The organism is Variovorax sp. RTB1, from assembly GCF_035018765.1.
Classification (GTDB): domain Bacteria; phylum Pseudomonadota; class Gammaproteobacteria; order Burkholderiales; family Burkholderiaceae_C; genus Variovorax.
On the sequence record NZ_JASJXG010000004.1, the window covers coordinates 57,311 to 112,411 of the forward strand.

The following is a 55,101-nucleotide window of genomic DNA, read 5'->3' on the forward strand; positions in this document are numbered from 1 at the left end:
CCTTCTACGACGGCAACGGCCGCACCGGGCGCATCGTCAACGTGCTCTACCTGGTCAAGGAGGGGCTGCTCGATAGCCCGGTGCTCTACCTGAGCAGCTACATCATGCGCAACAAGGCCGACTACTACCGCTTGTTGCAAACAGTGCGCACCGAAAACCGCTGGGAAGAATGGGTGCTTTACCTGCTGGAGGCGGTGCAACAGACGGCGGCGCAGACCATCGGGACCATCAACGCGATCAAGGCCGCATTGGCAGACTACAAGCAACGCATCCGCGCAGGCTACAAGTTCTACAGCCAGGATTTGATCAACAACCTGTTCATGCACCCGTATACCAAGATCGATTTCATCCAACGCGACTTGCAGCTGTCACGCCTGACCGCGACCAAGTACCTGGACGCACTGGCCGAGGGCGGGTTCGTGCAAAAGCAGAAGATCGGTCGCAGCAACTACTACGTCAATCTGGCGCTCACCGCGATCCTGCAGGGCGACGTTGCATGAACGCCAAAGCCGGGGTGCGCTCAACAAGCCCTGGCTTGGCCGATCCACTCGGCCCCATGCGTGGCCAAGTCCGAACCTCAGCGCACGACCCGACTCTCCAGCACCGCCCGCGCGACTTCGGCAAACCCCGCCCCACGTTCTCCCTGCGTGATGTAGCGCGGCAGGTGCGTCAGCTTGGGCACGAAGCGCTGCACATTGGCCACGCCGATGCTGTTCGCAAAGGCGTCAAACATCAGTTGGTCGTTGGTCGAATCGCCGACGTAGGCCCAGCGGCTTATCTCTGGGTCCAGCGCGCGGCCCCATAGCTCCCGCACGATCCAGCGCGCGCCGACCAGCTTGTTGTGGTTACCGTACCAGCCGTTGATGTGGATGCTGCTGACCGTCGCGTGCAGGCCTTCGCTGCGCATCAGCGCGACCACGGCGGCGATCTGCGTCTCGCTCAATCGCGTGAACTCGCTGTGGTCAATCGCGATGTCGGTCTCGCGGCCCGGTGAGTCGGTGGCGCGCTGCGCGCCGGGGATCTCGTGCTCGATGCGCGCCAGCACGCCTTGCATGCGCGTGAAGTTGACGGCGCGCGTGGCGACGTCTTGTTGGTGGCGCTTGCTCAACACGCCCGCGTGGTCGGCAATCAGCGCCACCGCACCGTTCTCGGCAACGATCGCATCGACCGGCCATGCAGCCGCGAAGGGCTCGCTCCAGCCGACCGGGCGACCGGTGATGGCGACGACCTGCAGGCTGGCGGCCTTCAGGTCGAGCAGCGCCTGCAAGGCGTCGGGCGTGATGGCGCCGTCGGTGGTGAGCGTGTCGTCGATGTCGGTCAAAACACCCAGCAGGCCGCGCCGGGCGTTCCACGACCATCGCGCCAACGGCAGCATGGCGGCCTGCGCCAGCTTCAGCCGGCGCTTTGCAGCGCCAGCCCGGCGTGCTCGCGCAACGGATGAAAGTGGACCTTGGGGAAGCGTTCCTGCGCGAGCCGCACGTCGTACGGCGACGTGCACAGGTACGCAAGCGTGTTGGCCGCGTCGAGCGCCATGCGTGCCGGGTAGGCGTTGACGAAGTCTTTAAGTTCCGCCGGCGTGTCGGCAGTGATCCAGCGGGCGCCGGTGTACTGGCAACCTTCGAGCCGTACGTCGACGTCGTACTCGCCCTTCAGCCGGTGCTGCACCACTTCGAACTGCAGCTGGCCGACAGCGCCGAGCAACATCGGCCCGCCGATCTCGGGGCGGAACACCTGGATCGCACCTTCTTCTCCGAGCTGCGCCAAGCCTTGTTGAAGCTGCTTGGTACGCAGCGGGTTCTTCAGGATCACCGTCATGAAGAGTTCGGGCGCAAAGAAGGGCAGGCCGGTGAACATCAGGTTGGCGCCATCGGTGATGGTGTCACCGAGCTGCACGCCGCCATGCGTGGTGAAGCCAACGATGTCGCCGGCATAGGCCTCTTCGACCGCCTCGCGGCGCTGGCTCATGAAGGTGACGACGCTGGTCGGCCGCAGTTCTTTCGACGTGCGCTGCACCTTCAGCTTCATGCCCGGCGTGTACTTGCCCGAGGCCATGCGCACGAAGGCGATGCGGTCTCGGTGCGATGGATCCATGTTGGCCTGGACTTTGAACACGACGCCGGCGAAGTCCTTGTCTTCCGGCTGCACTTCCTTCACCACAGGCTGGCGATTGACCAGCGTGGTGCTGGTGCGCGACTGCGGCGGCGGCGCCAGATCGACCAACGCATCGAGCACTTCCATCACGCCAAAATTGTTGACGCCAGAGCCGAAGAACACCGGCGTCTGCTTGCCCGCGAGAAAGGCTTCGCGATCCCACGTCGGCGAGGCACCGGCTGCCAGTTCCATGCTCTGCTCGGCAGATTCGAACTCGCTGCCGAAGCGCTTGATGAGCTCGGCGCGGTTGTCGAGGCGAATGGTTTCGAACTCCTGCGGCAGTCGCTCCTTGCCGGAGTCGAACACCGTCATGGTCTGGGTGCGCAGATTCATGATGCCGCCGAAGGATTTGCCCTGGCCGACCGGCCAGGTCATCGGCACGCAGGGCATGCCGAGCTCGCGTTCGATCTCGTCCATGATGTCAAGCGGCTCGCGCACTTCGCGGTCCATCTTGTTGACGAACGTGATGATGGGCGTGTCGCGCTGCCGGCAGACTTCGATCAGGCGGCGCGTCTGGGCTTCGACGCCGTTGGCCGCATCGATCACCATCAAAGCCGAGTCGACGGCGGTCAGCACGCGGTAGGTGTCTTCTGAAAAGTCCTTGTGGCCGGGCGTGTCGAGCAGGTTGATGACGTGGTCGCGGTACAGCATCTGCATGACCGATGAGGCCACCGAAATGCCGCGCTGCTTTTCGATCTCCATCCAGTCGGAGGTGGCGTGCCGCGTGGCCTTGCGCGCCTTGACCGAACCGGCAATCTGGATCGCACCTGAGAACAGCAAGAGCTTTTCAGTGAGCGTGGTCTTGCCGGCGTCTGGGTGGGAGATGATCGCGAAAGTGCGACGGCGACGGGTTTCGGAGGCGAAAGACAAAGTGGGCAATCTGCGGGGGGATTGCCCGATTTTACGGATGCGCTCCTGGCTTCTCCCGCACGGGGCTAGCGCGACGCCACAAAGCCGTAGTCATGCCGGTCGCGTCGAGCGCGCCGGCAGCCCTCTCACTTGCGCTGCAGCAGCTTGGTCACTTCGTCGACGTTGTCCTGCACCCGCTGGCGCACGACTTCGAAAGCGTCCTTCTGCGACTTGGCCGCCAGGTCGGCCAGCTCCTTGATGTCGTCGATGGCACGCTGGAACGACGCGCGACCCAGTTCGTCGAGCTTGGCAAGATTTTCTTTCGGGTCTTTGCCTGGGGCCGCCTTGGCTGCGGACTGCCATTCGGCAATCGCGCTCTTGATCATCTCGGTCTGACGCTGCACCACCGTCTGCAGGCCCTTGTACGACTTTTCGTTGGCCTGCATCACGGCCTGAAGGTCCTTGCGACCGCTGTCGAGCAGCTTGCTGCCGGCGCCGGTCAGGTTGACGCTCTGCAGACGCTCGGCCATGCCCTTGAGCATGTCGGCCGGGCTGGGGATTTTGGTGTTGCCCTGCGAAGCGGTGGGCTGGGCGGCAGCTTTCTTGGCGGTGGCCATGGGAGTCTCCTGAGGTTTGAGGAAGGCGGACGCCGCGCCTGTCGATGCGGAAATCCGTTGCCACGATACGCCGCAGCGGCGCGGCTGCGGCGGTTCTCTTCGCCAATTTACTTCCGGGATTTCCCTTGGATTACATCGGCGGCGTGAAGCCGTTGCGGCCGGCCAGCACGCGCAGTGCCGTCGGGGTGCCGTTGCGCTCTTGCGCGTTGATCAGCACTTTCGCGCCGGGGACCAGCAGGGCGTCGGTTACGGGCTTAAAGGTCACGACGGGCACGTTCGGCGGAACGATGAGCGTCTTTTCACCGCCCTTGTAGCTGAGCTTCAACTGCTGGCCGCCGCGCACGTTCTTCGGCGCCGCGGCGAGGTCGGCCACCGTCGCATTGGTCATGGTGCTCTGCGGCTGCAAGTCCCATGGGAAATGGCCTTCGCCGGTGCCACGCGCTGCTTCAGGGAACACCAGCACTTCGAGCGCTTTTTGCGTGCCGTCCGCCTGCGGCATCGCTGCCGTGCCGATGAAGCTCCCTTGCTTGATGTCGCTCAGCTGGATTCGGTAGACCTCGGAGATCGGCATGTCGGCGACCCGTGCCAGCGAAACGACTTCGCCGCCACGGTCTTTGACGATGACCTGCTTCTGGTCTGCGTAGACGACGGTGCCGCGAATGCGCACTGTCGGCGCCGCAGCAGGTGCCGCCGCCGGGCTTTGAGCGGCAGCTGTGACGGGAAGCGTCCCGAGAGCGAACAACGACGCCGAAGTCAGAAGGAGGGAGGCAAGCGGTGAAAGCGTGCGGAAGGAAGAGGTGGGGGGTTGGATCATCGCCAGAGCCTAATGCGACCTGAGAATTTCGGCTTGTCGGCGGTAACGCCGACCCTTCCGGGCGGTGACGCACGCAATCGGGCGTCTGCGCTAAAATCCGTCGTTCCGAGGAGCGTTGCAGCGCCATCAGGCGTGAGGCTCGGACCACATCGCAACCACGCTCAACCGCTGTTCTCGCGGTGAGTCGATCTACAGGTCTACCTTCCCGAGCGCGGCGGCAATTCTCAAACTTGCTTTGGAGTTCTCATGAGCGCTGTTCTCGAATCCGCATCCGCCGTCGCAATCCCTCTCAAATTGACCGATCAGGCCATCGCCGACATCACGCTGGCCGCTTGGGGCCGCAAGGAAATCCGCATCGCGGAGACCGAAATGCCGGGCCTGATGGCCATTCGCTCCGAGTTCGCGAAGTCGCACCCGCTCAAGGGCGCGCGCATCACCGGCTCGATCCACATGACGATTCAGACCGCGGTGCTGATCGAAACGCTGCAAGCCCTCGGTGCCGACGTCCGCTGGGCATCGTGCAACATCTTCTCGACGCAAGACCACGCAGCCGCTGCCATCGCAGCCGCCGGCACGCCGGTTTTCGCCGTCAAGGGCGAGACGCTGACCGACTACTGGGACTACACCCACGCCATCTTCGACTTCGGACCCAAGGGCTCTAAGGGCGAAGGCCCCAACATGATCCTGGACGACGGCGGCGACGCCACGTTGCTGATGCATCTGGGCCAGCGCGCTGAAAAAGACCTGGGCGTTCTCGCGAACCCGACCAGCGAAGAAGAGCGCATCCTGTACGCCGCGATCAAGGCCAAGATCGCTGTCGACAGTACCTGGTACACCCGCAAAGCCGCCGAGATCATCGGCGTGACCGAAGAAACGACCACGGGCGTTCATCGCCTGAACGAGATGTCGGCGAACGGCACGCTGCAGTTTCGCGCCATCAACGTGAACGATTCAGTCACCAAGAGCAAGTTCGACAACCTGTACGGCTGCCGTGAATCTCTGGTCGACGCCATCAAGCGCGCGACCGATGTGATGATCGCCGGCAAGGTGGCGGTCGTGGTGGGCTACGGCGACGTGGGCAAGGGCTCGGCACAAGCGCTGCGCGCCCTGTCGGCGCAGGTATGGGTCACCGAGGTCGATCCGATCAATGCGCTCCAGGCTGCAATGGAAGGCTACAAGGTTGTGACCATGGAATACGCTGCCGACAAGGCGGATATCTTCGTGTCGGCGACCGGCAACCTGTCCGTCATCACGCACGACCACATGGTCGCCATGAAAGACCAGGCCATCGTTTGCAACATCGGTCACTTCGACAACGAAATCGATGTCGTGTCGATCGAGAAGTACGAGTGGGAAGAGATCAAGCCGCAAGTCGACCACATCACCTTCCCGGACGGCAAGAAGATCATTTTGCTGGCCAAGGGTCGCCTGGTGAACCTGGGCTGCGGCACGGGCCACCCGAGCTTCGTGATGTCGTCGTCGTTCGCCAACCAGGTCATCGCGCAGATCGAGCTTTTCACCAAGCCCGACGCGTATGAAGCCGGCAAGGTCTACGTGCTGCCCAAGCACCTCGATGAGAAGGTCGCGCGCCTGCACCTGAAGAAGGTCGGCGCCATGCTGACCGAACTGACGCCAGCGCAAGCGGCCTACATCGGTGTCGATAAAAACGGCCCTTACAAGCCTGACACCTACCGCTATTGATAGCGCATGCGCGCTGATCAATTGTTGGTGGAGCGCGGCATGGCCGCGTCTCGATCGCAGGCCGTTCGCTTGATTGCGGGCGGTTTGCGCTGGCGCGATGCGGGCAGCAGCGACGCATGGCGTGACGTGGCCAAGAACCGCGACGACCTGCCTGAATCGGCCGAGCTCGACCTGGTCGACGGCGCCGAAGCGCGCTACGTTTCGCGCGGAGGACTCAAGCTCGAAGGGGCTTTGAAGACCGCAGGCATCGATGCGACGGGGCTGCAGTGCCTCGACATCGGCCAGTCGACCGGAGGCTTCACCGATTGCCTGCTGCAGCACGGTGCGGCGAAGGTGGTCGGCGTCGACGTCGGTCACGGCCAGTTGCACGCGAAGCTGCGCGAAGACGAGCGTGTGATCGCGGTCGAAAAGGTCAATGCGCGAGCGCTGACCGCGGTCGACCTGATCGCTTCGAGTGTCGACGCCGAGGACGACCCCGAGACGATGGAAATCGAATTCGAGCCGCGCTTCGACCTGATCGTGGGTGACCTCTCGTTCATTTCGCTGACGCTGGTGTTGCCGGCGGTGGTGCCTTTTCTAGCAGCCGATGGCCGCATGCTGATGCTGGTCAAGCCGCAGTTCGAACTGCAGCCGGGCCAGGTCGGCAAGGGCGGCATCGTGCGCGATGCGGCGATGTACCCGATCGTGGAGGCACGCTTGCGCGAAGCCTGCGCTGCGCTGGGACTGCGTGTTGTGCAGTGGTTCGACAGTCCGATCGTCGGCGGCGATGGCAACCATGAGTTTTTCATTCACGCCGTTCGCGCGGACGGCGCTCCAGGAGCCGGCGATGCGCCTTCCGCTCAGCTTTGAATTTTTTCCGCCGAAGACGGTCGAGGGCGCGACCAAGCTGCGTGCAGTCCGGCAGCAGCTCTACACGCGAAAGCCCGAATTCTGCTCGGTGACGTATGGCGCCGGAGGCTCGACGCACGACGGCACCTTCAACACGGTGCGTGAAATTCTGGGCGAGGGCGTGGATGCGGCGAGCCACTTTTCGTGCATCGGTTCGACCAAGGCAACCGTGCGCATGCAGTTGGCCGAACTCAAGGCGATGGGCGTCAAGCGGCTGGTCGCATTGCGCGGCGATTTGCCCAGCGGCTACGGCGTTGGCGGCGAGTTTTTGTACGCAAGCGATCTGGTCTCGTTCATTCGCGAAGAGACAGGTCGCGACTTTCATATCGAGGTCGCTTGCTACCCTGAAGTGCACCCGCAATCGCGCTCGCCCGAGGCCGACTTGCGGGCTTATGCGGCCAAGGTCGAAGCGGGCGCCGATTCGGCCATCACGCAGTATTTTTTCAGTGCCGAGGCCTACTTCCGCTTCGTGGATGAAGCCCGCAAGTTGAAGCTCGACGTGCCTGTCGTGCCGGGCGTCATGCCGATCACTAACTCGACCCAACTCATGCGTTTCTCGGACGCCTGTGGCGCTGAGATTCCTCGCTGGATTCGTCTTCGGCTGCAGGGTTTTGGCGACGATACGGCGTCGATCAAGGCGTTCGGACTCGATGTCGTCACCGACCTGTGCGTGCGACTGCGAGACGGCGGCGCACCTGCCCTTCATTTCTACACGATGAATCAGGCTGCTGCGACCTTGGGAGTTCTGGAGCGCATCGAGTGAATGTCGCGTGCCCGGCCGCCCGCCATGCGGGGTGGACCGGATCGCGTCGCGCGCTGCGAGGCGCGCTGGCCGGTTTGCTGTGTCTGCTTGCGGCCTGCGGCACACCGCCGCCCGATGCCAATGCGCCCAAACCTGACGCGTCAGCGGATTCATCGGGGCGCTTTCGGTTACGGCCGTTGCCACGCGAGCTTGCGGTGCCGGCCGGTGCCGCTCCACGTTCGCAAGTGCCATCGGTGCGCTACGAGCTCTCCATCTCAGGAACTGGCGAACTCTCGCCGGACGATGGCGTCCCCGGTGACGGAAGCCCTCGCGAAATCTTCGAGCGCGGTGGCGCTTCCTGGTACGGCATCCAGTTTCACCAGCGCAAGACTGCCAACGGAGAGCGCTTCGACATGACCGCATTCACGGCCGCTCACAAGACACTGCCATTCAACACGCGTGTCTGCGTGCGAAGCCTGGTGAATGGCAAGGAGGTGTTGGTGCGGATCAACGATCGGGGGCCCTATGCGCTGGGTCGCATCATCGATCTGAGCCGCGCTGCGGCAGATCAGATCGGGCTGACGTCAATGGGGATCAAGCAGGTTGCGTTGTCGGTGATCGATAAGAAAGACATGCGTTGCAGCGGCGCGGCCGTCGACTTCGCCGATGCGCCGATGGCGGGTGATTCTGCGGCGTCGCCTTCGAGCACGCGGAAGGTACCGGTCAAGCCATCGAATCGCAAACGCCGCTAGATATCGGCGTTGAATGAACGGTCGCAGAGGCGCCGAAACTCAGCCGCCGCTGTCGAGCGAAAACGCCGCATGGCGGTCTTGCGCCAGAAGCTCTACCAACTGAGGCAACGCCGCGGCCAATTGCGGTTTCAAGGTAAACGGCGGATTGATCAAAAACATGCCGCTGGCTGGCAGGCCGGGTCGCTTAGTCTCGCCAGTGGGCGTAGATGTCAGCTTGCTGGACTTTACGGTGAGCGTCGCGTGCAACCACGACTTACCGGCCTTGGTCGCCATCGTCTTGAGGCGGCGCGGCAAATCGTGCGCTTCAGGCCTCGGAATGATCGGATACCAGACGGCGTAGGTGCCGGTGGCGAATCGCTTGAGCGCTTCGGCCGCGAACTCGAGCACGCGGCCGTAGTCGCTTTTGATCTCGTAGCTTGGGTCCATCAGCACCAATGCGCGACGCGATGGTGGGGGCAAGAATTTGCTGGCGCTCAAGAAACCGTCTTCGCGCAGGACGGCAATCTGCCGACCTGCGTCGAGTTGCGCGATGTTGGCGTCGAGGGTTTTGGCATCGGTGGGATGCAACTCGTATAGTTTCAACCGGTCATGGTCCCGCAACAGATGCTGGATGATGAAAGGCGAGCCAGGATAGATCTTGGCGCCGCCTTTCGGGTTGAAGTCGGCGATGACGCCGAGGTAGCGGGCGATGGCGTCCGCGAGGGGCGCGCCGTCTTTCGGCTTGGCTGCCATCAGTCGCAACAGACCTTCCGCCGCCTCCCCGCTGGTGTCGGCGTAGTCGCCATCCAGACGGTACAAGCCGGCGCCGGCATGCGTGTCCACCACGGTCAGCGCCGCGTCTTTTTCGAGCAAATGAGTGAGCGTGGCGATCAACACCGTGTGCTTGAGCACGTCGGCGTGGTTGCCGGCGTGGAAGGCGTGGCGGTAACTGAACATGGGTCGATGGTACCCGCCAGCGCCGAATCTTTATATAATAGAAGGCTTCGCAGCGCTTTTGTGGCCCCGCGGCGAAGCGTGAACCCCACCTAAGAGATTCCCGTCAGAGGAACGCCGACCGTGGAAAAGGGCCCGCCAAACCCTCTTTTAAAGAGAATCTCATGACCAAAACTTTCAGCGCCAAACCCGCTGACGTGGTGCACGAGTGGTTTGTGGTTGACGCGACCGACAAGGTCCTCGGACGAGTAGCCAGCGAAGTTGCTCTCCGTTTGCGCGGCAAACACAAGGCCATTTACACGCCTCACGTCGATACCGGTGACTTCATCGTCATCATCAACGCAGCCCAGCTTCGTGTCACCGGTGCCAAGCCGATCGACAAGATCTACTACCGTCACTCGGGCTACCCGGGCGGTATTTCGGCTACCAACTTCCGCGACATGCAAGCCAAGCATCCCGGCCGCGCGCTGGAAAAGGCCGTCAAGGGCATGCTGCCCAAGGGGCCCCTCGGCTACGCCATGATCAAGAAGCTCAAGGTCTACGGTGGCGCAGAGCACCCGCATACCGCGCAACAGCCCAAAGTGCTGGAAATTGCAGGCTTGTCCACCAACGCCCAACGTGAGGCCGCCAAATGATCGGTGAATGGAACAATGGCACCGGCCGTCGCAAATCGAGCGTCGCCCGTGTGTTCATGAAAAAGGGTACCGGCAAGATCACGATCAATGGCAAGGACATTCAGGCCTACTTTGGTCGCGAAACATCCATCATGATCGCGAAGCAGCCGCTGTTCCTGACGAACAACGTCGAAGCTTTCGACATCATGATCAACGTGAATGGCGGCGGCGAATCGGGCCAGGCCGGCGCGGCGCGCCACGGCATCACCCGTGCGTTGATCGACTACGACGCGACGCTCAAGCCGGTGTTGAGCCAGGCTGGCTTCGTGACGCGCGATGCGCGCGAAGTCGAGCGGAAGAAGGTCGGCTTGCACTCTGCTCGCCGCCGGAAGCAATTCTCGAAGCGTTAATTCGCTTTTGGAGCTGCTGTTTGGGCTTACTGCCCTCGCAGTCAAAACGCCGCCTTCGGGCGGTTTTTTGTTTGTTGCAGTAGCATTGCCTTCATTGGCTGCACGTGCTCGCACGTTTGGCCGCACTTACAGGAGTACTCACATGAGCGCCGTTGCCGAAAATATCGTTTCTGAAATGCCTGTTCCGAATATGCCGGAACCGATTTTGTTTACTGACAGCGCCGCCGCGAAGGTGGCTGACTTGATCGCCGAAGAAGGCAACCCTGAACTCAAGCTGCGTGTCTTCGTGCAGGGTGGCGGATGTTCTGGTTTCTCGTATGGTTTTACGTTCGACGAGATCACCAACGAGGACGACACCACGATGACCAAGAACGGCGTCTCGCTGCTAATCGACGCCATGAGCTACCAGTATCTGGTGGGCGCTGAGATCGACTACAAGGAAGATTTGCAGGGCGCCCAGTTCGTCATCAAGAACCCGAACGCGACCAGCACTTGCGGCTGCGGCTCCAGCTTCTCAGCCTGAGATTTGCAGAAGTTCTTCGCGTTTGTTTGAACAGCCGCCTAAGGGCGGCTTTTTGTTGCCTGAGTTTTTGCGATGACGCTTCCTGTCGGATCTAATTCAACGCCCATTTCTCCGGTGCCCCCTTCGGCGCCAGCACCGGGCTATCGCAAAAGTCTGCTCTGGCTCGTCGCCATCGGCTTTTTCATGCAGACGCTTGACGCGACCATCATCAACACCGCATTGCCCGCCATGGCGGCGAGCCTGGGCGAAAGCCCGTTGCGGATGCAGTCGGTCGTGGTGGCCTATGCGCTCACGATGGCGATGCTGATCCCAGCCTCGGGCTGGATCGCCGACCGTTTTGGTACGCGCCGCGTCTTCTTCTCCGCCATCTTGTTGTTCGTGCTCGGGTCGGTGCTTTGCGCCGCATCGCATGGCATCGGTCAACTCGTCGCGTCACGGGTGCTGCAGGGGCTCGGAGGCGCCTTGCTGCTGCCGGTAGGACGGTTGTCGCTGCTGCGTACGGTGCCGCGCGCCGAGTTTTTGCAGGCGATGAGCTTCGTCGCGATTCCGGGGCTCATCGGACCGTTGCTCGGCCCAACGCTGGGCGGCTGGCTGGTGCAGTACGCGTCGTGGCACTGGATCTTCTTGATCAACGTACCCGTGGGTCTGGTCGGCTGCATTGCAACGCTCAGGCTCATGCCCGATCTGCGCGGCGCCGTACGGCATCGCTTCGACGGGGCAGGCTACGCGATGCTCGCCTTTGGCATGGTCGCGATTTCGCTGGCGCTCGACGGCGTCTCGGGTGCCGGCATGCGGCAAGTCGGCGTGCTGATGTTGTTGATCTTCGGTTTCGCCAGCATCGTCGCTTACTGGCTGCACGCTAGCCGGCGCGCCGATCCGCTCTTTGCGCCGTCGCTATTCAAGGTCCAGACACTTAGCATTGGCTTGATCGGCAATCTGTTTTCGCGCCTAGGCAGCGGCTGCATGCCCTTTCTGGTGCCGTTGCTGCTGCAGGTGTCGATGGGCTATTCGCCACTGCAGGCGGGGTTGATGATGTTGCCGATCGCGCTGGCAGGCATGGCGATGAAGCGCTTCACCACGCTGCTCATCACGCGCTATGGCTACCGAAAGGTGCTGGTCGTCAACACGGCGCTGGTCGGCGTGACGATGGCGTCCTTCGGGCTTGCCGCGCCGGGCCAGCCGATCGTGCTGAACATCTTGCAGCTCTTGGCTTTTGGTGCGGTCAATTCATTGCAGTTCACCGCCATGAACACGATCACCTTGAAAGATCTCGACGGTAGCATGGCGAGCACCGGTAACAGCCTGCTGTCGATGGTGCAGATGCTGGCCATGAGCCTCGGCGTGGCCGCTGCAAGCGCGGTGCTGGCGGGCTACACCGGCATCTTCGGTGGCACTGCGCCGATCACGTCGATCGAAACGCTGCATGCTTTTCAGGCGACGTTCGCTAGCATGGGATTGATCACGCTGGCATCGACGCTGATCTTTTGGCATCTGCCCGCGGAAGCCAGGGCCATTCGACCGGCACAGCCCGAGGTGTCCGGCCAAGGCTGAAGCGCCGACTGCTGCGACCAGCGGCCAGCGGCCAGCGACCAGCGACCAGCAACCAGCAACCAGCAACCAGCAACCAGCAACCAGCACAAGCTACCCGCCACGCCGCCCCTTGGGTCCACCAGCAAGTCCAGGCCAGGCAGGCCTCCAGTCAAGCAGGGTAGATGGCGCCCAGCACCCGCGCGCCCTTGGCGCCGGTCACGCTGGCAAGGTTGCCCGTCTCTCGGCGCACCGTACAACGGGCCAGCCACGCAAATGCTGCCGCTTCGACCTGTTGTGGTGGCAGTCCCCGTTCAGCCGACGACTTCAGCTCGACACCGGGGAGCAGTGCGCGCAACCGGGCGAGCAGGTGGTCGTTCAGCGCTCCGCCGCCGCACACGATCAAGGTCTTGCTGTCGGTGCCGTAGCGGATTACGCCCGCGGCACAGCAACTGGCAGTCAGCTCGGCAAGCGTTGCCTGCACATCCGCGGCATCAGCGCTGCTGGCGTGCTGCAACTGCGCGGCGAGCCAGGTGGGATTGAATCGGTCGCGCCCGGTGCTTTTCGGAGGCGCCTTGGCAAAGTAAGCATCGCGCAGCAGCCGCTCGAGCAAGTCGGGTAGCACTCGCCCGCTGGCAGCCCAAGCGCCGCCAGCGTCATATGGCTGGCCCAGGTGGGTTTGACACCAGTGGTCCAGCAGCGCATTGCCGGGGCCGCAATCGAAGCCGAGCACGGTGATCGCTTCGCCCGATGTGGCAGGCAGCAAACTGAGGTTGGAAATACCACCGAGATTCAGAACAGCAACGGCGTCGTTTTCTAGCGCGAACAGCGCGCGATGGAACGCTGGCACCAGCGGTGCGCCCTGACCGCCGGCTGCGACATCGCGGGTCCTGAATTCAGCAACGACGTCGATGCCGGTCAGTTCGGCGAGCAGCGCGGGGTTGTTGAGCTGAAGCGTGTAGCCAATATCGTCGAATTCGCCTGGCCGATGGCGCACCGTCTGGCCATGGGCCCCGATGGCGGCGATGGCTTCGGCACCTACGTTGGCCTGGTCGAGCAAATCCTGCGTGACCGCTGCGTACACCCGCGCCAGCGCGTTGCCCGCGAGCGCCGCACGATGCAGCTCGTTGACGCCATCGGGTGTGTTCAGCGCCAGCAATTCGGTGCGCAGTCCGACCGAGAAAGGCGCCGTGGCGTGCGCCTTGACCGTAATGCCGCCGGCCGAGAAATCGGCGATGACGCCGTCGACGCCGTCGAGTGAAGTTCCCGACATCAAGCCGATGAACAGGTTGGCCATCTGCAGATCGGCCATTTTGTTGTGTTCGATGGTGCGGTCGGTCAGTCGGCGCTGGCCTGGACCACAGAGAACGCGGCTGCCAATTCGGTGCGCGTTGCGACCGCCAATTTCTCGAACGCGGGACGCGATGCTGCCGCGATCGGCGTCATGTCGCCGTCCTGTTTGGCGATGACCGCCGGATCGGTGTACTCACCGTTCACTCGGTACTCGAAGTGCAGATGCGGGCCGGTCGCCCAGCCCGTACTGCCGACAGCACCGATGAACTGGCTTTGGGCCACGCTCTGCCCGACCTTGACGTCCATGCGGCTCAGATGCGCATACACGGTGCTCAGGTCGTTTCGGTGCTTGACGATGATGATGTTGCCGTAGCCACTTTGCTGCCCAGCGAATTCGACAACGCCATCGCCGACGGCTCGAACCGCCGTGCCCGAAGGTGCCGCGAAGTCAATGCCGTTATGTTGACGCCAGGTGTTCAAAATCGGGTGCATCCGCATCGCGAAACCGCTAGAGATGCGCGAAAACTCGACCGGCGAACTCAGGAACGCGTGACGCAAGCTGTCGCCGTTCGGCCTGAAGTAGCCACCCTTGCGGCCCGGCTCCTGGAACCACAGCGCCTGGTGGATGTTGCCGCCGCTTTCGAACTCCGCCGCCAAAATACGGCCGCTGCGCATCGACTGGCCGTCGGCTTCGAAGGTTTCGTAGACGACAGCGAATCGATCGCCCTTGCGCAATTGACGGAAGTCGACATCGCCCGCGAAGACGTCGGCCAACTGGCTCGCGACAGCATCGGGAATGTTGGCATCGTCGGTTGCCGCAAAGAGCGACGTCCGGACCACGCCGCTCGCCAGGCGTGTACCGGCGGTCAGTGTGTCGGCTTCGGAACGCAGGATGAAGCCGACGCCCGCGCTTTCGACGACGAGGCGCTTGAAGCCGTCGCCGTCAGGAATCCAGCGTGCACTCAGCTTCTTGAGCCGATCTTCGTGCGTGACTTCGGCAGTGACAGTACGGCCGGCCCGGCTCAACAGCGCGGAGCGCGCCTCGGCGTTGCCGCGGATGTACGCCGATGCGGCCGGATCGCTTACGCCAAGGCGCCCGAGCAGCGCTTCAGCGGTGTCGCTCGAGCGCGTGGTTTCGCTGCGGAACAGTGTGAAGCTGAAAGCGTCTAGCGCCTCGGTCTGTGTTGAAACAGCAAGCGGCGTCACCGTTTCAAGCACCTGCTTTACCGGAATCTTGGCCGCGTCGGGGCCAAGCGAAGCAACCGCGAATGCACCACCGCCTGCGGACATCAAGACCGCTGCAATCACTGCGGTGATCTGCCTTGGGTACGTCCGGAATGTGTAGGCCACACGGGAAGCAAACAGCTCCTCGGCGGCAAGAAATCTGTCAATCAAAGCTCAAAAATCCAGATCAGGTTTCAGCGAATCCGTGAAGCAGAAGGCCTCAAGACGGAGGCGGCAACACGGCGCGGAAAAAAGCGCCGCTTAGAATCCGGCGCTTGCAAAGTCGGGCTCAGTATAGCTTCGGCAATACCCAAATCAGCCACAAAAGCCCAATGAATGCCGGTTCTGTTACATCCCAAGTCCTCTCCGATGGCGTAGGAAGAGCTCTCGAAATCTCGCTGCGTGGGGCTGAAGAATTGCTGCCCCAGGATGAGTGGATCAAAAAGCTTCAGCGCGCCGAGGCCACCGGCCAGACGCTGCGCATCAAGCTCGGCCTCGATCCGACGGCTCCGGACATTCATATCGGTCATACGGTGGTGCTGAACAAGCTGCGGCAGCTGCAGGATCTGGGCCACACCGTCATTTTTTTGATTGGCGACTTCACGACGACGATCGGCGACCCGTCCGGACGCAACACGACCCGGCCGCCGCTCACGCGCGAACAAATCGAGGCGAACGCGCAGACGTACTACCGTCAGGCCAGCCTGGTGCTCGATCCGTCCAGAACCGAGGTTCGATACAACTCTGAGTGGAGCGACCCGTTGGGCGCGCGCGGGATGATCCAGCTGGCGGCCAAATACACCGTCGCCCGGATGATGGAGCGCGACGATTTCAGCAAGCGATTCAAGGCGGGCCAGTCGATCTCTGTGCACGAGTTCCTGTATCCGTTGATGCAGGGCTACGACTCCGTGGCGCTCAAGTCGGACCTCGAGCTCGGCGGCACCGACCAAAAGTTTAACCTCTTGGTCGGGCGTCACCTTCAACAGGAGTATGGCCAAGAGCCGCAGTGCATACTCACTATGCCTTTGCTCGAAGGGCTCGATGGCGTCGAAAAGATGTCGAAGAGCAAGAACAATTACATCGGCATCAGCGAAGCGCCAAACACCATGTTTGCCAAGGTGCTATCGATTTCCGACGTGCTGATGTGGCGCTGGTACACCTTGCTGAGCTTCAAATCGCTCGCCGAGATCGCGGCGTTGAAGGCCGAGGTCGAAGGCGGGCGCAACCCGAAAGATGCCAAGGTCGCGCTCGCCAAGGAAATCACCGCGCGCTTTCACAGTGCCGCGGCAGCCGACGCGGCGGAGCAGGATTTCGTCAATCGCAGCAATGGCGGCGTGCCCGACGACATTCCTGAACTGACGCTGGAAGGCGCGCCGCTCGGCATCGCCCAACTGCTGAAGCAGGCCGGGCTGGCGCCGTCGACCTCAGAGGGCAACCGCCTGATCGAAGGCGGTGGTGTTCGTCTCGACTCGGTCGTCGTCAACGACAAGGCGCTGAAACTGCCAGCGGGCAGTTATGTGGTGCAGGTCGGGAAGCGCAAGTTCGTTCGCTTGACCTTGCGCTGAGCAAAGGCTGCGCCGGGTTCGAGCCCCGCCCGCCGTTCAGCGCACTTCGATCGTCACCCGTCGATTTCGCGGCTCCGGCGAATCGTCGGCGGTCGGTACCGCGAGTTCGCGTTCGCCGCGGCCGACCGCTTCGATCCGTGCCGCCGGAAACTGCCTGTCGATGAACATCTGACGCACTTGCTGCGCCCGGCGCATCGACAACTCGTCGTTAGACACGACTGCCCCAACCGTGTCGGTGTAGCCGGTGATCACGATATCGCTGCCGGCGCGTGCCATTGCCACCATCAACGCGGTGGTCATCTCGCGTTGAGATTCGGGCATCAGCGACGTGTTGCCTGCGTCGAAGTACACCGCGTAGCGCTGGGGTGCGGGCGGAACGAGGTCGAACAGCATGGTGTTGTCGGTGCGGACCCGTGCTGCATCGGTGTGGTCGAGCGAAGGCGCGCCGGTGCGGCCTGCTTTCACGGTGGCGCGCTGGTAAGGCTTGTCCAGCGTGATTTCGCCGCCGTTACTTCTGACCACCACTGCGGAGGGCCGCCCGTCCGGTTGCGGCAGCAACACGACGCGCGTGGCAGGCGTCGAGCAGCCCGCGAGCAGCGCGGCTGACAGGAGCGAAAAGCAGAGCGAAAACCAGATGACGCAGCGTGGCATGTTCATGGTTGCGGATCCGCCTGAACGATGAAATCGGTGCCGCGAATGCCGATCGTCGCGGTCTGTGTCTCGATACGAACCGCGTCCGGATGGGCCTTTCCGATCAGGCCGGAAATCATGCGCAGCGAGCCACGCAGCAGCGAGATCAACAGGCCGCCGTCCTGGGCGGTCGGATCGAAGCTGAACTCCTTCATGTCGAGTCGCGACGAAGGGCCGAGCACGAGCACGGTGCCATCGCGCAGCACCAGGCTCGCGGCCGAGTCCGTGCCAGTCACGATACGTTCGATGGGAGCAACCTCGTCGCCGGCATGTGCGGTACGCATCACGCCGGTGGCGCTGAGCAGTTGCACGTCGCCGCGCACGCTTTTGACGAAACCAGCCCGTTCTGGCGGTGGGGTGGCTTGTGCTGCCGCCGGCGCGATCGAAGCGATCGACGCGATGGCCGCCACAAGCAGCAGGGCGCTCAGCCGCGTCCAGGGTCTGAATCTCATCCGGGCCTCTTCTGAATCAAGGTGAGCGCCCGATGGTACGCGACGTGCTCCGCGCATGAGCCGTCCATAATTCCTGCGCCCCGCTGACCTCCCGTCGGCATTGCTGAAGCTCGGTGCCTCTTTTGCCTTCTTCCTCTTTCTCTTCTTCGATACAAAGTCTACTGACCCCAAAGGTGTTGTTGCGCCTGTCGATCGCGGTGGCGCTCGTCACCATCGTGCTGAAGGGAATGGCAGGCTACATCACGCATTCGATGGGGCTTATTTCCGACGCGATGGAGTCGTTCGTCAATCTCGCGAGCGCGATGTTCGCTCTCGCGATGGTGACCATTGCCGCGCGGCCGGCCGATGAAGACCATCCCTACGGCCATCACAAGGCCGAGTACTTCGCGTCTGGCTTCGAAGGCATCCTCATCATCGGCGCAGCGCTGGCGATCATGTGGGTCTCGATCGAGCGCTTGATGGCGCCGCGACCGATCGAGCAGCTGGGCTGGGGGCTGGCGCTGTCCATCGTCAGCACAGGCTTCAACGGCGCATTGGCGTGGGCGCTCTTCAGGGCGGCACGAGAGCACCGTTCGATCGCGCTGGAAGCTGATGGGCGGCACCTCGTCACCGATGTGTGGACTTCGGTCGCAGTCGTCGTCGGCATCGTCGCCGTGCATTTCACCGGCTGGTTGTGGCTCGATCCGCTGCTGGGCATCGGCGTGGCGCTCAACATCATTTTCGAAGGCGGCAAACTCGTTTGGCGCTCCTCGCAAGGGCTGATGGACGAGGCCATGCCGGCCGAATCCATGGCTGCGGTGCAAGCCACGCTCGACGGTTTTCTGGAGCGCGCCGGTGGTGGCGCTGGTGCGGTCAAGGCCGGGCCGATCCGCTTCGACGACATCGCGACCCGGCGCGCGGGGCAACGGCTCTTCGCCGACCTGCACATGCATGTGCCGGGCGACTGGCCGTTGCAACGTGCGGCCACTCTGCGTGATGAACTCGAGCAGGCGCTGATGGACAACGTGCCGGGTCTTCGGGTGACCATCCAGCTGCTGCCACTCAACATGGAAGCGCGCGCCGTTCAGATGGCGCCGGGTGCGTGACGGGTGCTCGACGGCGCATGACGCCCGCGCTGGCCTGCTGAGAAGGCGCTAGTACGGGTTGCGAATGCCCAGCCCGGCGAGGATTTCGATCTCGCGCGCTTCCATCTCTTCGGCATCGGCCTCGCCGGTTTCATGGTCCCAGCCCTGTGCGTGCAACGTGCCATGGACCAGCAGATGGGCGTAGTGCGCAGCCAGCGTTTTGCGCTGCTCTTTCGCCTCGCGCGCGACCACCGGCGCACACAGCACCAGGTCGGCCATCACCATCGGCTCTTGCGCATAGTCGAAGGTGAGCACGTTGGTGGCGTAGTCCTTGCCGCGAAACTCGCGGTTCAGTCGTTGACCTTCTTCGACATCGACGATGCGCACCGTGAGCTCGCCGTCGACATCGAGCGCGTGGCGAATCCAGCGCGTCACGCTGTGCCGGGGTAACGCCGCGCGATGGCGTTCGACGCCTTTGAACGGCACGAACTGCAACGAGAGTGAGAGGGCAGCGAGCGCCATGTCAGCGCGTGGGCGTCGCGCGTTTGCGCTGGCTGTCGTAGGCATCGACGATGCGCGCCACGAGGGGGTGCCGCACGACGTCGGCACTGGTGAAGTGCGTTACCGCGATGCCCTTGACCCGTTTCATGACGCGCTCGGCGTCGACGAGTCCGCTCAGCTGCGTCTTGGGCAAATCGATCTGGCTCACGTCGCCGGTCACCACAGCCTTGGCGCCGAAGCCGATCCGCGTGAGGAACATCTTCATTTGCTCGGGCGTCGTGTTCTGCGCCTCGTCGAGGATGATGAAGGCGTTGTTGAGCGTCCGGCCGCGCATGAAGGCGAGCGGTGCGATCTCCAGCGCGTTGCGCTCGAAGGCTTTCTGCACTTTGTCGAAGCCCATCAGGTCGTGAAGCGCGTCGTACAGCGGACGCAGGTACGGGTCGACTTTTTCGCTCAGATTGCCCGGCAGGAAGCCTAGCCGCTCGCCGGCCTCGACGGCGGGGCGGGTCAGCACGATGCGCTGCACGCTGCTGCGCTCCAGCGCATCGACCGCGCAGGCCACCGCCAGATAGGTCTTGCCGGTGCCGGCCGGCCCGATGCCGAAAGTGATGTCGTGGTTGGCGATGTTTTCGAGGTAAAGGCTTTGCGTCGGCGTGCGAGCACGCAAGTCGGCGCGGCGCGTGACCAGCGTCATCCCTTCGTCGTCGGCTTCGTCCATCGAACTGTCGCCTGCCAGCGTGAGCTGCACCACCGCCGCATCGATCGATCGTTGCGCGATCTCGTACAAGGCCTGCAGCACATCCATTGCACGTTGCGCGTTGACCTTGGGGCCGTCTATCTTGAACTGCTCGTGCCGGTGCGCGATTTTCACGTCGAGCGCCTCTTCGATGCGGCGCAAATGGGCATCGAGCGGGCCGCACAGGTGGCCGAGGCGGGTGTTGTTGTGAGGGGCGAAGGTGTGTCGAAGGAGCAAGGCGTGACCAGGCTGGAAGATTGGGCTGTGAATCATAGGCGTGGCTGACGCGGTACACGCGGCCAAATCAAATGAATCGACTGTGACGTAGTCGGTGGCGCACGACTTTTGTGGCAGACCAAACCAGGGCGCAATCTATCGGTTGGCGCCAGAATGCAGAGCGGTCAAGGTGGTCAAAGGGAGAGAAAAATTAAAGCTATTCGTCTATTGGGCGCGCTTGCATGTGCGCTATTGATTTCTGTCGCCGGATGCGGCGGTTCTGGCGGCTCAAGTGGTGGCAGTACCGTTGTGTTGCCCGTAGCCGCAGACCAGACTTCAAGCAAAGCGGCCGTCCCGGCACAGGCCGTCGTGCAGCCCGCGGAACCTTCCAAGGACCCGATTCTCATCGAGGCCAAGATAAGCGTTGGCGGGAGCCATGAAGTTGAACGGTTCAAGACGAGGGCGGCCGGTATGGCGCCCACTCCGGCACAAATCAGCCTAGGTGCGCTCACTGTTCAAGCTCCGACAATCCAGAAGTCAGCGCTTGCGCTTGTAGGCCTGCCGACAAAAATTGGCGTGGCTCGGCCTATTTCTGACACGGCGAGTCAACTGCAGGTCTCGGCGTTGATGGGTTGGACCACGCTACCGAATGGCGACAAGGTCTCGGCAATGCGCTTCGTCTCTCCAGATGCAAAAGGAGTGCGGTTGGGACTGCTGATCAAGGGCTTTCCTCTCGGAGCCACTGTTCGCTTTTATGCCGACAGTGCCGGCAAAATCTACGAAATTCCTGGCCAGGAAATTCTGACGACGATTCAACAAAACGTAGATGCTGGGGATTCGAGCGATGCCGCGCACACCTATTGGTCGCCCAATATGGGCGGCGAGGCCATCACAATCGAGGTTGAAGTGCCACCGGGAGCGCCGACAGACGCGGTCCAAATTTCGGTGCCATCGCTGTCGCATGTGCTCGCGGACATCCGGAAACTCGACTCCATCGCAAAAGTTGGAGAGGCGAGTTCTTGCACGATGGACGTGTCTTGCTCGTCGACTTACAACGAATTGAGCAAGTCGGTCGCGCTGATGGACTTCGTCGACAGCGGGGACGACTATGTTTGCACTGGCACCCTGCTGAATGACCGGTCGTCTTCGGGGACACCGTATTTTCTCAGCGCCAATCACTGCATTTCGAACCAAACGGTGGCATCCACGTTGTACACACTGTGGTTCTACAAATCTGCTTCGTGCAATAGCACGCAGGTGGACCCCAAGCTCGCAGCCATGGTCTCGGGCGCCACGTTGCTGTACAGCAGCGCTGATACAGACACCTCTTTCATGCGACTCAATACGACGCCACCGGCCGGCACTGTTTATGCAGGATCGAGCGCCTTCCCGCTCGGCTACTACGACGACGTGTATGGGGTCAGTCACCCCAAAGGCGATTTGCAGAAATACACCCTTGGCGATTACCTGGGCACGGGCAAATGCACTGGCGGAACATGCGCCTCATCGTCGGCTTCGAGTGCCCAATTCCTGCGGGTCCGGTGGACGCAGGGCGCGACCGAGGGAGGAAGTAGCGGCTCTGGACTCTTTGTTAAGCTCAACACAAAGGACTATCTGGTCGGACAGCTTTTTGGTGGTTACGGATCCTGCCAGAACCCCTTGGGGAATGATTACTACGGTCGATTCGACAAAGCGTATCAAGCGGGGTTGTCGCAATGGCTCGGCGCAACGTCGGGCACCGTGCGTGTCCCGATCTATCGCCTCTACAACCGCCGAGCGCAGAGCCATTTCTATACGGCTGATCCCGCGGAGCGTGACAATGCTATCCAGCACTCCCTGGACTACAGCTATGACGGAATCGCGTTTTATGCCTATGGGGCAGCCGGTACCGCCAGCGACACGGTCTTCCGTTTCTACGACGCACACACTGGTGAGCACTTCTATACGATCAACTCTTCCGAGCGAGACAACATCAAGGCCACCATTCCGTGGCTTTCTTTTGAAGGGCCAAGTTGGTATGCCAACATCGCTTCTGGCAAACAGACCAGTGCGATGTACCGATTCTTCAACACGCAAAACGGCACTCACTTCTACACAATCAATGCAACAGAGCGCGACACCATATTGCAGCGGTATCCGCAATATTCATTCGAGGGCGTCGGCTATTACGCTTGGACTGGACCCTAGTCAAATCGCACACCCGGGCCCAAATCTGGCTATCAAATGATCGGTAAGCTCACAGGAACTCTTGCCGAACGCAACCCGCCGCAGGTGGTGGTGGACTGCAACGGCGTCGGCTACGAGGTCGACGTGCCGATGAGCACCTTCTACAACCTGCCGCCGACGGGGGAGCGGGTGTCGCTGCTCACGCACTTCGTGGTCCGTGAAGACGCGCAGATCCTGTACGGCTTCGGCACAGCCGAGGAGCGCATGGCGTTTAGGCAGTTGATCAAAATCTCAGGCGTTGGCCCGCGCATGGCGCTGGGTGTGCTGTCGGGGCTCAGCGTGAGCGAGCTGGCGCAGGTCGTCACGCTGCAGGACACAGGTCGGCTGGTGAAGATTCCGGGCGTTGGCAAAAAGACAGCGGAGCGCCTGCTGTTGGAACTCAAAGGAAAACTCGGCGCCGACATCGCGCTGCCAGCGCATGCTGCCAACGACGCCCAGGGCGACATCCTCCAGGCGCTGGTGGCACTTGGATACAGCGACAAAGAAGCAGCCGCGGCATTGAAGGCACTGCCCAAGGATGTGGCGGTGGGCGACGGCATCAAGCTGGCGCTGAAGGCATTGGCCCGGTAATCGACAGGCGCGAGAAGCGCCTTGCGTCGCCGGAAGTATCGGGCGCGCAGAGCGCACTTGGGCCGACTAAACTGCCCTTACAGCCAACCGCCCATGACCATCCAGACCGACGACTTCGCCCCGGCCCCGCAACGCGTGGTGTCCGCGGCGCCCGCCTCGCCGAACGAAGAAGCGATCGAGCGCGCCTTGCGCCCCAAGCTGCTCGACGAATACGTCGGCCAGGCGAAGGTGCGCGAGCAGCTTGAAATTTTCATCGGGGCGGCGCGCATGCGCAACGAGGCGCTCGACCACGTGCTGCTGTTCGGCCCGCCCGGCCTGGGCAAGACCACGCTGAGCCACATCATCGCGGCGGAGCTCGGCGTCAACTTGCGGCAGACCTCGGGGCCAGTGCTCGAGAAGCCGAAAGACCTGGCGGCACTGCTGACCAATCTGGAGCGCAACGATGTGCTCTTCATCGACGAGATCCATCGGCTGTCGCCGGTCGTCGAAGAGATCCTCTACCCCGCGCTGGAGGACTACCAGATCGACATCATGATCGGCGAAGGCCCGGCGGCGCGCAGCATCAAGCTCGATCTGCAGCCCTTCACGCTGGTCGGCGCAACCACGCGCGCTGGCATGCTGACCAATCCGCTGCGCGACCGCTTCGGCATCGTGGCGCGGCTGGAGTTCTACACGCCCGAAGAACTGGCGCGCATCGTGCGGCGCAGTGCAGGGTTGCTCAAGGTCGAGATGGACGAGGCCGGGGGCTTCGAGATCGCGCGCCGTTCGCGCGGCACGCCACGCATCGCCAACCGACTGTTGCGGCGGGTGCGCGACTATGCGCAAGTGAAGGGCGACGGGCGCATCACCGAACACATCGCGCACAAGGCGCTGGCGATGCTCGACGTCGATCCCCAGGGCCTGGACCTGATGGACCGCAAGCTGCTCGAGGCCGTGATCCATCGTTTCGACGGCGGTCCGGTCGGGCTCGACAACGTGGCGGCCAGCATCGGCGAAGAGCGTGACACGATTGAAGACGTGATCGAGCCCTACCTGATCCAGCAAGGCTACCTGCAGCGCACGCCGCGCGGCCGCATCGCCACGCTGGCGGCTTATCGGCATCTCGGGGTCGTTCCGCCGTCACATCGATCGAGCGACAGTGATCTGCTGATCTGACGCGCCTGCGGCTGCTGAGCCGTTGTCACCGAACCGTCTTGCCGTTGCCATGCGGACGTCACGCAGCACCGCGACGCTACGCATCCATGCAACGCGACGATGCTTTTCTCCGCGCATGGCGCGACAACGCAACCGGCACTTCGGCGCCGGACGACGATGACGCAACGCGGCCGTCGCAACGCTTTCGCACGCTGTGGATCTCCGACCTGCATCTGGGCACGCCCGGCTGCCAGGCACGCGCATTGCTCGACTTCCTGAAGCACACCGAGTGCGAGACGCTGTTCCTCGTCGGCGACATCATCGACGGCTGGCAACTCAAGCGGCACTGGTACTGGCCCCAAGCGCACAACGACGTGATCCAGAAGCTGTTGCGCAAGGCACGCAAGGGCACCCGCGTGATCTTCATTCCGGGCAACCACGACGAGTTCGCGCGCAAGTATCTGAACCACAACTTCGGCGGCATCGACGTCGCCGACGAATGGATTCATGAAATGGCCGATGGCCGCAAGCTCTGGGTGATGCACGGCGACCTGTTCGACGGCGTGATCCAGTGCGCGAAGTGGCTTGCGCATGTCGGCGACTCGCTCTACGAGTTCACTCTGAAGCTCAACCGGCACCTGAACTCACTGCGCGCGCGCATGGGGCTGCCGTACTGGTCGCTCTCGAAGTATCTGAAGCAGAAGGTGAAGCGGGCGGTCAGCTACGTCGGTGACTTCGAGGTTGCCGTCGCACGCGAGGCGCGCAAGCGCGGTGTGCAGGGCGTCGTGTGCGGGCACATCCACCATGCCGAGATGCGCGACATCGACGGCATCCTCTACTGCAACGACGGCGACTGGGTGGAGAGCCTGACCGCGCTGGCGGAGCACGCCGATGGACGGCTCGAAATCATCGAGTGGGCACAGCACATGCCATCGGGCGCGCAGACGATTGCCGGGACGCAGCTCGCACCGGAACCGGCGATCGCGGCCTGATCAGCGGCTGCCGTCGATCGACGGATGTCCCGGCTCGTTGCAGCACACCACCAGGATCTGCGCACCTTCCTTGCCGCCGTTGACGTAGAGGTGGCCGAGGCCGCTGTCGAAGTAGATGCTGTCGTTCTTCTCGAGCCTTTCGACGCGGCCGTCGGCAAAGTGCATCTCGAGTGCACCGTCGAGCACGAAGATGAACTCCTCTCCCGGATGCTTGCTGAACTGGCCCGGCCGCAACACCGAGTTGGCCTCGATGCGGCCCATCATCGGCGTCATCTTTTTCGACGTGACCTGCGTTGCGAGCATGCCGTAGAGGTAGCGCTCGGAGTGGTACTCGACCACGTCCTTGCTGCGCGTGACGACGACACTGCCTGACAAGAAACCTGACGGTTGCGTGCCGAACAGCGTCGACAAGTCGAGCTGCAGCGCCGCTGCCAATGCGGCGAATTTTTCGTAGCTGAGCGCCAGCAAGCCGCGCTCCGCTTTCGAGATCGAGGCCACTGAAACCTGCGATTTCGCAGCCAGGTCGGAAAGCGTCAAGCGCTGTGCCAGCCGGGCGCTGCGCAGCCGGCCACCGAGCTCCGACTTGTCGAGAACAACAGAATCGGATGCTTGCATTTTCCTTTTCTTATCTGAAAATTTTCGCATATGATAATTCTGTGACCACCTTGAAGGACCCGACGCCAATGCCGATTTCTCTTTCCTGGATCGAGAAGTTGATCCGCATCGAAACGACCAGCTTTGAGTCTAATCTGGGCCTCATCGAGACGGTCCGGGACGACCTCGAGCGGCATGGTGCCAGGTCGACGCTCACTTACGAAGCCACCGGCAGGAAGGCGAATGTCTTCGCGACCTTGCCCGCGGCCGACGGTTCGACGCAAGGCGGCATCGTGCTTTCGGGGCACACCGACACGGTGCCGGTCAAAGGGCAGAAATGGGACAGCGGCCCCTTTGAGCCGACGGTGCGCGAAGGCAAGCTCTTCGGCCGCGGCACCTGCGACATGAAGGGCTTCATCGGCGTGGCGCTCACGCTGCTGCCGGAGATGAAAGCCGCGCGGCTCAAGGAGCCGATCCACTTCGCCTTCTCGTGCGATGAAGAGCTTGGCTGCGTCGGCGCGCCCTACATGCTGGCCGACCTCAAGGCGCGTGGCATCCATGCCAATGGCTGCATCGTCGGTGAGCCGCCCGACATGCGCGTCATCGTGGCGCACAAGGGCATCAACGCGTACCGCTGCCGTGTGCACGGGCATGCGGCGCATTCGTCGTTGACGCCGCATGGCCTCAACGCAATCGAGTACGCCGCACGGCTGATCTGCTTCATCCGCGACCAGGCCGATCAGTATCGACGCGATGGGCCTTTCGACAACGCGTTCGACGTGCCCTTCACCACGCTACAGACCGGCACCATCAGCGGCGGCATTGCGATCAACACGATTCCCTCGCAGTGCGAGTTTGGATTCGAATACCGCAACCTGCCGGGCGTCGACAGCGCGCCGATCATCGAGCGCATCAAGGACTACGCGACCAACACGCTGTTGCCGCGAATGAAAAACGAGCACGCGGGCGCGGCCATCGACTTCGAACTGCTGGCCACCGCGCCTACGCTCGATGCATCGGAGCAGGCGGCCATCACGCAACTGGTTCGCGCGCTCACCGGCGACCGCGATGTGCGCAAGGTGGCCTACGGCACGGAAGCGGGACTGTTCCAGCAATTGGGCATCCCTTCTGTGGTGTGCGGGCCGGGCAGCATCGAAGACGCACATAAGGCCAACGAGTTCGTTACCTTGGCGCAGATCGAACAGTGCGAGTCCTTCATGCGCAAGCTGATTCGCAGCATGTCGCTGCCGGGCTGATTTTTGGAAAGAACAAACACATGAGCCAAGTAACCGCCGGCGTGCTGCGCCACCCCGCCGCGATAACAGAAACGCCACCGTGGCGCGCCGTCATTGCAGCATCGATCGGCAATGCGCTCGAATGGTTCGACCTGGTGGTCTACGGCTTCTTTGCCGCGACCATCTCCAAGCTCTTTTTTCCGACGGGCGACGACACGGTGTCGCTGCTGCTCACGCTCGGCACCTTCGGCGTCTCGTTCTTCTTGCGACCGCTCGGTGCCATCGTCATCGGCGCCTACGCCGACCGCGCCGGGCGCAAGGCGGCGCTCACCTTGTCGATCGTCCTGATGTTCACCGGCACCCTGATGATTTCTATCGTGCCGACCTACAGCAGCATCGGCTTGTTTGCGCCGGCGGTGCTGGTGGTGGCGCGAATGATCCAGGGCTTCTCGGCCGGCGGCGAATTCGGCAGCGCAACAGCCTTTCTCGCCGAGCATGCGCCGAAGCGCCGCGGCTTTTTCTCGAGCTGGCAAGTCGCGAGCCAGGGCCTCACGACCTTGCTGGCGGCCGGCTTCGGCGCGGTGCTCACGAGCACGCTCACGGGTGACCAGATGGCGGCGTGGGGCTGGCGCATTCCGTTCATCTTCGGCCTCCTCATCGGCCCGGTGGCGTACTACATCCGCCGCAATGTCGACGAGAGCCCGGAGTTCGCGAAGATCGAAGCGACGACGACCCCCATCCGCGACACCTTCGCGCACCAGAAGGAACGCCTGCTGCTCGCGATCGGCATCGTGATCCTCGGCACGGTCGCGACCTACCTCGTGCTCTTCATGCCGACCTACGGCGTGAAGCAGCTCGGCCTGCCGGCGTCGGTCGTGTTCACGGCCACGATGATGGTCGGCATCATCCAGATGATCTTCGCGCCCGTCATCGGGCATCTGTCGGACACCGTCGGGCGTGTGCGCATCATGCTGACCGCCGCGGTGCTGCTGCTGGTGCTGATCTATCCGATGTTCGCGCTGCTGGTCGCGAGCCCGAGCTTCGGCACGCTGCTGCTCGTCGAGATCGTGTTCGGTTGCCTGATGACGGCGTACTTCGCGCCGGTACCGGCGCTGCTGTCGGAACTGTTTCCGACCCAGACCCGCACCACAGGACTCTCTTTGAGCTACAACACGGCGGTGACGATCTTCGGTGGATTCGCGCCCTTCATTCTGACCTGGCTCATCAGCGTGACGCACGACAAGCTGTCGCCGAGCTACTACCTGATCTTTGCCGCCATCGTCAGCATCATTGCCTTGCTCTTCACGCGCAGCCGGCTGGGTTTTAAATGACGATCGACGGCCAACCCGTACCCACGCTCGAAGCCATCCGCGAGTTGAGCGCCGCGCTCGAGCCCTACGTCTTCAAGACGCCGGTGCTCGACAAGGACGCTCTGGCCGACCTCGCCGGTACGCGCCTCAACTTCAAGTTCGAACTGCTGCAAGCCAGCGGCACCTTCAAGGCACGTGGCGCGTTCTCCAACATGCTGGCGCTCGACGACAAGCAGCGGCAGGCCGGCGTGACCTGCGTGAGCGCCGGCAACCATGCGGTGGCGGTGGCCTACGCCGCCATGAAGCTCGGCATCGGCGCCAAGGTCGTGATGATCAAGACCGCCAGCCCGTTCCGGGTGGCGCTGTGCCACCAGTACGGCGCTGAAGTCGTGATGGCCGACAACGGCGCGGCGGCGTTCGAGCGCGTGCGCCAGATTGAGCAGGAAGAGGGGCGCTTCTTCGTGCACCCGTTCAACGGCTACCGCACGGTGCTCGGTACCGCGACGCTCGGCTACGAATGGGCGACCCAGGCGCCTGCGCTCGACGCGGTCATCCTGCCGATCGGCGGCGGTGGTCTGGCAGCTGGCGTGGCCACGGCTTTCAAGTTGGTGCAGCCCGACTGCAAGGTCTACGGTGTCGAGCCCGAAGGCGCTGACGGCATGGCGCAGAGCTTCAGGGCCGGTCACCCGATCAAGATGGGCCCGATGCAAGGCATCGCCGACAGCCTGATGGCGCCGCACACCGAGGCTTACAGCTACGAGCTTTGCAGTCGCAGCATCGACCGGCTCGTGACAGTGTCCGACGACCAGATCCGCAGGGCCATGCTGCACCTGTTCGAAGAACTCAAACTGTCGCCCGAGCCTGCCTGCGCGGCCGCCACGGCTGGCTTGCTCGGCCCGTTGCGCGAGGAGCTCGAAGGCCAACGCGTGGGCGTGCTGCTGTGCGGCACCAACACTGATCTTCCGACGTTGACGAAGCACCTGGACGCGGCCCGCGCTCATGGATGATTCGCGGCACGCGTCCTGGATGAATCAGGCATGACTGCCAGTGCGGTCGACGTCGTCGAGCCTGTACTGTTTCTTGCCCAGCAGGAAGTCGCCCGACTCCTGAGCGTGCCCGACTGCATCGACCTGATGTCGGACGCCATGGCCGCACTTGCGCAGGGCGAAGTGCACCAGCCCTTGCGTCAGATCGTCAGTCCGCCCGGCGCAAAAGGTCTGCTGGGATTGATGCCGGCTTACATCGGCGGGGCCGACCCGGTCTACGGCGCCAAGACCGGTGGCTTCTTCCCCGGCAACAGCGCGCTCGGGCTGGACCCGCACCAGGGCTGCGTACTGCTGTTCAGCGGCGAGACCGGCGCATTGATGGCGGTGATGTCGGCCTCGGAAATCACCGGCATCCGCACCGCGGCGATGACCGGCCTTGCGACGCGCCTGCTGGCGAGGCCCGACGCTTCGAAGCTCGCCTTGATCGGCAGCGGCCATCAGGCGCATTGGCAGTTGCAGGCCGTGGCGGCTGCCCGGCCGCTCACTTCGGTCAAGGTTGCCGCCCGCAGTCTGGCCAGCGCACGGGCGTTCGTGGCGGTGGAACAGCCCGCCTATGGGTTCGTCATGGAAGCGGTGGGGTCTGCAGAGGCCGCGGTGCGCGACGCAGACATCGTCGTTACCGTCACGAATGCGCGCGAGCCGATCCTTCTCGATGCCTGGATCGCGCCGGGTACGCACATCAACGCGGTCGGCTCCAGCACGCCGGCCTATTGCGAGATCGAGCCGGCGCTGATGGGCCGGGCGTCGCTGTTCGTCGATCGGCGCGAGTCGACGCTTGCCGAATCGGGCGACTATCTGAACGCATTGCGTGCTGGCCTCGTGAGCCCCGCGAGCTTGCGTGCAGAGATTGGCGAACTGGTGATCGGTGCGCATCCGGGGCGTGGCGGTGCAAACGAAGTGACGCTCTTCAAGTCGCTCGGCATGGCGCTCGAAGATGTCGCGACGGCGCGCCTTTTGTACCTCCGCGCGAAGGCGGCACGAGTGGGAACCTGGCTGCCGATGTAGCCCGAGCAAATGCCCGGCCCCAAGCTGATTTATGCTTGGCGCTCGTTTTTTCCCCCCGAAAGACTCCAAATGAGACAACTTCCATTCAAGGCCACGCTGTTGGCTTTCGCAGCTTTCTGTGCCACGGCGCAGGCCGCCGATCTGAAGATTGGCGTGGCTGAAGCCCTTTCCGGCGGTGCCGCTCAGTACGGTGTCGCGATCCGCAACGGCCTCGAACTGGCCGCCGATGAGATCAATGCCGCCGGTGGCATCAACGGCGACAAGATCCAGCTCATCGTCGCCGATGAGCAAGGCAAAAAAGAAGAAGCGATCAACGTCTTCAAGAAGCTGATTTTTCAGGACCAGGTCCTGATGGTGTTCGGCCCGACCTTGTCCAATTCGGCGCAAGCTGGCGACCCGATCGCTCAAGCCGGCAAGACGGTGGCCTTCGGCACATCCAATACGGCCGACGGCATCACCTCGATCGGCGACTACGTCTTTCGCAACTCGGTGACCGAAGCCGACGTGCTGCCCGAGACCATCAAGATGGCGGTCAAGAAGGCCGGCATCAAGAAAGTCGCTGTCCTCTACGGCAACGACGACGTGTTCACCAAGAGCGGCTACGACAACTTCAAGAAGGCGCTCGACGACCTGAAGATCCCGGTGACGACCACCGAGACCTTCGCCAAGGGCGACGTCGACTTCAAGGCGCAACTGACCAAGATCAAGGCCAGCGGTGCCGATGCGATCGTGCTGTCGGCCTTGCTGGCCGAAGGCGCCCCGATCATGGTGCAGGCGCGCCAGCTCGGCCTCGCCGTGCCCTTCATCGGCGGCAACGGCATGAACTCGGCCAAGGTGTTCGATCTGGCCAAGGGCCAGTCCGACAACCTGTATGTCGGCAGCCCGTGGTCGTTGAGCAATGCGACGCCCGAGAACAGCAAGTTCATCAAGGGCTACAACGACAAGTACAAGGTGGCACCCGACCAGTTCGCGGCGCAGGCGTACGACGCGATGTACATCGCGGCGCAGGCCATCAAGACCGTGAAGCTGTCGGGCACCCTGGCGGCCGATCGCACCGCTTTGCGTGACGCGCTGCCGGCGGTGAAGTGGACCGGCGCTACCGGTGCATTCCAGTTTCGCCGCGCCACGGACAAGGCGGGCAAGCCGGCTGGCTACGACGCGCAACAAGTCCCGATCGTCAGCGTGACGAAGGGCGCTGAGTTCGTCATCGAGAAGTAGAACTCGCCCCCAGGTCGCTGCGCACTGCGTGTCGCGACTCCCACCCCCTGCCGGGGGCGACACCAGAGGTCCGGCAAAGCCGGTTCCTCGGTGTCTCACCTGAAGAAGCGATGCCGACGGCCTGTTGTCGACAGCAACTTCAGCGTTTGTATTGCCTGCCTTGTCGCGGGCTCGGAGGTTTCACTTTGCTTGAACAGCAACTCGTCAACGCCCTGTCGCTGGGCTGCGTGTACGCGCTTTTCGCGCTGGGTTTCACGCTCATCTTCGGCGTCTTGGGCGTCATCAATCTGTCGCATGGCGCGGTCTTCATGGTCGGCGCTTACGCGGCGGTCGAGGTCATGGCGCGCTTCGCGCTGCCGCTATGGGCGGGCATGCTGTTCGCCTTTGTTTTTTGCGGTGCGCTCGGGCTGCTGATCGACTTTCTGGTGCTCAAGCCGCTGCGTGCGCGCAACGCACCGCACCTGATCCCGATGATCGCCACCATCGGCGTGGCCATCATCATCAACAACGGCATTCAGGGCATATTCGGTGCGCAGAACATCCGCTTTCCGCAAGGCGTGATTTCGGACCAGTCGTTGAGCCTCGGCGGCATTCATCTGACGGCGCTCGAGCTCGGCATCATCTTGCTGTCGTTCGCCTTGATGGCAGTGCTGCTGCTGGCGCTCAAGCGCACGCAGCTCGGCCGCGCGCTGCGCGCCATCGCTGAATCGCCCAAGGCTGCGTACCTTGTCGGCGTGAACGTCGAAGGCCTGTTCTTCATGACCTCGTTCGCTGCTGCAGCGTTGGGTGGCTTGGCGGGCGTACTCATCGGGCTCTATTCGAACGCGGTGTTTCCCCTGATGGGCCAGCCGATGCTGCACAAGGGCATCGCGGTCATCATCCTCGGCGGCATGGGCGACATTCGTGGCGCGCTGCTGGGGGGGCTCTTCCTCGGCTTTGCCGAAGTGCTGTCGGTGGCCTATATCGGTTCAACCATGCGTGACGCGGTCGCTTTCGGCTTGTTGTTCCTCGTGCTGCTGGTGCGCCCCAAAGGCTTGTTCGGCACTTTGCAGGAACGCAAAGTCTGATGGACTCGCTCGCCAACTTCTGGTCGGTCTACAGCAACGTGGTGCTGTCGCTCGGCACCAATGCGCTGCTGGCGTTGTCGATCTGGCTCACGCTGTCGTGCGGCATGCTGGCGATGGCCAACGCCGCGTTCATGGGCATCGGCGCCTACACCTCGGCCATCCTCACGATGAGTTACGGCGCGCCGTTTCCGGTCGCGATCGCGGCCGGCATGGCGGCACCGGCATTGATGGCTTTCATCATCGGAAAGCCGACGCTGCGACTGTCGGGCGTGTACCTCGCCATGGCAACGCTGGCTTTCGGCGAAGTTGTGCGCATCGTGATCCTCAATGCCGAATCACTCACCGGCGGTGCCCTCGGCTTGAACGGTATTCCGCCCTCGACGGAGTGGTGGCACGTGCTGCTCGCGGTGGTGCTGGTGCTGTCGGCACTCTGGCGTTTGCGGCACTCGAAAATCGGCCGCGCGTTCGAAGCCATCAAGGAAGACGAGACGGCCGCGGGGCTTATGGGCATCGACGTCGGCGCCCACAAGATGCTGGCCTTCGTGCTCGGCGCAGCCATCGCGGGTCTGGCCGGCACGCTCAACGCGCACCTGACCTTCTTTATCGGACCGAACGAGTTCGGCTTCGACCGCGGCGTCGACATCCTGACGATGGCGGTGCTCGGCGGCATCAATGGACTCACCGGGCCCGTGCTCGGCGGCGTCATCCTGACGATCCTCCCCGAATCGCTGCGGGCCTTCGGCGATTTCCGCCTGGTGCTCAACGGAATCATCCTCGTGTTGATCGTCCTGTTCCTGCCCAAGGGCATCTGGGATCCGGTGCGCATCCGGAATTGGTTCGGTCGCAAGGGAGTGGTGGCATGAGCGCGGGCCTGCTGACACTCGATGGCGTTTCGCGTCACTTCGGCGGCCTCAGGGTGCTGCAGGAAGTGCACCTCGATGTGCCGAAGGGCGGCGTGTTCGGCCTCATCGGTCCGAACGGCGCCGGCAAGACGACGGTGTTCAATCTCACGACCGGTTTGCTTCCTGTGACCGGCGGCACGATCCGCTTCCAGGGCAACGATCTCGCCGGCATGAAGCCGCACGAGATCACGCGTGCCGGCATTGCGCGGACGTTTCAGAACATCCGCGTCTTCAAGGAAATGTCGCTGCTGGAGAACGTGATGGTCGGCATGCACGCCAACCTGGGCTACGGTGCGTTCGGGCTGCTGACCTCGTCGGGACTCTTTCGAAGCGAAGAGCGCCGTGCGCGGGACCGTGCGCGCGAGTTGCTGTCGTGGGTCAAGCTGGACCACAAGGCCAGCGACATCGCCGACAACCTTTCCTACGGCGAACAGCGCAAGCTCGAGCTGGCGCGCGCGCTCGCGACCGATCCCACTTTGCTGTTGCTCGACGAGCCGGTCGCCGGCATGAACAGCACCGAGAAGACCGACCTGATGGTCGAGATTCGCAACATCGCTGCGCGCGGTTACACCATCTTCATGATCGAACACGACATGCGTTTCGTCATGGGCCTGTGCGAGCACATCGCCGTGCTGAACTTCGGCCGCATCATCGCGCGCGGCGGCCCTGACGAGATTCGCAACGACCCGCAGGTCATCGAGGCCTACCTCGGCCGCGAAGAAGACGAAGCCGGCACGGAGGTTGAACAATGAGCGCCGTGCTTCTCAAGGTCGACGGGCTCAAGGTCGCCTACGGTCACATCGAAGCGGTCAAAGGCATCGACCTGGAGCTGCACGAAGGGCAGATCACGACGCTCGTGGGCGCCAACGGTGCGGGCAAGTCGACGACGCTGCTGGCGTTGTCGGGGCTCGTCAAGAAGGCGGCCGGCAAGGTCGAGCTGCAAGGGCAAGACCTGACCTCGCTGCCGCCACACAAGATCGTCGCCGCGGGCATGGTGCAGGTGGCGGAAGGGCGCGCGACGCTCACCACGCTGAGCGTGCGCGAGAACCTCGAGCTTGGTGCCTACACGCGGCGCGATGGCCGTGCGCAGCGTGCCGACGACCTCGACCGCATCTTCACGCTGTTCCCGGTGCTGAAAGACCGTGCCGATGGCTTGGCGGGCAACCTGTCGGGCGGTGAGCAGCAGATGCTGGCCATCGGTCGCGCCTTGATGGCCAGGCCGCGCGTGCTGCTGCTCGACGAGCCTTCGATGGGGCTGGCGCCGATCATCGTGCAGGACATCTTCCGGACGCTCCGCGAGATCAACAAGAACGGGCTGACGATTTTTCTGGTCGAGCAGAACGTGCGTCAGGCACTGAAGATCGCCGACCGTGCCTACGTGATCGAAACCGGCCGCATCGTGCTGGCCGGCAGCGGGCGCGAGCTGCTCGGTAACCCGAAGGTGCAAGACGCCTATCTGGGCGGCTAGCAGGCTGCACTTGCTGAACCGCGACGCACGGTGTTCGAATCGAACGACTGCCGCACCAACGTCGCGACCGGGTCGATCTCTTCAGGCCAAGACAAGGTCACTGAACGGCGCGCACAGGTTGACCAAAATCTCAAATCGAGACGACCACCTTGCCGAAAGCGCCACGCTCCAATTGCGCGAAGGCAGCCCGTACATCGGCAAAGCCGTAGACCGTGTCGATGACGGGCTGCATGTGCGTCGTATCGATGGCGCGGATCATGTCTTCCAGTGCACGACGATGGCCCACGCTGATGCCCTGTACGACCGCCCAGCTGCGGATGAGGTCGATGGCCTGGGCCTCGACCTTGCCTCCCTCGATAACGCCGATCAAGGAAATCCTGCCGCCTGGCGCCACGACGGTCAGCGAGCGTCCCAGATTGGCCACGCCGACGGTCTCCAGCAAGTGATCGACGCCGCGTCCACCGGTCAAGCGCTTGACCTCGGCTGGCCAGTCGGCTTCGCGTGCGATGACATGCGCAGCGCCGAGCGCCATCGCTTTGTCGCGCTTTTTTGGCTCTCATGAATCACCAATGGAACATTTCAGTCGCCAGATTGCATCCTAAAATTCTCTAATGAGTGAACGGCTGGACAGCATCGAGGTCTTCGTGGCGGTTGTCGAAGCCGGCAACTTCGCGGCGGCAGCCGACAAGCTGAAGCTCACCCGCTCTGCGGTGGGCAAAAGCGTGGCGCGGCTGGAGGCCCGGCTCGATACAAGGCTCTTTCATCGCACGACGCGCAGCCATCGTTTGACGGAGCCAGGGCAGTCCTACTACGAGCGGTGTCGACGGGCGCGGGACGAATTGGCCGCTGCGGGCGAAGAGCTCGAAGCCGGCCGGCGGGATCCAGTGGGCCGCGTGCGGCTCACCATGCCCATCATCATCGGCCGACTGCTGATCGCGCCACTTCTGTTCGACTTGGGTGAGCGGCATCCGCAACTGAGCTTCGACATCACCTACAGAGACCGGCGCGTCGACTTGATCGAGGAAGGCATCGATCTAGCTATCCGCAGCGGTGCGCTTGATGACAGCACGACGCTAGCCGCGCGCGCTCTCGGCCGGCAGGTGATGGGGGTCTATGCGTCGCCGGGGTATCTGGCCAAGCACTCGCGGCCTGCGTCCTATGAAGACCTTGTGGCGCAGCGCACGTCGCATCGTTTCGTGGGCTATGCGCGCCAAGGCTGGCGGCAGCCCTGCCTCTGCCGACAATGCAGACATCCACCTCCCCTTTGAGATCGAGTCGCGCTTCGTCTGCGACTCGCTAGATATAGTGATAAACGGCGCCATTGCCGGTTGGGGCTTGGCGCGGGTACCGGTCTGGATGGCCGCGCGCGAAGTCGAAGCGGGCCGACTGGTGCGCGTTTTCGAGGAAGCCACGCCCTTCGGCTATGAGCTCAACGCGATCTGGCCGAGGGTGCGGACGTTGCCGATGAAGGTGCGGGTGGTGATCGATCTGGTGCTGACGCAGCTCCCCCATTTGATGGCGTCAGTGACCTTGCCCCTGGAATCCGCTCCTTGGAGCAACGAAGACGCCTGAGAGCCCGCCCCAGCTGCTGCTATCGGGCCAAAACCGGTCAGTCGATGCCGTCGATTTAAACTACATGAAACGTTTTTTGAGGTTCGCTCGCATCTCCGCTGCAATCGCCGGCGGCGTCATCGTTGTATTTCTAGTCAAGCCGATTGCGGCGCTGATATCTGGTGAGTTCACCGGTGGCGTGCCTCCCGCGACTGCGGGACGGACGGTGTACGAAATCAGCGCGAACGTCGTTGCGCTGCTTATGTTGGGCTTCCTCTTCGGCGTACTTCACGGATGGACCTTCGGTCTTACATCTCTCCGCCAGACAGCAATCGCAGCTACCGTTCCGGTGTTTCTCCTATGGGTTTTTTTAACCATTGCGACATGGTTCGTTGCTGCTCCCGCCGTTATCGCTGTTGTGCTCTTCGGTTTCGCGGTATTGGTGGGCGCGCGATTCGGCGCAGGACTCCCTGGAGCTTGCAGCCTTTCCTAGACGCCTGAGCCAGTTTGAGTGACCGCTTCGGGCCCTTTTACGTCATTGGCAACCTGCAATTGAACGTCTGCAATCACTGTGGCGCCGGCGCACGACACGGCAGCTTGGCAGCACAAGCTGGTGTTGATGAAAGGCTCGTCGCTCGTCGCCCGTCGCGCCCGTCGCGCCCGTCGCGCCGATAGCCCGGTGCACGGCGCTGCTTTCACGCTCGCCGGATACTCTCCTGCTTGGCCACTGGCGAGCGAAGCATGCAATTCCCGAAGTTCGGACTCATCCCCTGGTTGCTCCTCGGTGCTACGCCCGTAGTGGCGCAGATCAACGCCGGATCTCTGCCTCCCACCCCATCACCTCCGTTCAAGCTCACGAAGTTCGCGCAATTCGATCTGCCGTGGCGCATCGCCTTTCTGCCGGACGGACGCATGCTGATCACCGAGAAGAGCGGCAAGCTCTTTCTAGTGACCCAATCCGGGGAGAAGCTCGAAGTTACTGGCGTGCCGCCCGTGCTGCACGAAGGGCAGAACGGCCTGCTCGGCGTCTACTTGGCCCCGGCCTATTCGAGCGATGGGGCGATCTACCTGACCTATTCAGAGCCCGGTCAGGACCCGGGGACTTCGAGCCTGGCGCTCGCCCGCGCGACGCTCAAGATTGGCGTTGGCACCGCCTCGCTGGGGGACCTGAAGGTCGTCTGGCGCGACCCGATCAAGGGCAAGGGGGGCCAGGTCGGCGCTGCTGTGGCCTTTTCGCCGGATCAGACCTTTCTCTTCCTCACAGCGGGCGATCGACAGCGATTTACTCCCGCCCAGGACCCGAACCAACCGGCAGGCAAGATCCTGCGTTTGACCCTGGACGGCAAGCCCGCACCCGGCAACCCGATGGAGGGCAAGACCGGCGCACGGTCCGTCCCAGTGATCGATCCGCCAAGAGATACGGAGTCCGCTAAAACCGCGCCGGTCGTGGGCACCTATGTTTTTGACGGCCCCAATCTGACGCCCTCCGAGACTTGGACCTCGGGGCATCGCACGCCCTACGGGCTCGCGTTCGCGCCGGATGGCCGGCTTTGGGAACTCGAGCACGGGCCGCGCGGCGGCGACGAACTCAACCTGATCGAGCCGGGTAAGAACTATGGTTGGCCGCTCGTCTCCTATGCGGTGAACTACGACGGCGTGCCCATCGCAAGCCCCGACACGCGCGCCGACCTTGCCAAACCCGTGATCTACTGGACACCCGTCCTCGCGCCCGGCAACCTGATGTTTTACAGCGGCGCGATGTTTCCGGATTGGAAGGGCTCGGCTTTCGCGGGCGGTCTCATAAGCCGCGCCCTGCATCGGATCGAGGTGCACGGCGCGATCGCGACACCGGCCGAGCACTGGGGAGTCGGCTTCCGTGTCCGCGACGTCGAGCAGGCGCCGGATGGCGCGCTGTGGTTGATTGAGGATGACCACGCGGGCGGCTTATACCGGCTCACGCCGAAGTAGTCACGTGAGTATTCCAAACGCCTGGATCATCGGCGCGGTGGCTGTCGGCCATTTCAGGATGGGGCTCGACGCCGCAGCCCTCGATACGCTCGCGCTTGTCGCCCTGGTGTTCGGCAGCCAGACAACGCTCCACGCCTTTCGCGAACGCCGGCGCCTGTGGTCTCGCCCGGGCCTGTGGCTCAACCTGTCGTTCTTGGCCAATGTGCTGATCTTCTCGACGATGGCCGTTGTTGGCATCTTGATGACACCGCTGCCCCTTGCGCTTGTGACCGGCACGCTGGCCGCGGCGGTCGGCGTCGGAGTCGTTCGGCGGCCGTGAAGATGCCGGTTTTCAAGCGATGCGCCATCGCGTAGTCGATCGACCCCTGTGATGGCCGGTGGGCGCAGCGCTCACGGTCAAAAGGACGAGCATGAAACTGAACACCGAAGACTTCCGCGTGCCGCAGGGCAAAAAGGTGACGCTCGAGAAGCGGCCGACCTGGGTGAAGCCTGTCTGCAAGTCCAAGGGGGCATATCAAAGAGTTCTGGCTGAGCATGTCGCGCAACTGAGCGCGTTGCAAAAACTTCTGTACGCCGCCAACAGCCGTGCGGTGTTGATGATTTTTCAGGCGATGGACGCTGCGGGAAAAGACGGTGTCATCCAGCAAGTGATGTCCGGCGTCAACCCACAAGGCTGCCAGGTCTTCAGCTTCAAACATCCGAGCGCTGCCCGGAACGCCGCTCGACGCGAAGACGGTCTGGAAGGAGCCTCACCCGCAAGGGCACGCGGATCATCAAGTTTCGCGGGCGGCACCGTGGTATGTCGTACCCGCTGACGACAAGGAGAACGCGCGGCTGATCGTGTCCCAGATCGTTCTCGACACACTCGGGACGCTTCAGATGAGTTATCCGAAGTCGGACGCAATGCGTCGGCAGGAGTTACTGACGATTCGCGAGCAGCTTCTGAAGTGATGCGAGCCGCACATCGGTCTCGATTAGTTGCTCGGCTCACGACACACCGCTCCCCACTCGAACAAGAACTCAAACCCGAATTCGCGGTTGTGTCGCAGAAAGACGCGCAGCGCTTCGTTCAACTTGTTCTCTCGGCCATCGCATTCGCTCACTCGTCATGACTTATTGCGACACTGCCCTTCGGCTCGCCGCAGCTTGCCTGTGCCGCCCTTAGTGCGATGGAATGGGAGCGCGTACCTTCACTCTGAAGAGCTATGCAGGTGACATCCACGAAGCCTGCGCGGGGACCGGAAGACTGCGCTCAGGTCGGATTGGACGCGGCAGATCGGGCGGGCGGTGGAGCTTGATGCGACAACGCGTATGCCATCGCTACGCCCGAAAGCGACGGCGCCATCAGATTTTCCTGGGCGACCGGGAAGATGATGGTGGTGTTTTGCTCGGCGCCGATTTCCTTCAAGGTCGCCAGCGTGCGGAGTGTCAGTGCAGCTGGATTTTTCGACAGGATGTCGGCAGCTTCAGCGAGCTTGGCGGCCGCCTCGTATTCGCCGTTGGCCGTGATCACCCGGGCCCGTGCGCCGCGTTCGGCTTCGGCCTCCTGGGCCATCGCCCGGATCATCGTCTGGTCGAGGTCGACGGTACGGATCTCGACGTTGATGATGTGCACGCCCCAGCTTTGCGTGCGTTCCTCCAGCGCCACGCTCAAAGCCTTGTTCAGCACATCCTGCTTTGAGAGCAGCTCGTCCAGCATGTGCTTGCCGATGTTGGCGCGCAGCGCGATCGGTGCGAGTTGGGCGATGGCGCTCAGGTAGTCCTCGACGTCAAGCAAGGCCATCCTCGGATCGACGATCTTGAAGAATGCGACCGCCGACACCTTCACCGAAACGTTGTCGCTGGTGATCACGTCTTGAGACGGAATCGGCATCACCTTGACCCGCATGTCGGCGCGCCGCATGGTCTGCGCGAAAGGGATCAGGATCGTCAGACCCGGCCCCCGGACGCCAGTGAATTTGCCCAGCGTCAGCACCACGCCGCGCTGAAACTGATCGAGGATCTTGACGGTGTAGAAGGCGCCCAGCAGCAGAAGCACCAGCAAAATCACGAAGGGGGAGGCGGCGGCCATGGAGGTTCCTTACTTGGGGTCCGTGTGTGTTGGTAGATGTGGATGTCAAAGGCTCCACGCGGCACAGGCTCCCAACCTTTGAGCATCTGTCCCAATTCAATTGTCACGACTAACAGTAACTTTATCGAGGCCATGGTCTGCATTTGCCATCAGCTTCTGCGCCCACAGATCAGTGCGAGACAGCAAGGGCATGCCAAGCTCGGGTCTGCCCCTGCAAGCGGGTGTGCGAGGCGTTGCGGCTGGCCATTGCGCAGCGTCAACCAGGCCCGGGCTTGATAGTGCATTCGGATCGTGGAAGTCAGTACGCCTGTGGTTCACATTGAGCCCTTCTGGCAAAGCACGGAATGGTTGGCAGCATGAGTCGCAACGCAAATTGGTGGGACAACCCGTCATGGAGCGCTTCTTCCTGAACCTGAAGATGGAGCGCGTCTGACAGTGCGATTCCGCCAACCATGCCGAGGCCACGGGTGACATTGCCGACTACATCGTCGGCTTCTACAACAGTGTTGGCTGCACTCCACACTGGGCAACTTGCCACCCAATGCCTTCGAGTAGAAATCGACAGTTAGTCAGCCTATCGACGTGTGCGAAGTAACGTGACCAGGGCACGGCGCCAAGAAACGCCGTTAGTTCTGAGGGCGTGATTCACTCAGACCAGCCGCACCAGCACAGCGCCAGCAGCCACGATGTGCGCCAGCGTAATTACTACAGACATGCCGTGCAGCCACCTGAAGCGCTGGCGCATCCCTTGGTCGGTGGCGGCATTGATGGCCGGCATCAGCAACTGGCGCGAGGGCACTGTCGTGATGGCAATGGCCGCCATCAGCCCGGCAGCCACCGCATCCAGAGGCCACAGCAGGCCCGCGCCGATTGCCGCGGCCGCGATCACGAACAGATAGAACGCTGGAAACGCGCGCCGCAGTGTGGCGCCTGCAACGTCGGGGGGCAAGGCCGTGAACAGGAAGGCCGCGAAGCCGAACGAATACAGAGCCATGCCGCCGAACAGCAAGGCTGTGGTGAGAACCGCCAGCGCCTGGATCATGCGGGTTCGGCGCCATGGGCCGCAACAGCCTTACCGCTAAGCAGATGTGCGAGCGTATTGCGGGTGAACTGCTTCTCGTAGTGCCGGTTGCGGCGGTTCTTCTTCGCCGCGGCGCGCTGACCCTGGCGTTTGTCGACCACCACGTCGGCCAGGCGGCTCAGGTCATCGAGGTCGCGGATGTCGTTGGGGGAATTGCGTCGTGGCATGTTTTCTAGTTTGCCCGAGGGCGCGCAGCCTTGCAGGCTGGCGGCCGGATCGCCACGTTGATCGCCCCTTCGAGGAGACGCTTAGCTGTCGCCTACAGATTGCCTACAAGCGCCTGCAAACAAAAAAAGCCCGCTATCAGTTCGATAGCGGGCTTCCGTTGCTGGGTCTGGTGGCTCTTCACGGATTCGAACCGCGGACCTGTGGATTATGATTCCATCGCTCTAACCGACTGAGCTAAAGAGCCGAGCCCAACATTATAGCCGGCTCGTGAACTCTTCGACAATCGACCCCGAACGGCATCGCCGTCCGTACAAGCTCAGGTGAAAATCGCCCGATGCTCGCTCCCACCCTCGAAGCGGACCCCGCTACACCGTCCACCCCCGACGCGATGGGGGACGATCAATTGATGCTCGCCTATGCGGCAGGCGACGCGGCCGCTTTCGACATGCTCTATGCACGTCATGAAAACGCACTGTATCGCTTCGTCAAGCGCTTGCTTGGGTTGCGTTTGTCGGCCGAGGTCGACGAGGTGTTTCAGGACACGTGGCTGCGCATAGTGACGGCGCGCGCCAGCTTTTCTCCGCAAGGCGCGGCGTGGCGTACCTGGGCCTTCACCATCGCCCACAACCTCGCGATGGACCGCTTGCGCGTGAGCGGACGCGAGGTGCAGTTCTATGCCCACGACGAAGACGGCGATGGCCTCGAAGCCGGACGGCTGTTCAGCCGCGGCTTGCTGAACGAAGGTGCGTCGCCGTCCGATGCGGCCCATCCGTCGGCCGAAGAAATCGCTTTCTGGCGCGCTGCGGGCCGGCGTCTGCTGGCCTGCCTGGATGAGTTGCCCGACGATCAACGCGCTGCGTTTTTGTTGCATCACGAAGATGGCTTCACGGTCGAGGCGCTGGCCGATGCGCTAGACACGCACTTCGAAACGGTGAAGAGTCGATTGCGCTATGGCATCAAGAAATTGCGGGAGTGCATGGAGCGCTACTTGTCCGTGCTGAGGGTTCGCAAATGAGCGACGAACCGATGGGCAATGTGGCCTTCCCCGACGAGTTCGATGATCCGGTGCTCCGGCGTGCGCTGCAGAACGCTCCCGATGCCGCTGTCGCGCCGGACTGGCGGATTCGCCGGACCATTCAGCAGCGCGCGCGGGAGGCGGTCGAGCCGCGCGACGAAGACATTTCGCTGGCGCCGATGGTTCCGCTGTGGAAGCGCCTGCTGGGTATCGGTGGCGAAAGCGGTCGCAGCCGCATGCCATGGAACGCTGCTTTTGCGACCGTGCTTGTTGGGGTCATCGTGACCGCACTGTGGCAGCACGAGCCGGTGCCCGAAGCGCGGCTCGACAGCGAGGCGAAGTCGAGTGCGGCGCCGACGGCCCGCGAAGCTGCAAACACGCTTCCACCGGAGCCCATAGACACCACGCCGATGCCGGGACTGGAGCCTCGCAACGCAGCGCCCGCGCTACCCCCGGTCGAGGCGCCTCAGGAGCCTTCGACGACGTCTGTTCCGGCCCCAACGCCAGGCACGTCGACCGAGACGGCCGCAGCAACTGCTAAGCCTGCGCCACCAGCGATTTCCGAGCCTGCGCCTGCAGTCGTTGCGCCACCCAAAGTCGAAGCTTTGCCGGCACCGGCACCGGCACCGGCACCGGTACCGGTGCGGGCTCGCGAGCCGAAGGCGGCTGCGGCCGACCTTGAGAGTTCGTCGAAGCGCGCGGAGGCCGAGCAAGCGCCGCCGCGCGCAGTGCTCAAGCTGGAGCCGATACCGACGGCACCGGCGCAATCCATTGCACCAACAGCAACACCTGCCTCTGCCGCGAAGTCACGGGATTCCAGCGCCGCCGATCAGCCGGCGGCAGGCGCCTCACCGCCTGCCGGTGCAGCAGCACCCGGGCTGCCCGGTACGCCCGGTGCCGCCGCAGCGCCTCCCGCACGCGCGGTCAAAGCCGCACCGACATCGACGGTACGCACCGAAGCCACCGACCCGCCGACCTTCGCCGCGCTGTCGCAGTGGACGCGGCTCACCATCGCGCAAAGCGGTGGCGAAACGCGCAGCCTGTCGCGCGCCGAAGGACGTGAATTGCTGCCGCTGATCGGCTCTGCGGCGATCACTGCCGTGGGCGCGCAGCGATTCGTTGGCGGGGCCGAGTGGCGGCTGACGTTCGAACGTGACGGCAAAGTATTGGCGGTGCTCGAACTCGCCCGAGAGCAGGTGCGTTGGCGTGAAGGTACAGCGCCACCGGCCACGGGTGCGCCGTCGGCAGGGTCGCTCGCGGCATTGGTGCGCTCATTAGCGGAGGCGGTTGCGCCAGCGCCGCGAGCCGATCCGGCACCTCCTGCTGCTCCTGCGGCAGGGTCACCGCCCGGTGCGACATCAGCGGAAGCCCCGCGGTAAGCGGCGGAGCACTGCCTTAGGGCGCGGGCGGTACCGACTTCAGGCGTTCTTGAAGTCGGCCTTGCGCTTGCCGACGAAGGCGTCCATGCCTTCTTTCTGATCGTTCGTCGCGAACAGCGCATGGAACAGCCGGCGCTCGAACATCACGCCATCCGACAGCCCGCTCTCGAAAGCACGATTGACCGATTCCTTGGCTGCCATCACCGCGATCTGCGAGAAATCGGCGATGACCAACGCGGCGCCGAGTGCTTCGTCGGCCAGCTTGTCGAACGGCACGATGCGGCTTACCAGCCCGGCGCGCTCGGCTTCGGTCGCGTCCATCATGCGGCCGGTCAGTGCCATGTCCATCGCCTTGCTCTTGCCGACCGCCCGCGGCAGACGCTGCGTGCCGCCCGCGCCGGGAATCACACCCAGCTTGATTTCAGGCTGACCGAACTTGGCGTTGTCGGCCGCGATGATGAAGTCGCACATCATCGCGAGCTCGCAGCCACCGCCGAGTGCAAAGCCGCTCACTGCCGCGATCACCGGCTTGCGGATGGTGCGGATGGTTTCCCAATTGCGCGTGATGTAGTCGCTCTTGTAGGCGTCCACGAAACTGAATTTGGCCATGGCGCCGATGTCGGCGCCGGCCGCGAACGCTCGCTCGCTGCCGGTGATGATCATGCAGCCGATGGCTTCGTCGGCGTCGAACGCCTTGAGCGCCGCGCCGAGCTCGGTCATGAGCGCGTCGTTGAGTGCGTTGAGGGCTTTGGGGCGGTTCAGCGTGACGATGCCGACCTTGCCGGCTTCGGTGCGGACTTCGATGTTTTCGTAGCTCATGGTGTCTCCGTTGGCGATGAAAAAGTTTCGGGGAAAAGGCTGCGGGTCACTATAGCGAAGCCTCTGCGAACACGTGCGTTGGATGCGACACTGCCAGACCACTCCGGCAACCAAGACCGACCACGATGAACCTGCTTATCTCTTCCCTTCTTTGCGTGCATCTGCTCGCCGCCGCGTTTTGGGTCGGCGGCATGGCGACGATGCACTTCGCCGTCCGTCCTGCCGCTGTCGCCGTGCTGGAACCACCGCTGCGCTTGCCGTTCATGGCGGCAGCGCTCGGACGTTTTCTGGGCTGGGTCGGTGGCGCGATCGTGTTGTTGCTGCTCACCGGTTTCGCGATGGTCGCCATGGCCGGTGGTTTCGCGCGGGTGCACTGGAGCGTTCACGCGATGCTGGCGTTGGGGCTGGTGATGATGGCGATGTACGGCCACATCCGCTTCGCCGGGTTTCCGAAGCTGGTGCGTTTCGTGGCGTCACGCGATTGGCCGGCCGCCGGCAAGGCGCTTGCCACCATCCGCATGCTCGTCGCGATCAACCTCGCGCTGGGCGTGCTCGTGTTCGTGATCGCGGTGGTCGGCCGCGTTTTGTAGGCGACGCTGGCCATGGTCGACTCAAGTCGACGGTTCGCCTAGCTTCCGGTCAGCCACTTCGTCGTCAACGCGGCATCTTTGGCGAAGAGGCGCCATGTCGTCACGCCTGTCGGCAGCGTGAGCGGCAGACGCAGCAGGCGACGGTCACGCGCGACGATGGCGATCATCTTTTTCTGCGGCCCGAGGTAGAGCGCCAGGTCTTCGATCTTCGTGATGCGCCAGGCCTGCGTCGGCTGCCCTTTGCGCGTCGGCAATTCGATACCGATCCATTCGTCGTGCGCCGCGAAGCCGGCGGCTTCTGCAGCGCCGCCGCGCAGCACCACCTTGACCTGCACGCTGCCGTTGGTCTCCGTCACGCGCAGGCCGAGTTCCTGCGCGCGCTGCGCCGGGTCATCGAGCGTGGCGATGCCGTGTGCGCGCAGCAAGCCCGACAACGGCAGCTCGTCGGTCGAGTGCACCCATTGCGCGATCTCGCTTGCATACGAACGGCCGCCCACTGATTCGAGCGCTTTTGCCACATCGGCTTCTTCGATCGGGCCGCCAGCACTTTTCGTCCACAACGAACGCATCACGTCGTCGAGCGTGCCCTTGCCTTCGCTGCGCAGCGTCAGGTCGAAGCACATCGCGACCAGCGCGCCCTTGGTGTAGTAGCTGACCGTGCCATTGGGTGTCTGCTCGTCCTGCCGGTAGTACTTGACCCAGGCGTCGAAACTGGCGTCCGCGACCGACTGAACCAGCCGGCCCGGCGTCTGCATGACCTGGTTGATGGTCTTGTTGATGAGGCGCAGATAGGTCGTGTCGTCGATGCGGCCGGCACGGCGCAGCAGCAGGTCGTCGTAGTAGCTGGTGAAACCTTCGAAGAGCCACAGCAACTGCGTGTGGTTTTCGCGGGTGTAGTCGTAGCGCGCGAACTCGGCGGGGCGCATGCGCTTCACATTCCAGGTGTGAAAGTACTCGTGGCTGATGAGTCCCATCAACGTGGTGTAGCCCTCGGGCTGCTTCTTCGCGCCGAGTTGCGGCAGATCGCGGCGCGTGCAGATCAGAGCGGTTGAGTGCCGGTGTTCGAGGCCGCCATAACCATCGTCGACCGCGTTCAGCATGAAGACGTAGCGGTTGAACGGGAGCTTCGTGCCACCGCGCTTGCCGACCTTGTCGCCGTGCCAGAAACGCATCTCGGTTTCGCAGATGGCTTTGGTGTCCGCGATGAGCCGTTCGCTGTCGAACGACGCTGTCGCACCGGCGACGACGAAGCGGTGCGGCACGCCGCAGGCTTCGAACTCGCCGCTCCAGAACGCGCCCATTTCGAAGGGGCAGTCGGCCAGTTCGTCGTAGTCGGCAGCCTCGTAAGTGCCGAAGCCCTGCTTGTCGACCGTTGCGCCGACCAGCGCGGTCACGCAAGACCAACGCGCATGTCCAGGCAAAAGTTTGGGCGCGAGGACTTCGATCGCATGCGGCGTATCGGTCTGGGCATCGACCCGCAGGCACAGGCTCGTGCCGTTGAAGAAGCCGCGGTCGACGTCGAGCCACGCGGTGCGCACCGAGTTGTCGTATGCACACACTTCATAGCGAAGCACCAATGGCTGACCAGGCGTGCAATCGACTTCCCATGTGCACTTGTCGAGTTGCGCGATGCCGATGTTGCGGCGACCTTGCTTCGCGTTGAGGCCTTGCAGGTTCTTGGCGAACTCACGAACCAGATAGCTGCCCGGAATCCACACCGGTAGCGACACGCGTTGATGCGGTGCTGGCCGATCGATGGTGAGGGTGACCGCAAACAGATGCGCATTGCGGTCGGCGCATTCGACGCGATAGTGAATGGCCGCTGCAGTTGCGGTTGCGGTTGCGGTTGCCGCGCTCCGGGGAGCGCCCATCAGTTGGCTGCGCTGAGTTTCTGCTCGACCTGCGCTGCAGGAATGGCCCCCGGTGCGCGCGAGCCGTCGCTGAAGATCAACGTCGGCGTGCCGGTGATGTTGTACTTGCGGCCGAATTCGACATTACGTTGTACGGCGGCGACATCGCAATCGGTGCTGGCCGCATCGGGCCTGACCTCGCTCGACATCCAGTCGTTCCAGCTTTTGGCCTTGTCTTTGGCGCACCAGATATTGCGCGCCTTGGCAGTCGAATCCGCACCGAGCACCGGGTACAGGAAGAGATAGACCGTCACGTTGTCGACCGTTTTCAGGTCACGCTCGAAGTGCTTGCAGTAGCCGCAGTTGGGATCTTCGAAAACTGCGAGCTTGCGCTTGCCGTTGCCGCGCACGATCTTGAAAGCGTCGTTTACGGGCAGCTTGTCGAATGCGACCTCGCTGAGCTTTTCGACCCGCGCTTCGGTCAGGTTCTTGCGCGCCTTCACATCGATGAGATTGCCTTGAAGCAGGTAGTTGCCCTGCTCATCGGTGTAGAAGATTTCGGCGCCGTTGATGCGGACTTCGTACACGCCGGACATCGGCGATTTGGAAACCTCGTCGATCTTCGCGAACTGCGGAATGCGCGCCGCGAGGTTCTTTCGGATTTCGGCTTCGCCGGCCAGCGCATTGAAGCTGGTGAGCAGGGCAGCCCCGAAGCCGAAGACGGCAAGAAGTTTGCAAGCGAGTTTCATGAGAGAACCGTTTAAATCGTTGAGTGAGTGTGATGCCGGAAGGCGTCAGGGAAGGCCCATTGCCTGCCGGGCTATCCACTGTTTGACGAACCGCGTGCGATCGAATCCACGCATGCCCCAGTTGCGCAGTGCCGGCAGCGGCTCGGTGCGATGCGCGAAGAGTTGCTGCAGCGCGTCGGTCGCGAGGCTCATCGAGAGCACGTCGGTGCGACGGGCACGTTCGTAGCGGCGCAGCAGACGCGCATCGCCGACGCCCCGCCAATACTCGCGGCCCTTCAATACCGAGGCCAGTTCGGCCGCATCGGCCAGGCCGAGATTGAGCCCCTGGCCCGCGAGCGGATGCACCGTGTGCGCCGCGTCACCCGCCAGAGCCCATGCCTTGCCGTCGGCCATCGTGCCGCTCCAGCGATCGGCGATGGCGCGCTGCAGGGGCCAGGCGGCACGCTCGCTCGTGAGCGTCAAAGCACCCAACGCGTCTTGACTGGCTTCGCGCACCGCCGTGGCGAAGTCGTCTGCGCTCAGGGCCAGCAACGCCGGCGCGCGCAGTTGGTCGACCGACCACACCAGCGCCAGCGAGCGACTACCGGGGCCGCCGACCGGCAGCAATGCCAGCACCTCGCCGCGGTCGTCGAACCACTGGCGGGCGATCTCCCCGTGCGGTTGTTCGGCTTCGAGTCGCGCGGCGATCGCATGTTGCGGGTAGCGCGTGACCTCATATCGCACGCCGAGTGCGTCACGTGTCGTGCTGACCTTGCCCTCGCACACCACCGTGAGCGCTGCCGCCACCGGCTCGGCCACGATGTCGATGCGTGGCTGAAAGCGGACCGCATCGCTCAGCTGGCGTTCCAGCGCCGGCACGTCGACGATCCAGGCCAGCGCATCGACCTTTTGGCTCGGGGCGCTGAACTGCACGCGACCACCCCCGTCGCCGTTGACCTGCATCTCGCGGACCTGGGTCGCGTGCTGCGCATCGGGCCAGGCGCGGAGTTCTTCGAGCAAGGTCCGGGAAGCGGCATTGAGCGCATAGGCGCGCACGTCTTCGTGCGGGTTCGGCAGTTGCGGCGCCACGAGCGCCACCCTGACGCGTTCGCGCGCCAGCAACAGCGCCAGCGTGCGGCCGACGATGCCGGCGCCGCGAATACAGACTTCGGGGGGAAGAGACATCGGCGGATTGTAGGAGTTGCCTCCCGCTGCCGTGCGCTGCGGGACAATCGCAGATTCGCGTCTTTTCGTGACGTTTTCAAGGAAACCGCCGTGACTTCACCCAACGCCGCTCCGCTTGCCGACCTGGCGGCTTTCGACGTTCGCGCCACCATCTCGCGCCTGTTCGTCTATCCGATCAAATCCTGTGCCGGCGTCGAACTCCCCGAAGTCCTGCTTACCGAAGCGGGACTTGAATTCGACCGCGCCTGGATGGTGGTCGATGCCGCCGGTGTGTTCGTCACACAGCGCGAGCTGCCGCGGATGGCGCTCGTCAGGCCGCAGATGAAGCAGATGGAAATGGTGCTCCGCGCCCCCGGAATGCTGGCACTCCACATCGCATTCGATCGGGTCGAAGGTCCGGTGCGGGTCACGGTCTGGAACGACGAGGTGGCCGCCTACGACATGGGTGATATCGCCGCGCAGTGGTTCAGCGACTTCCTGTCGGAGCCCGGCAAGCCCCGGCAACTCAGGATGGTCCGCTTCGACCCCGAGCAAAAGCGCCTGTCGAACATGAAGTGGACCCGAGGCGTGGAAGCGACCAACCAGTTCGCCGACGGCTTCCCGCTGCTGATCACCAGCGAAGCATCGCTTGCCGAACTGAACGAGAAGCTGGTGGCCGCCGGGCATGGCGCGGTCGGCATGGAGCGATTCCGCCCGAACATCGTGCTGGCCGGCATCGAGGCGCAGGACGAAGACCGGGTCGACACTTTCCATGTCGCTACCGCACCCGACGCACGGGCCTTGCTGCAGCCCGCGAAGCCGTGCCCGCGCTGTCCCATTCCGGACATCGACCCCGCCACCGCCGTGTCGACGCACGAGGTTGGCGACACGCTATCGACCTACCGGCAAAACGACCGGGTCGACGGCGCCATCACTTTCGGCATGAACTGCATCGTGCTGCAGGGCGGGACCGAGGGCGCCGAGCAGGTGCTGAAAGTGGGCCAGCCGGTCGGTGCCAACTACGTCTTCGGATAGGTCGGGCGCAGCCTCGACTCCTCAGAACGTCACTCCGGCACACAACACGATGTTGGCGTAAGGCGTGCACTCGCCCGTGCGCACCACCACCTTGGCGCGCGCGCACAAGCGCTTGAGCTCCTCGTGCGAGATCATTTCGGGCGCGATGGTCAACTGACCGGCACACCAGGCTGGCAGCACGTGGCCTGCACCGGCGTCGATCGCTTCCCGCGCGATCATGGCGCGCTCAACCTGCATCTCCGACAGCACGGCCCTGAGCACGTCGGCGAGTCGGGGCACGCCCGGTGTGACCGCGAGGTCGATGCGGCGCGGGCCATCGGGAATCGGCAGACCGGCGTCGGCGAGTACGACCATGTCGCCGTGACCCAGGCGGGCGATCGATTGCGACAGTTCGGGATGGAGTAGCAAAGTGCGTTTCAAAGTGGTGTCCAGGCGGGTGGCAAGGCACTGCGCAACACGGCGCTGCGCAGCGGGATGGAGGGTTGAGCGCCGGGCTGCGTGATGCACAGCGCTGCGGCCCGGATGCCCAGGCTAACGCCCTCGTCCAGTGACGCGCCGGAGGCGAGAGTTACCGCCAGCGCACCTAGAAAAGTGTCGCCGGCTGCGGTGGTGTCGACCGTCTCCACGGGAAGTGTCGGATGGTGGCGCGCACCGTCTGCATCGACGGCCACGGCGCCGCTGGCGCCCAGCGTGACCACCACGCGTGCAACGCCGCGTGCACGCATCGACTCGCCAGCCAGGGCGGCATCGCGCGGGCTCTCGACCAGTCGGCCCGAAAGCGTTTGCGCCTCGACCTCGTTGACCACCAGTGTGTCGATCAGCGGCCACAGCGCGTCATCGATCGGTTGCACCGGCGACGGGTTGAGCAGCACGCGGCAACCGGCGCGATAGGCCGCAGTCATCGCACGCGCGACTTGCGCGACGGGGGTTTCGAACTGTGCAATGAGGAACGCCGTACCGTGCAGCCGTGCTGCCAGCGCCACGTCGTCGATTTCCACACGCGCGTTGGCGCCGGCAATCACCACGATGCGATTCTGGCCCGTGTCCTCGACCATGACCAGTGCGGTGCCGGTGGGCGCCGAGGCATCGGTGGTGACCGCCGAGGTGTCGATGCCGTCCTGCTGCAGCGCCTGGCGCAACGCCTCGCCGTTCGCGTCGGCACCGACGCAGCCGACCAAGCTGACAAGCGCACCCTGGCGCGCGCAACTCACTGCCTGATTGCCGCCTTTGCCACCGGGAATGCTGTGGATCGAATGGCCCTGCAGCGTCTCGCCTGCTGCGGGCGCGTGCGGTACCCGCACCACCAGGTCCATATTGAGACTGCCCAGCACGACGATGCGCGGCGGTGCTGAGGATGAGGTCGGAATCATGGCGGGCCTGCAAGCATCCTGGCCGTCGATGCGCGCACGCGCAATTCGGGTTGCAGCACCACTTTGCGTGGCTCCTGCCGGCGCTGGCTGACGCGCTCCAGCAGCATGTCCACCGCCAGTGCGCCGATGTGATCCTTGGGTTGGGCGACGGTGGTAAGCGGCGGGCTGGTGTAGCCCGACAGTTCGATGTCGTCGAAGCCGACGATCGACAGTTCGTCCGGTACCCGGACGCCGGTCTCGTGCGCGGCGCGCAACGCGCCGATCGCCATCAGGTCGTTGCACGCGAAGACAGCGGAAGGGGGCTGGTCGGTGCGCAGGATCGCATGCATCGCCTCATAGCCGCCCTGGCTGGTGAAGCCGCCGCGCCACAACAGCGTGGTGGCGCCGGGCGCCGCACCGCTCTCCGCCAGCGCCATGCGCCAACCCTCGATGCGCTGCTCGCTCGGCATCACGCCGGCTGGGCCGCCGATGCAGGCAATCTGCCGATGGCCGAGCGACAGCAAATGCCGCACGGCGAGCAACCCGCCCTGCATGTGTGCGGTCTCGACGAGGTCGCACGTCGGATCGGCGATCTCGCGATCGACCAGCACGATCGGCAACCTGATGCCGCGCAGTTGGGTGACCAGCGAATCGTCGTCTCCGGTGGACACCACGATCAGGCCGTCGATACGGCGCTCGGCCAGCACCTTGATGTACACGCTCTGCCGATGCGGCTCATCGTCGGTGTTGCAGAGAATCAGCGTGTAGCCGGCGGCGAAGCAGCGGTCTTCGACGATGCGCACGATTTCGGCGAAGTACGGATTGGAGCTGTTCGGGATCAGCATCCCCAGCGTGGAGGTGGTGTTGCTTTTCAGGCTGCGCGCCACGGCGCTCGGCACATACCCAAGCGCGCGTATGGCGGCCTGCACGCGTTCGCGGCCTTGCTCGCTGACGTGGCGGGTGTCGTTCAGCACGTGCGACACCGTGGTGATCGATACCCCGGCGTGCAGCGCAACGTCTCTGATGGTGGCCATGGTCGTTTCTGCCGTCAGACCGCGCCGGCGCGGCGCTGGCGCAGCGTGTCGATGATGACGGCGACCACGATCACGCACCCGGTCACGATGCGTTTGCTCGGCTCGCTGGCGCCCACCTGGGCCAGCCCGGCCTCGAGCACCGCGATGATGAGCACGCCGAAGAAGGTGTTGACCACCGAGCCCCGACCGCCCATCAGGCTGGTGCCGCCGATGACCACGGCGGCGATCACCTGCAGCTCGATGCCGACGCCGGCGTTCGGATCGGCGGCCTCGAGGCGGGCCGACTGCATCAGCCCCGCCAGACCTGCGAGCAACCCGGTGAGTGCGAACACGATGATTCGGATCGGCCGCGGGTCGATGCCTGCCAGCCGCATCGCCTCTTCATTGGTGCCGATGCCGACCACGTAGCGACCGAACACGGTCCGCGTCAGCACCGCCTGTGCGATCGCGACCAGCACCACCGCTATCACGAACGCCGCCGAGATGCCGCCGATCCAGGGAGTCGCGAGCCCTGAAATAGCATCGCCGACGTACTGGGTGCGCGAGTTGGTGACCAGATAGGCGCCGCCGCGGACCGCTTCGAGCATGCCGAGCGAGACGATGAACGACGGCAACCGCCACGCGACCGAGACCGAGCCGGTGACCGCGCCGCAGGCCAGGCCGGCGAAGAGCCCCAGCGCCGCAGCGGCCGGAACGGGCCAGTGCCATTGCAGGATCGCCGCGGTGGTGATCGCAGCACTCAGCGCCAGCACCGAGCCGACCGACAGGTCGATGCCCGCGATGATGAGCACGAAGGTCATCCCCACCGCCATCACGAGCAATGCCGGTATTTCGTTGGCGATGGTGATGAAGGTTTCGCGTGTCAGGAAATACTCGCTCAGGCTGCCGAACAGGGCGACCATGCCGACCAGCACCGCAGCGAGGCCGAGGTAGGTGCCGAGCTGGCCGCGCAGCGTGGCGCCGCGGGTCGCTGCCGCGGCGGTGGGCGGCGCGTCAGGCGCAGAAACGGGTTTGGCTGCAGTCGGGTTCATGGCGTTGGGGCAAGACCGGTCAAGCCGGCAGGCTGGAAGGTTGTGTGACTGACTTGGCCGTCGTGTCGCTGAATGCGGCAGCGAGCAATGACTGTTCGGTCCACTGACCACGCTCGAAAACCGCGACGAGCCGGCCCGCGCTCATGACGCCGATGCGATCGCACATGGCCATCAGCTCGCGCAAATCGCTCGACACCATCAGCAGTGCCTTGCCGGCGTCTGTCATGCGGTCGAGTTCGGTATACAGGTCGGCGCGGGCACCCACGTCGACGCCGCGCGTCGGCTCGTCGAGCAGCAGCACACGGCATTCGCGATGGAGCCAGCGCGCGAACACCACCTTCTGCTGATTGCCGCCACTCAGCGTGGCCACCGGCTGTTCGACGCTGCGCGAGCGTATGCGCAGCACGTCGACCCACCGCTGTGCGATCGACCGTTCCTTGGCCGGCTGAAGCCACCCGCCTCGCGACACGGCGCGCAGGTCGCTCAAGGTCGTGTTGACGCGGATCGATTGCGGCAGCAGCAGCCCTTGCGATTTCCGGTCCTCGGTCACGAGCCCGATGCCGGCGCGAATGGCCTGCATCGGCGAACGCCAACCGGGCCGGATGTGCTGCACCGGCGCTGTGCCGCCGGATGCCGGCGTCTCGCCGTGCAGGGCGATCTCGCCGCGGTCGGCCTTGTCTGCGCCGAACAGCAGGCGCACCAGTTCCGTTCGGCCCGAGCCGACCAATCCGGCAAGTCCCATGATTTCGCCGGCGTGCAGCGTCAGATCGACGTCGCGCACCGTCTGCGCGCGGCCGAGGCCGGTCGCCTGCAACAGCACCCGACCGGCCGGGCGGCGTGGACGTCCTTCGTGTTCATGGACCGCGCGGCCGACCATGCGTTGCACCAGTTCGGATTCACGGACACCCGCCATCGCGCGCACGTCGACCAGCCGGCCGTCACGCAGCACGGCGACCCGGTCGGCAATGCGCTGCAGCTCCTCCAATCGATGCGACACATAGACGATGGCGACGCCACGTGCTTTGAGCAAATCGATTTGTTCGAACAGGTGCGAGGTTTCGCGCGGCGTCAGCATCGCCGTCGGTTCGTCCAGCACCAGAACGCGCGTGTCGTCCTGCAGGTTGCGTGCGATCTCGACCATTTGCTGCTGGCCGATGCCCAGGCGCGCGACCGGCGTGCCGGGATCGATGCCCTGCATCCCGATCTTGGCCAACTGGCGCGCAGCGAGTGCGTGCAGTT

General features: G+C 63.6%; 59 protein-coding genes, 1 tRNA gene, 2 pseudogenes and 1 riboswitch (2 of these 63 only partly in view). Of the genes and pseudogenes, 36 read left to right on the plus strand and 26 right to left on the minus strand.

Features of this window, described 5'->3' with window-relative positions:
- Positions 1-500, plus strand: the final stretch of a protein-coding gene (locus tag QN397_RS04115) for a Fic family protein (RefSeq protein ID WP_323495764.1). It extends 574 nt beyond the left edge of the window; 500 of the gene's 1,074 nt are visible here — the last part of the coding sequence; the start codon falls outside the window, past its left edge; its stop codon occupies positions 498-500.
- Between the two features lie 77 nt (positions 501-577).
- Here QN397_RS04115 and QN397_RS04120 read toward each other — a convergent pair whose 3' ends face one another.
- From QN397_RS04120 to QN397_RS04135, 4 genes are all read right to left on the minus strand, one after another.
- Positions 578-1,375 carry an HAD-IIB family hydrolase gene (locus tag QN397_RS04120; RefSeq protein WP_323495763.1) on the minus strand — a complete coding sequence of 266 codons (798 nt, stop codon included), beginning with the start codon at positions 1,373-1,375 and terminating at the stop codon, positions 578-580.
- Between the two features lie 17 nt (positions 1,376-1,392).
- A complete protein-coding gene (locus QN397_RS04125) occupies positions 1,393-3,021 on the minus strand; it encodes a peptide chain release factor 3 (protein ID WP_323495762.1) in 1,629 nt (542 codons plus the stop codon).
- Positions 3,022-3,146: 125 nt separating this feature from the next.
- Complete coding sequence (gene phaP, locus QN397_RS04130; protein WP_323495761.1) at positions 3,147-3,617, minus strand: TIGR01841 family phasin; 471 nt, start codon at positions 3,615-3,617, stop codon at positions 3,147-3,149.
- Between the two features lie 130 nt (positions 3,618-3,747).
- A complete protein-coding gene (locus QN397_RS04135; protein ID WP_323495760.1) occupies positions 3,748-4,431 on the minus strand; it encodes a hypothetical protein in 684 nt (227 codons plus the stop codon).
- 101 nt (positions 4,432-4,532) lie between these two features.
- A riboswitch (S-adenosyl-L-homocysteine riboswitch) is annotated at positions 4,533-4,601 on the plus strand.
- 76 nt (positions 4,602-4,677) lie between these two features.
- On the opposite strand from QN397_RS04135, the gene ahcY reads away from it, so the two are divergent.
- The 4 genes from ahcY to QN397_RS04155 are packed head-to-tail and all read left to right on the plus strand — an operon-like array spanning position 4,678 to position 8,514.
- On the plus strand, positions 4,678-6,132 hold the full coding sequence (gene ahcY, locus QN397_RS04140; protein WP_323495759.1) for an adenosylhomocysteinase: 1,455 nt from the start codon (positions 4,678-4,680) through the stop codon (positions 6,130-6,132).
- 6 nt (positions 6,133-6,138) lie between these two features.
- On the plus strand, positions 6,139-6,981 hold the full coding sequence (locus QN397_RS04145; protein ID WP_323495758.1) for a TlyA family RNA methyltransferase: 843 nt from the start codon (positions 6,139-6,141) through the stop codon (positions 6,979-6,981).
- Complete coding sequence (metF, locus tag QN397_RS04150) at positions 6,959-7,783, plus strand: methylenetetrahydrofolate reductase [NAD(P)H] (protein WP_323495757.1); 825 nt, start codon at positions 6,959-6,961, stop codon at positions 7,781-7,783. The genes QN397_RS04145 and metF overlap by 23 nt, the downstream gene beginning before the upstream one ends.
- On the plus strand, positions 7,780-8,514 hold the full coding sequence (locus QN397_RS04155) for a septal ring lytic transglycosylase RlpA family protein (RefSeq protein ID WP_416352147.1): 735 nt from the start codon (positions 7,780-7,782) through the stop codon (positions 8,512-8,514). The genes metF and QN397_RS04155 overlap by 4 nt, the downstream gene beginning before the upstream one ends.
- 39 nt (positions 8,515-8,553) lie before the next feature.
- Here the strand turns inward: QN397_RS04155 and QN397_RS04160 are convergent, their stop codons facing one another.
- The gene (locus tag QN397_RS04160; protein WP_323495756.1) at positions 8,554-9,450 is read right to left on the minus strand and encodes a 23S rRNA (adenine(2030)-N(6))-methyltransferase RlmJ; all 897 of its coding nucleotides are present in this window, start codon (positions 9,448-9,450) and stop codon (positions 8,554-8,556) included.
- Between the two features lie 161 nt (positions 9,451-9,611).
- On the opposite strand from QN397_RS04160, the gene rplM reads away from it, so the two are divergent.
- The 4 genes from rplM (at position 9,612) to mdtD (ending at position 12,545) form a co-directional block, all read left to right on the plus strand.
- Positions 9,612-10,082 (plus strand): 50S ribosomal protein L13, encoded by a 471-nt coding sequence (rplM, locus tag QN397_RS04165; protein WP_187053138.1) that lies wholly within the window; start codon positions 9,612-9,614, stop codon positions 10,080-10,082.
- On the plus strand, positions 10,079-10,471 hold the full coding sequence (gene rpsI, locus QN397_RS04170; protein ID WP_187053137.1) for a 30S ribosomal protein S9: 393 nt from the start codon (positions 10,079-10,081) through the stop codon (positions 10,469-10,471). The genes rplM and rpsI overlap by 4 nt, the downstream gene beginning before the upstream one ends.
- A gap of 142 nt (positions 10,472-10,613) precedes the next feature.
- A complete protein-coding gene (erpA, locus tag QN397_RS04175; protein WP_323495755.1) occupies positions 10,614-10,994 on the plus strand; it encodes an iron-sulfur cluster insertion protein ErpA in 381 nt (126 codons plus the stop codon).
- Between the two features lie 72 nt (positions 10,995-11,066).
- Entirely contained in the window at positions 11,067-12,545 is a 1,479-nt protein-coding gene (gene mdtD / locus QN397_RS04180; protein WP_323495754.1) for a multidrug transporter subunit MdtD, read from the plus strand.
- Positions 12,546-12,693: 148 nt separating this feature from the next.
- On the opposite strand, the gene QN397_RS04185 is transcribed toward mdtD, so the two are convergent.
- Both QN397_RS04185 and QN397_RS04190 read right to left on the minus strand, forming a co-directional pair.
- Entirely contained in the window at positions 12,694-13,818 is a 1,125-nt protein-coding gene (locus QN397_RS04185; protein WP_323495821.1) for an anhydro-N-acetylmuramic acid kinase, read from the minus strand.
- 41 nt (positions 13,819-13,859) lie between these two features.
- Positions 13,860-15,209 carry a M23 family metallopeptidase gene (locus QN397_RS04190; protein ID WP_323495753.1) on the minus strand — a complete coding sequence of 450 codons (1,350 nt, stop codon included), beginning with the start codon at positions 15,207-15,209 and terminating at the stop codon, positions 13,860-13,862.
- Positions 15,210-15,370: 161 nt separating this feature from the next.
- Here QN397_RS04190 and tyrS point away from each other — a divergent pair, with 161 nt between their 5' ends.
- Entirely contained in the window at positions 15,371-16,603 is a 1,233-nt protein-coding gene (tyrS, locus tag QN397_RS04195) for a tyrosine--tRNA ligase (protein ID WP_323495752.1), read from the plus strand.
- Between the two features lie 36 nt (positions 16,604-16,639).
- On the opposite strand, the gene QN397_RS04200 is transcribed toward tyrS, so the two are convergent.
- Positions 16,640-17,260: an OmpA family protein gene (locus QN397_RS04200; RefSeq protein ID WP_323495751.1), complete on the minus strand. Its 621-nt coding sequence runs from the start codon at positions 17,258-17,260 to the stop codon at positions 16,640-16,642.
- A complete protein-coding gene (locus QN397_RS04205; protein ID WP_323495750.1) occupies positions 17,257-17,745 on the minus strand; it encodes a FecR family protein in 489 nt (162 codons plus the stop codon). Before QN397_RS04205 ends, QN397_RS04200 begins: the two co-directional genes overlap by 4 nt.
- Positions 17,746-17,867: 122 nt before the next feature.
- Here QN397_RS04205 and QN397_RS04210 point away from each other — a divergent pair, with 122 nt between their 5' ends.
- Positions 17,868-18,830: a cation diffusion facilitator family transporter gene (locus QN397_RS04210; RefSeq protein WP_323495749.1), complete on the plus strand. Its 963-nt coding sequence runs from the start codon at positions 17,868-17,870 to the stop codon at positions 18,828-18,830.
- Between the two features lie 48 nt (positions 18,831-18,878).
- Here QN397_RS04210 and ybeY read toward each other — a convergent pair whose 3' ends face one another.
- A complete protein-coding gene (gene ybeY / locus QN397_RS04215; RefSeq protein ID WP_323495748.1) occupies positions 18,879-19,331 on the minus strand; it encodes an rRNA maturation RNase YbeY in 453 nt (150 codons plus the stop codon).
- Position 19,332: 1 nt separating this feature from the next.
- A complete protein-coding gene (locus QN397_RS04220; protein ID WP_323495747.1) occupies positions 19,333-20,283 on the minus strand; it encodes a PhoH family protein in 951 nt (316 codons plus the stop codon).
- A gap of 153 nt (positions 20,284-20,436) precedes the next feature.
- Here QN397_RS04220 and QN397_RS04225 point away from each other — a divergent pair, with 153 nt between their 5' ends.
- From QN397_RS04225 to QN397_RS04240, 4 genes are all read left to right on the plus strand, one after another.
- Positions 20,437-22,449 (plus strand): serine protease, encoded by a 2,013-nt coding sequence (locus QN397_RS04225; RefSeq protein WP_323495746.1) that lies wholly within the window; start codon positions 20,437-20,439, stop codon positions 22,447-22,449.
- A 36-nt stretch (positions 22,450-22,485) separates the two neighbouring features.
- The gene (ruvA, locus tag QN397_RS04230; RefSeq protein WP_323495745.1) at positions 22,486-23,058 is read left to right on the plus strand and encodes a Holliday junction branch migration protein RuvA; all 573 of its coding nucleotides are present in this window, start codon (positions 22,486-22,488) and stop codon (positions 23,056-23,058) included.
- Positions 23,059-23,151: 93 nt separating this feature from the next.
- A complete protein-coding gene (gene ruvB / locus QN397_RS04235) occupies positions 23,152-24,213 on the plus strand; it encodes a Holliday junction branch migration DNA helicase RuvB (protein ID WP_323495744.1) in 1,062 nt (353 codons plus the stop codon).
- Between the two features lie 86 nt (positions 24,214-24,299).
- Complete coding sequence (locus QN397_RS04240) at positions 24,300-25,184, plus strand: UDP-2,3-diacylglucosamine diphosphatase (protein WP_187053126.1); 885 nt, start codon at positions 24,300-24,302, stop codon at positions 25,182-25,184.
- Here the strand turns inward: QN397_RS04240 and QN397_RS04245 are convergent, their stop codons facing one another.
- Entirely contained in the window at positions 25,185-25,799 is a 615-nt protein-coding gene (locus tag QN397_RS04245) for an XRE family transcriptional regulator (RefSeq protein ID WP_323495743.1), read from the minus strand. It abuts the gene before it with no gap.
- 68 nt (positions 25,800-25,867) lie between these two features.
- On the opposite strand from QN397_RS04245, the gene argE reads away from it, so the two are divergent.
- The 9 genes from argE to QN397_RS04290 all read left to right on the plus strand — a co-directional run bounded on the left by argE (position 25,868) and on the right by QN397_RS04290 (position 35,029).
- Entirely contained in the window at positions 25,868-27,034 is a 1,167-nt protein-coding gene (gene argE, locus QN397_RS04250) for an acetylornithine deacetylase (RefSeq protein WP_323500158.1), read from the plus strand.
- Positions 27,035-27,054: 20 nt separating this feature from the next.
- A complete protein-coding gene (locus QN397_RS04255; protein WP_323500159.1) occupies positions 27,055-28,344 on the plus strand; it encodes an MFS transporter in 1,290 nt (429 codons plus the stop codon).
- Positions 28,341-29,330, plus strand: coding sequence for a threonine/serine dehydratase (locus QN397_RS04260; protein WP_323495740.1), 990 nt, complete (start codon positions 28,341-28,343; stop codon positions 29,328-29,330). The genes QN397_RS04255 and QN397_RS04260 overlap by 4 nt, the downstream gene beginning before the upstream one ends.
- A gap of 30 nt (positions 29,331-29,360) precedes the next feature.
- Positions 29,361-30,374, plus strand: coding sequence for an ornithine cyclodeaminase family protein (locus QN397_RS04265; RefSeq protein ID WP_323495739.1), 1,014 nt, complete (start codon positions 29,361-29,363; stop codon positions 30,372-30,374).
- Positions 30,375-30,443: 69 nt separating this feature from the next.
- Positions 30,444-31,592, plus strand: coding sequence for an ABC transporter substrate-binding protein (locus tag QN397_RS04270; RefSeq protein ID WP_187053120.1), 1,149 nt, complete (start codon positions 30,444-30,446; stop codon positions 31,590-31,592).
- A gap of 185 nt (positions 31,593-31,777) precedes the next feature.
- The gene (locus tag QN397_RS04275) at positions 31,778-32,659 is read left to right on the plus strand and encodes a branched-chain amino acid ABC transporter permease (RefSeq protein WP_187053119.1); all 882 of its coding nucleotides are present in this window, start codon (positions 31,778-31,780) and stop codon (positions 32,657-32,659) included.
- Positions 32,659-33,522 (plus strand): branched-chain amino acid ABC transporter permease, encoded by an 864-nt coding sequence (locus QN397_RS04280; protein ID WP_323495738.1) that lies wholly within the window; start codon positions 32,659-32,661, stop codon positions 33,520-33,522. The genes QN397_RS04275 and QN397_RS04280 overlap by 1 nt, the downstream gene beginning before the upstream one ends.
- Positions 33,519-34,313 (plus strand): ABC transporter ATP-binding protein, encoded by a 795-nt coding sequence (locus QN397_RS04285; protein ID WP_416352146.1) that lies wholly within the window; start codon positions 33,519-33,521, stop codon positions 34,311-34,313. The genes QN397_RS04280 and QN397_RS04285 overlap by 4 nt, the downstream gene beginning before the upstream one ends.
- Positions 34,310-35,029 carry an ABC transporter ATP-binding protein gene (locus QN397_RS04290; protein ID WP_187053117.1) on the plus strand — a complete coding sequence of 240 codons (720 nt, stop codon included), beginning with the start codon at positions 34,310-34,312 and terminating at the stop codon, positions 35,027-35,029. Before QN397_RS04285 ends, QN397_RS04290 begins: the two co-directional genes overlap by 4 nt.
- A 130-nt stretch (positions 35,030-35,159) precedes the next feature.
- On the opposite strand, the pseudogene QN397_RS04295 reads toward QN397_RS04290, so the two are convergent.
- A pseudogene (locus tag QN397_RS04295) lies at positions 35,160-35,570 on the minus strand (zinc-binding dehydrogenase); the annotation flags it as partial.
- A 103-nt stretch (positions 35,571-35,673) separates the two neighbouring features.
- On the opposite strand from QN397_RS04295, the gene QN397_RS04300 reads away from it, so the two are divergent.
- From QN397_RS04300 to QN397_RS04330, 7 genes are all read left to right on the plus strand, one after another.
- On the plus strand, positions 35,674-36,297 hold the full coding sequence (locus QN397_RS04300; RefSeq protein ID WP_323500160.1) for a LysR family transcriptional regulator: 624 nt from the start codon (positions 35,674-35,676) through the stop codon (positions 36,295-36,297).
- The gene (locus QN397_RS04305) at positions 36,233-36,601 is read left to right on the plus strand and encodes a LysR substrate-binding domain-containing protein (RefSeq protein ID WP_323500161.1); all 369 of its coding nucleotides are present in this window, start codon (positions 36,233-36,235) and stop codon (positions 36,599-36,601) included. Before QN397_RS04300 ends, QN397_RS04305 begins: the two co-directional genes overlap by 65 nt.
- A gap of 64 nt (positions 36,602-36,665) precedes the next feature.
- Positions 36,666-37,073, plus strand: coding sequence for a hypothetical protein (locus QN397_RS04310; protein ID WP_323498613.1), 408 nt, complete (start codon positions 36,666-36,668; stop codon positions 37,071-37,073).
- Positions 37,074-37,321: 248 nt separating this feature from the next.
- Positions 37,322-38,548: a PQQ-dependent sugar dehydrogenase gene (locus tag QN397_RS04315; RefSeq protein ID WP_323495731.1), complete on the plus strand. Its 1,227-nt coding sequence runs from the start codon at positions 37,322-37,324 to the stop codon at positions 38,546-38,548.
- A gap of 4 nt (positions 38,549-38,552) precedes the next feature.
- Complete coding sequence (locus QN397_RS04320) at positions 38,553-38,867, plus strand: hypothetical protein (protein ID WP_323495730.1); 315 nt, start codon at positions 38,553-38,555, stop codon at positions 38,865-38,867.
- Positions 38,868-38,958: 91 nt separating this feature from the next.
- Positions 38,959-39,363 (plus strand): hypothetical protein, encoded by a 405-nt coding sequence (locus tag QN397_RS04325; RefSeq protein ID WP_323495729.1) that lies wholly within the window; start codon positions 38,959-38,961, stop codon positions 39,361-39,363.
- Complete coding sequence (locus tag QN397_RS04330) at positions 39,254-39,499, plus strand: hypothetical protein (protein WP_323500245.1); 246 nt, start codon at positions 39,254-39,256, stop codon at positions 39,497-39,499. Before QN397_RS04325 ends, QN397_RS04330 begins: the two co-directional genes overlap by 110 nt.
- 301 nt (positions 39,500-39,800) lie before the next feature.
- On the opposite strand, the gene QN397_RS04335 is transcribed toward QN397_RS04330, so the two are convergent.
- Positions 39,801-40,619, minus strand: a complete 819-nt coding sequence (locus tag QN397_RS04335; RefSeq protein ID WP_323495728.1) for an SPFH domain-containing protein — start codon at positions 40,617-40,619, stop codon at positions 39,801-39,803.
- Between the two features lie 197 nt (positions 40,620-40,816).
- On the opposite strand from QN397_RS04335, the pseudogene QN397_RS04340 reads away from it, so the two are divergent.
- Positions 40,817-41,174: pseudogene (locus QN397_RS04340) on the plus strand (IS3 family transposase); the annotation flags it as partial.
- Positions 41,175-41,268: 94 nt separating this feature from the next.
- Here the strand turns inward: QN397_RS04340 and QN397_RS04345 are convergent.
- The 3 genes from QN397_RS04345 to QN397_RS04355 form a co-directional block, all read right to left on the minus strand.
- Positions 41,269-41,661, minus strand: a complete 393-nt coding sequence (locus tag QN397_RS04345; protein ID WP_323495727.1) for a DUF4149 domain-containing protein — start codon at positions 41,659-41,661, stop codon at positions 41,269-41,271.
- Positions 41,658-41,867, minus strand: coding sequence for a hypothetical protein (locus tag QN397_RS04350; RefSeq protein ID WP_323495726.1), 210 nt, complete (start codon positions 41,865-41,867; stop codon positions 41,658-41,660). Before QN397_RS04350 ends, QN397_RS04345 begins: the two co-directional genes overlap by 4 nt.
- Positions 41,868-42,035: 168 nt before the next feature.
- Positions 42,036-42,112: transfer RNA gene (locus tag QN397_RS04355), tRNA-Met, on the minus strand.
- A 90-nt stretch (positions 42,113-42,202) separates the two neighbouring features.
- Here QN397_RS04355 and QN397_RS04360 point away from each other — a divergent pair.
- The gene (locus QN397_RS04360) at positions 42,203-42,883 is read left to right on the plus strand and encodes a sigma-70 family RNA polymerase sigma factor (protein WP_323495725.1); all 681 of its coding nucleotides are present in this window, start codon (positions 42,203-42,205) and stop codon (positions 42,881-42,883) included.
- Complete coding sequence (locus QN397_RS04365; RefSeq protein ID WP_323500162.1) at positions 42,880-44,262, plus strand: hypothetical protein; 1,383 nt, start codon at positions 42,880-42,882, stop codon at positions 44,260-44,262. The genes QN397_RS04360 and QN397_RS04365 overlap by 4 nt, the downstream gene beginning before the upstream one ends.
- A 39-nt stretch (positions 44,263-44,301) precedes the next feature.
- Here the strand turns inward: QN397_RS04365 and QN397_RS04370 are convergent, their stop codons facing one another.
- Positions 44,302-45,081, minus strand: a complete 780-nt coding sequence (locus tag QN397_RS04370; RefSeq protein WP_323495723.1) for an enoyl-CoA hydratase — start codon at positions 45,079-45,081, stop codon at positions 44,302-44,304.
- A gap of 125 nt (positions 45,082-45,206) precedes the next feature.
- Between QN397_RS04370 and QN397_RS04375 the strand changes: the two genes are divergently transcribed.
- The gene (locus tag QN397_RS04375; protein WP_323495722.1) at positions 45,207-45,671 is read left to right on the plus strand and encodes a CopD family protein; all 465 of its coding nucleotides are present in this window, start codon (positions 45,207-45,209) and stop codon (positions 45,669-45,671) included.
- A gap of 38 nt (positions 45,672-45,709) precedes the next feature.
- On the opposite strand, the gene QN397_RS04380 is transcribed toward QN397_RS04375, so the two are convergent.
- From QN397_RS04380 to QN397_RS04390, 3 genes are read right to left on the minus strand one after another with little or no spacing between them, the layout of a single operon-like run.
- Positions 45,710-47,542, minus strand: coding sequence for a peptidase M61 (locus QN397_RS04380; protein ID WP_323495721.1), 1,833 nt, complete (start codon positions 47,540-47,542; stop codon positions 45,710-45,712).
- Positions 47,542-48,270, minus strand: a complete 729-nt coding sequence (locus QN397_RS04385; RefSeq protein ID WP_323500163.1) for a DsbC family protein — start codon at positions 48,268-48,270, stop codon at positions 47,542-47,544. Before QN397_RS04385 ends, QN397_RS04380 begins: the two co-directional genes overlap by 1 nt.
- Before the next feature lie 45 nt (positions 48,271-48,315).
- Entirely contained in the window at positions 48,316-49,434 is a 1,119-nt protein-coding gene (locus QN397_RS04390; protein WP_323500164.1) for an FAD-dependent monooxygenase, read from the minus strand.
- A 90-nt stretch (positions 49,435-49,524) separates the two neighbouring features.
- Between QN397_RS04390 and QN397_RS04395 the strand changes: the two genes are divergently transcribed.
- Positions 49,525-50,448, plus strand: coding sequence for an MOSC domain-containing protein (locus tag QN397_RS04395; RefSeq protein WP_323495718.1), 924 nt, complete (start codon positions 49,525-49,527; stop codon positions 50,446-50,448).
- Positions 50,449-50,469: 21 nt separating this feature from the next.
- Here the strand turns inward: QN397_RS04395 and rbsD are convergent, their stop codons facing one another.
- The 5 genes in view from rbsD to QN397_RS04420 are tightly spaced (at most 19 nt apart) and all read right to left on the minus strand, a layout consistent with a single transcriptional unit that may run on beyond the window.
- A complete protein-coding gene (gene rbsD, locus QN397_RS04400; protein WP_323500165.1) occupies positions 50,470-50,868 on the minus strand; it encodes a D-ribose pyranase in 399 nt (132 codons plus the stop codon).
- Complete coding sequence (gene rbsK, locus QN397_RS04405; RefSeq protein ID WP_323500166.1) at positions 50,865-51,818, minus strand: ribokinase; 954 nt, start codon at positions 51,816-51,818, stop codon at positions 50,865-50,867. The genes rbsD and rbsK overlap by 4 nt, the downstream gene beginning before the upstream one ends.
- Complete coding sequence (locus tag QN397_RS04410; RefSeq protein ID WP_323500167.1) at positions 51,815-52,831, minus strand: LacI family DNA-binding transcriptional regulator; 1,017 nt, start codon at positions 52,829-52,831, stop codon at positions 51,815-51,817. Before QN397_RS04410 ends, rbsK begins: the two co-directional genes overlap by 4 nt.
- 14 nt (positions 52,832-52,845) lie before the next feature.
- A complete protein-coding gene (locus QN397_RS04415) occupies positions 52,846-53,862 on the minus strand; it encodes an ABC transporter permease (RefSeq protein ID WP_323500168.1) in 1,017 nt (338 codons plus the stop codon).
- Positions 53,863-53,881: 19 nt separating this feature from the next.
- On the minus strand, positions 53,882-55,101 hold the 3' portion of the coding sequence (locus QN397_RS04420; RefSeq protein WP_323500169.1) for a sugar ABC transporter ATP-binding protein. It continues 358 nt past the right edge of the window; the window shows 1,220 of its 1,578 coding nt (coding positions 359-1,578); its start codon lies beyond the right edge, outside the window — the gene reads right to left on this strand; the stop codon is at positions 53,882-53,884.

Bases quoted from the DNA above. Each gene is read 5' to 3' on its own strand.
- QN397_RS04120 (WP_323495763.1), bottom strand. From the start codon at position 1,375: ATGCTGCCGTTGGCGCGATGGTCGTGGAACGCCCGGCGCGGCCTGCTG.
- phaP (WP_323495761.1), bottom strand. From the start codon at position 3,617: ATGGCCACCGCCAAGAAAGCTGCCGCCCAGCCCACCGCTTCGCAGGGC.
- QN397_RS04135 (WP_323495760.1), bottom strand. From the start codon at position 4,431: ATGATCCAACCCCCCACCTCTTCCTTCCGCACGCTTTCACCGCTTGCC.
- ahcY (WP_323495759.1), top strand. From the start codon at position 4,678: ATGAGCGCTGTTCTCGAATCCGCATCCGCCGTCGCAATCCCTCTCAAA.
- QN397_RS04145 (WP_323495758.1), top strand. From the start codon at position 6,139: ATGCGCGCTGATCAATTGTTGGTGGAGCGCGGCATGGCCGCGTCTCGA.
- metF (WP_323495757.1), top strand. From the start codon at position 6,959: ATGCGCCTTCCGCTCAGCTTTGAATTTTTTCCGCCGAAGACGGTCGAG.
- QN397_RS04160 (WP_323495756.1), bottom strand. From the start codon at position 9,450: ATGTTCAGTTACCGCCACGCCTTCCACGCCGGCAACCACGCCGACGTG.
- rplM (WP_187053138.1), top strand. From the start codon at position 9,612: ATGACCAAAACTTTCAGCGCCAAACCCGCTGACGTGGTGCACGAGTGG.
- rpsI (WP_187053137.1), top strand. From the start codon at position 10,079: ATGATCGGTGAATGGAACAATGGCACCGGCCGTCGCAAATCGAGCGTC.
- erpA (WP_323495755.1), top strand. From the start codon at position 10,614: ATGAGCGCCGTTGCCGAAAATATCGTTTCTGAAATGCCTGTTCCGAAT.
- mdtD (WP_323495754.1), top strand. From the start codon at position 11,067: ATGACGCTTCCTGTCGGATCTAATTCAACGCCCATTTCTCCGGTGCCC.
- QN397_RS04185 (WP_323495821.1), bottom strand. From the start codon at position 13,818: ATGGCCAACCTGTTCATCGGCTTGATGTCGGGAACTTCACTCGACGGC.
- tyrS (WP_323495752.1), top strand. From the start codon at position 15,371: ATGAATGCCGGTTCTGTTACATCCCAAGTCCTCTCCGATGGCGTAGGA.
- QN397_RS04200 (WP_323495751.1), bottom strand. From the start codon at position 17,260: ATGAACATGCCACGCTGCGTCATCTGGTTTTCGCTCTGCTTTTCGCTC.
- QN397_RS04205 (WP_323495750.1), bottom strand. From the start codon at position 17,745: ATGAGATTCAGACCCTGGACGCGGCTGAGCGCCCTGCTGCTTGTGGCG.
- ybeY (WP_323495748.1), bottom strand. From the start codon at position 19,331: ATGGCGCTCGCTGCCCTCTCACTCTCGTTGCAGTTCGTGCCGTTCAAA.
- QN397_RS04225 (WP_323495746.1), top strand. From the start codon at position 20,437: ATGCAGAGCGGTCAAGGTGGTCAAAGGGAGAGAAAAATTAAAGCTATT.
- ruvA (WP_323495745.1), top strand. From the start codon at position 22,486: ATGATCGGTAAGCTCACAGGAACTCTTGCCGAACGCAACCCGCCGCAG.
- ruvB (WP_323495744.1), top strand. From the start codon at position 23,152: ATGACCATCCAGACCGACGACTTCGCCCCGGCCCCGCAACGCGTGGTG.
- QN397_RS04240 (WP_187053126.1), top strand. From the start codon at position 24,300: ATGCAACGCGACGATGCTTTTCTCCGCGCATGGCGCGACAACGCAACC.
- QN397_RS04245 (WP_323495743.1), bottom strand. From the start codon at position 25,799: ATGCAAGCATCCGATTCTGTTGTTCTCGACAAGTCGGAGCTCGGTGGC.
- argE (WP_323500158.1), top strand. From the start codon at position 25,868: ATGCCGATTTCTCTTTCCTGGATCGAGAAGTTGATCCGCATCGAAACG.
- QN397_RS04255 (WP_323500159.1), top strand. From the start codon at position 27,055: ATGAGCCAAGTAACCGCCGGCGTGCTGCGCCACCCCGCCGCGATAACA.
- QN397_RS04260 (WP_323495740.1), top strand. From the start codon at position 28,341: ATGACGATCGACGGCCAACCCGTACCCACGCTCGAAGCCATCCGCGAG.
- QN397_RS04265 (WP_323495739.1), top strand. From the start codon at position 29,361: ATGACTGCCAGTGCGGTCGACGTCGTCGAGCCTGTACTGTTTCTTGCC.
- QN397_RS04270 (WP_187053120.1), top strand. From the start codon at position 30,444: ATGAGACAACTTCCATTCAAGGCCACGCTGTTGGCTTTCGCAGCTTTC.
- QN397_RS04280 (WP_323495738.1), top strand. From the start codon at position 32,659: ATGGACTCGCTCGCCAACTTCTGGTCGGTCTACAGCAACGTGGTGCTG.
- QN397_RS04285 (WP_416352146.1), top strand. From the start codon at position 33,519: ATGAGCGCGGGCCTGCTGACACTCGATGGCGTTTCGCGTCACTTCGGC.
- QN397_RS04290 (WP_187053117.1), top strand. From the start codon at position 34,310: ATGAGCGCCGTGCTTCTCAAGGTCGACGGGCTCAAGGTCGCCTACGGT.
- QN397_RS04305 (WP_323500161.1), top strand. From the start codon at position 36,233: ATGCGCGCCAAGGCTGGCGGCAGCCCTGCCTCTGCCGACAATGCAGAC.
- QN397_RS04310 (WP_323498613.1), top strand. From the start codon at position 36,666: ATGAAACGTTTTTTGAGGTTCGCTCGCATCTCCGCTGCAATCGCCGGC.
- QN397_RS04315 (WP_323495731.1), top strand. From the start codon at position 37,322: ATGCAATTCCCGAAGTTCGGACTCATCCCCTGGTTGCTCCTCGGTGCT.
- QN397_RS04325 (WP_323495729.1), top strand. From the start codon at position 38,959: ATGAAACTGAACACCGAAGACTTCCGCGTGCCGCAGGGCAAAAAGGTG.
- QN397_RS04335 (WP_323495728.1), bottom strand. From the start codon at position 40,619: ATGGCCGCCGCCTCCCCCTTCGTGATTTTGCTGGTGCTTCTGCTGCTG.
- QN397_RS04345 (WP_323495727.1), bottom strand. From the start codon at position 41,661: ATGATCCAGGCGCTGGCGGTTCTCACCACAGCCTTGCTGTTCGGCGGC.
- QN397_RS04350 (WP_323495726.1), bottom strand. From the start codon at position 41,867: ATGCCACGACGCAATTCCCCCAACGACATCCGCGACCTCGATGACCTG.
- QN397_RS04360 (WP_323495725.1), top strand. From the start codon at position 42,203: ATGCTCGCTCCCACCCTCGAAGCGGACCCCGCTACACCGTCCACCCCC.
- QN397_RS04365 (WP_323500162.1), top strand. From the start codon at position 42,880: ATGAGCGACGAACCGATGGGCAATGTGGCCTTCCCCGACGAGTTCGAT.
- QN397_RS04370 (WP_323495723.1), bottom strand. From the start codon at position 45,081: ATGAGCTACGAAAACATCGAAGTCCGCACCGAAGCCGGCAAGGTCGGC.
- QN397_RS04375 (WP_323495722.1), top strand. From the start codon at position 45,207: ATGAACCTGCTTATCTCTTCCCTTCTTTGCGTGCATCTGCTCGCCGCC.
- QN397_RS04380 (WP_323495721.1), bottom strand. From the start codon at position 47,542: ATGGGCGCTCCCCGGAGCGCGGCAACCGCAACCGCAACCGCAACTGCA.
- QN397_RS04385 (WP_323500163.1), bottom strand. From the start codon at position 48,270: ATGAAACTCGCTTGCAAACTTCTTGCCGTCTTCGGCTTCGGGGCTGCC.
- QN397_RS04390 (WP_323500164.1), bottom strand. From the start codon at position 49,434: ATGTCTCTTCCCCCCGAAGTCTGTATTCGCGGCGCCGGCATCGTCGGC.
- rbsK (WP_323500166.1), bottom strand. From the start codon at position 51,818: ATGATTCCGACCTCATCCTCAGCACCGCCGCGCATCGTCGTGCTGGGC.
- QN397_RS04410 (WP_323500167.1), bottom strand. From the start codon at position 52,831: ATGGCCACCATCAGAGACGTTGCGCTGCACGCCGGGGTATCGATCACC.
- QN397_RS04415 (WP_323500168.1), bottom strand. From the start codon at position 53,862: ATGAACCCGACTGCAGCCAAACCCGTTTCTGCGCCTGACGCGCCGCCC.